This window comes from Leucobacter aridicollis, from assembly GCF_013409595.1.
Taxonomy (GTDB): Bacteria; Actinomycetota; Actinomycetes; order Actinomycetales; family Microbacteriaceae; genus Leucobacter; species Leucobacter aridicollis.
The window spans coordinates 2,217,674-2,273,115 of sequence record NZ_JACCBD010000001.1; the positions used below are offsets into that span (position 1 = coordinate 2,217,674).

At 68.6% G+C, this 55,442-nt stretch carries 59 protein-coding genes (2 of these 59 running past the window's edge); 27 read left to right on the top strand and 32 right to left on the bottom strand.

Going from position 1 to position 55,442, the window contains the following annotated elements:
• On the top strand, window positions 1–37 hold the final stretch of the coding sequence (locus BJ960_RS10260; protein ID WP_202229139.1) for an NRDE family protein. 818 nt of this gene lie to the left of the window's left edge; the window shows 37 of its 855 coding nt (coding positions 819–855); its start codon lies off the left edge, out of view; its stop codon occupies window positions 35–37.
• A gap of 391 nt (window positions 38–428) precedes the next feature.
• On the opposite strand, the gene BJ960_RS10265 is transcribed toward BJ960_RS10260, so the two are convergent.
• Together BJ960_RS10265 and BJ960_RS10270 are read right to left on the bottom strand one after the other, a co-directional pair.
• Window positions 429–1,601, bottom strand: coding sequence for a methyltransferase domain-containing protein (locus tag BJ960_RS10265; protein ID WP_307814607.1), 1,173 nt, complete (start codon window positions 1,599–1,601; stop codon window positions 429–431).
• A 15-nt stretch (window positions 1,602–1,616) separates the two neighbouring features.
• A complete protein-coding gene (locus tag BJ960_RS10270; protein ID WP_221936297.1) occupies window positions 1,617–2,384 on the bottom strand; it encodes a ferritin-like fold-containing protein in 768 nt (255 codons plus the stop codon).
• A 149-nt stretch (window positions 2,385–2,533) separates the two neighbouring features.
• Between BJ960_RS10270 and BJ960_RS10275 the strand changes: the two genes are divergently transcribed.
• Window positions 2,534–4,114, top strand: coding sequence for a DEAD/DEAH box helicase (locus BJ960_RS10275; RefSeq protein WP_307814606.1), 1,581 nt, complete (start codon window positions 2,534–2,536; stop codon window positions 4,112–4,114).
• Between the two features lie 75 nt (window positions 4,115–4,189).
• Entirely contained in the window at window positions 4,190–5,068 is an 879-nt protein-coding gene (locus tag BJ960_RS10280; protein WP_185987222.1) for an alpha/beta fold hydrolase, read from the top strand.
• A gap of 4 nt (window positions 5,069–5,072) precedes the next feature.
• Here BJ960_RS10280 and BJ960_RS10285 read toward each other — a convergent pair whose 3' ends face one another.
• Window positions 5,073–5,915, bottom strand: a complete 843-nt coding sequence (locus tag BJ960_RS10285) for a PHP domain-containing protein (protein WP_185987223.1) — start codon at window positions 5,913–5,915, stop codon at window positions 5,073–5,075.
• Window positions 5,916–6,128: 213 nt separating this feature from the next.
• Window positions 6,129–6,881: an SDR family NAD(P)-dependent oxidoreductase gene (locus BJ960_RS10290; protein WP_185987224.1), complete on the bottom strand. Its 753-nt coding sequence runs from the start codon at window positions 6,879–6,881 to the stop codon at window positions 6,129–6,131.
• Between the two features lie 113 nt (window positions 6,882–6,994).
• Between BJ960_RS10290 and BJ960_RS10295 the strand changes: the two genes are divergently transcribed.
• Together BJ960_RS10295 and BJ960_RS10300 are read left to right on the top strand one after the other, a co-directional pair.
• Entirely contained in the window at window positions 6,995–8,368 is a 1,374-nt protein-coding gene (locus tag BJ960_RS10295) for an aminopeptidase P family protein (protein ID WP_185987225.1), read from the top strand.
• 173 nt (window positions 8,369–8,541) lie between these two features.
• Entirely contained in the window at window positions 8,542–9,156 is a 615-nt protein-coding gene (locus BJ960_RS10300) for a flavodoxin family protein (protein WP_185987226.1), read from the top strand.
• A gap of 90 nt (window positions 9,157–9,246) precedes the next feature.
• On the opposite strand, the gene BJ960_RS10305 is transcribed toward BJ960_RS10300, so the two are convergent.
• Window positions 9,247–9,735, bottom strand: a complete 489-nt coding sequence (locus BJ960_RS10305) for a YflT domain-containing protein (RefSeq protein ID WP_121072806.1) — start codon at window positions 9,733–9,735, stop codon at window positions 9,247–9,249.
• A gap of 128 nt (window positions 9,736–9,863) precedes the next feature.
• On the opposite strand from BJ960_RS10305, the gene BJ960_RS10310 reads away from it, so the two are divergent.
• From BJ960_RS10310 to BJ960_RS10320, 3 genes are read left to right on the top strand one after another with little or no spacing between them, the layout of a single operon-like run.
• Complete coding sequence (locus BJ960_RS10310) at window positions 9,864–11,123, top strand: magnesium transporter MgtE N-terminal domain-containing protein (RefSeq protein ID WP_121072808.1); 1,260 nt, start codon at window positions 9,864–9,866, stop codon at window positions 11,121–11,123.
• Window positions 11,120–11,722, top strand: coding sequence for a DUF1003 domain-containing protein (locus tag BJ960_RS10315; protein WP_185987227.1), 603 nt, complete (start codon window positions 11,120–11,122; stop codon window positions 11,720–11,722). Before BJ960_RS10310 ends, BJ960_RS10315 begins: the two co-directional genes overlap by 4 nt.
• A complete protein-coding gene (locus BJ960_RS10320) occupies window positions 11,715–12,884 on the top strand; it encodes an Mrp/NBP35 family ATP-binding protein (protein ID WP_307814605.1) in 1,170 nt (389 codons plus the stop codon). Before BJ960_RS10315 ends, BJ960_RS10320 begins: the two co-directional genes overlap by 8 nt.
• Window positions 12,885–12,958: 74 nt before the next feature.
• On the opposite strand, the gene BJ960_RS10325 is transcribed toward BJ960_RS10320, so the two are convergent.
• Window positions 12,959–13,336, bottom strand: coding sequence for a twin-arginine translocase TatA/TatE family subunit (locus BJ960_RS10325; RefSeq protein WP_121072814.1), 378 nt, complete (start codon window positions 13,334–13,336; stop codon window positions 12,959–12,961).
• A 169-nt stretch (window positions 13,337–13,505) separates the two neighbouring features.
• Between BJ960_RS10325 and BJ960_RS10330 the strand changes: the two genes are divergently transcribed.
• Window positions 13,506–14,138, top strand: a complete 633-nt coding sequence (locus BJ960_RS10330; RefSeq protein ID WP_121072816.1) for an O-methyltransferase — start codon at window positions 13,506–13,508, stop codon at window positions 14,136–14,138.
• 345 nt (window positions 14,139–14,483) lie between these two features.
• Here BJ960_RS10330 and BJ960_RS10335 read toward each other — a convergent pair whose 3' ends face one another.
• The 3 genes from BJ960_RS10335 to fdxA form a co-directional block, all read right to left on the bottom strand.
• The gene (locus tag BJ960_RS10335) at window positions 14,484–14,654 is read right to left on the bottom strand and encodes a DUF3117 domain-containing protein (RefSeq protein ID WP_083506522.1); all 171 of its coding nucleotides are present in this window, start codon (window positions 14,652–14,654) and stop codon (window positions 14,484–14,486) included.
• 347 nt (window positions 14,655–15,001) lie between these two features.
• Window positions 15,002–16,294, bottom strand: coding sequence for a citrate synthase (locus BJ960_RS10340; RefSeq protein WP_121072818.1), 1,293 nt, complete (start codon window positions 16,292–16,294; stop codon window positions 15,002–15,004).
• Window positions 16,295–16,506: 212 nt separating this feature from the next.
• Window positions 16,507–16,827, bottom strand: a complete 321-nt coding sequence (gene fdxA, locus BJ960_RS10345; protein WP_121072820.1) for a ferredoxin — start codon at window positions 16,825–16,827, stop codon at window positions 16,507–16,509.
• Between the two features lie 222 nt (window positions 16,828–17,049).
• Here fdxA and BJ960_RS10350 point away from each other — a divergent pair, with 222 nt between their 5' ends.
• Window positions 17,050–18,708 carry a class I adenylate-forming enzyme family protein gene (locus tag BJ960_RS10350; protein ID WP_202229138.1) on the top strand — a complete coding sequence of 553 codons (1,659 nt, stop codon included), beginning with the start codon at window positions 17,050–17,052 and terminating at the stop codon, window positions 18,706–18,708.
• A 113-nt stretch (window positions 18,709–18,821) separates the two neighbouring features.
• On the opposite strand, the gene BJ960_RS10355 is transcribed toward BJ960_RS10350, so the two are convergent.
• From BJ960_RS10355 to pheS, 9 genes are all read right to left on the bottom strand, one after another.
• On the bottom strand, window positions 18,822–19,472 hold the full coding sequence (locus BJ960_RS10355) for a prepilin peptidase (RefSeq protein ID WP_185987229.1): 651 nt from the start codon (window positions 19,470–19,472) through the stop codon (window positions 18,822–18,824).
• A complete protein-coding gene (argB, locus tag BJ960_RS10360) occupies window positions 19,447–20,352 on the bottom strand; it encodes an acetylglutamate kinase (protein ID WP_185987230.1) in 906 nt (301 codons plus the stop codon). Before argB ends, BJ960_RS10355 begins: the two co-directional genes overlap by 26 nt.
• Window positions 20,353–20,359: 7 nt before the next feature.
• Complete coding sequence (gene argJ, locus BJ960_RS10365) at window positions 20,360–21,553, bottom strand: bifunctional glutamate N-acetyltransferase/amino-acid acetyltransferase ArgJ (RefSeq protein ID WP_185987231.1); 1,194 nt, start codon at window positions 21,551–21,553, stop codon at window positions 20,360–20,362.
• Window positions 21,550–22,614, bottom strand: a complete 1,065-nt coding sequence (gene argC / locus BJ960_RS10370) for an N-acetyl-gamma-glutamyl-phosphate reductase (RefSeq protein ID WP_185987232.1) — start codon at window positions 22,612–22,614, stop codon at window positions 21,550–21,552. The genes argJ and argC overlap by 4 nt, the downstream gene beginning before the upstream one ends.
• Before the next feature lie 62 nt (window positions 22,615–22,676).
• A complete protein-coding gene (locus tag BJ960_RS10375; RefSeq protein ID WP_185987233.1) occupies window positions 22,677–23,462 on the bottom strand; it encodes an enoyl-CoA hydratase-related protein in 786 nt (261 codons plus the stop codon).
• A gap of 132 nt (window positions 23,463–23,594) precedes the next feature.
• Window positions 23,595–24,524 carry a VOC family protein gene (locus BJ960_RS10380; RefSeq protein ID WP_185987234.1) on the bottom strand — a complete coding sequence of 310 codons (930 nt, stop codon included), beginning with the start codon at window positions 24,522–24,524 and terminating at the stop codon, window positions 23,595–23,597.
• A gap of 4 nt (window positions 24,525–24,528) precedes the next feature.
• A complete protein-coding gene (locus tag BJ960_RS10385) occupies window positions 24,529–25,347 on the bottom strand; it encodes an SDR family oxidoreductase (RefSeq protein WP_185987235.1) in 819 nt (272 codons plus the stop codon).
• Between the two features lie 122 nt (window positions 25,348–25,469).
• Complete coding sequence (pheT, locus tag BJ960_RS10390; protein ID WP_185987236.1) at window positions 25,470–28,010, bottom strand: phenylalanine--tRNA ligase subunit beta; 2,541 nt, start codon at window positions 28,008–28,010, stop codon at window positions 25,470–25,472.
• Window positions 28,010–29,062 carry a phenylalanine--tRNA ligase subunit alpha gene (gene pheS / locus BJ960_RS10395; RefSeq protein WP_121072839.1) on the bottom strand — a complete coding sequence of 351 codons (1,053 nt, stop codon included), beginning with the start codon at window positions 29,060–29,062 and terminating at the stop codon, window positions 28,010–28,012. The genes pheT and pheS overlap by 1 nt, the downstream gene beginning before the upstream one ends.
• 87 nt (window positions 29,063–29,149) lie before the next feature.
• Between pheS and BJ960_RS10400 the strand changes: the two genes are divergently transcribed.
• The 5 genes from BJ960_RS10400 to BJ960_RS10420 all read left to right on the top strand — a co-directional run bounded on the left by BJ960_RS10400 (window position 29,150) and on the right by BJ960_RS10420 (window position 34,060).
• Window positions 29,150–29,782 (top strand): hypothetical protein, encoded by a 633-nt coding sequence (locus BJ960_RS10400; RefSeq protein ID WP_185987237.1) that lies wholly within the window; start codon window positions 29,150–29,152, stop codon window positions 29,780–29,782.
• A 45-nt stretch (window positions 29,783–29,827) separates the two neighbouring features.
• Window positions 29,828–30,481, top strand: coding sequence for a copper resistance CopC family protein (locus BJ960_RS10405; RefSeq protein ID WP_121072843.1), 654 nt, complete (start codon window positions 29,828–29,830; stop codon window positions 30,479–30,481).
• Between the two features lie 3 nt (window positions 30,482–30,484).
• On the top strand, window positions 30,485–31,078 hold the full coding sequence (locus BJ960_RS10410; RefSeq protein WP_185987238.1) for a copper chaperone PCu(A)C: 594 nt from the start codon (window positions 30,485–30,487) through the stop codon (window positions 31,076–31,078).
• The gene (locus BJ960_RS10415; protein WP_185987239.1) at window positions 31,071–32,360 is read left to right on the top strand and encodes a Dyp-type peroxidase; all 1,290 of its coding nucleotides are present in this window, start codon (window positions 31,071–31,073) and stop codon (window positions 32,358–32,360) included. The genes BJ960_RS10410 and BJ960_RS10415 overlap by 8 nt, the downstream gene beginning before the upstream one ends.
• Window positions 32,361–32,674: 314 nt before the next feature.
• Window positions 32,675–34,060, top strand: a complete 1,386-nt coding sequence (locus BJ960_RS10420; protein ID WP_121072849.1) for an FAD-dependent oxidoreductase — start codon at window positions 32,675–32,677, stop codon at window positions 34,058–34,060.
• A gap of 23 nt (window positions 34,061–34,083) precedes the next feature.
• Here BJ960_RS10420 and BJ960_RS10425 read toward each other — a convergent pair whose 3' ends face one another.
• Window positions 34,084–34,614 (bottom strand): winged helix-turn-helix transcriptional regulator, encoded by a 531-nt coding sequence (locus tag BJ960_RS10425; RefSeq protein ID WP_307814604.1) that lies wholly within the window; start codon window positions 34,612–34,614, stop codon window positions 34,084–34,086.
• 139 nt (window positions 34,615–34,753) lie between these two features.
• Between BJ960_RS10425 and BJ960_RS10430 the strand changes: the two genes are divergently transcribed.
• Together BJ960_RS10430 and BJ960_RS10435 are read left to right on the top strand one after the other, a co-directional pair.
• On the top strand, window positions 34,754–35,116 hold the full coding sequence (locus BJ960_RS10430; protein WP_307814603.1) for a DoxX family protein: 363 nt from the start codon (window positions 34,754–34,756) through the stop codon (window positions 35,114–35,116).
• A complete protein-coding gene (locus BJ960_RS10435) occupies window positions 35,113–36,573 on the top strand; it encodes an MDR family MFS transporter (RefSeq protein WP_202229136.1) in 1,461 nt (486 codons plus the stop codon). The genes BJ960_RS10430 and BJ960_RS10435 overlap by 4 nt, the downstream gene beginning before the upstream one ends.
• Window positions 36,574–36,684: 111 nt before the next feature.
• On the opposite strand, the gene BJ960_RS10440 is transcribed toward BJ960_RS10435, so the two are convergent.
• Entirely contained in the window at window positions 36,685–37,353 is a 669-nt protein-coding gene (locus BJ960_RS10440; RefSeq protein WP_185987240.1) for an NADPH-dependent F420 reductase, read from the bottom strand.
• Entirely contained in the window at window positions 37,350–38,447 is a 1,098-nt protein-coding gene (locus BJ960_RS10445; protein WP_185987241.1) for an LLM class flavin-dependent oxidoreductase, read from the bottom strand. Before BJ960_RS10445 ends, BJ960_RS10440 begins: the two co-directional genes overlap by 4 nt.
• Before the next feature lie 94 nt (window positions 38,448–38,541).
• Between BJ960_RS10445 and BJ960_RS10450 the strand changes: the two genes are divergently transcribed.
• On the top strand, window positions 38,542–38,913 hold the full coding sequence (locus BJ960_RS10450; protein ID WP_185987242.1) for a winged helix-turn-helix transcriptional regulator: 372 nt from the start codon (window positions 38,542–38,544) through the stop codon (window positions 38,911–38,913).
• 89 nt (window positions 38,914–39,002) lie between these two features.
• Here BJ960_RS10450 and BJ960_RS10455 read toward each other — a convergent pair whose 3' ends face one another.
• The 4 genes from BJ960_RS10455 to infC all read right to left on the bottom strand — a co-directional run bounded on the left by BJ960_RS10455 (window position 39,003) and on the right by infC (window position 41,224).
• Entirely contained in the window at window positions 39,003–39,806 is an 804-nt protein-coding gene (locus BJ960_RS10455; RefSeq protein ID WP_185987243.1) for a TrmH family RNA methyltransferase, read from the bottom strand.
• A gap of 68 nt (window positions 39,807–39,874) precedes the next feature.
• On the bottom strand, window positions 39,875–40,261 hold the full coding sequence (rplT, locus tag BJ960_RS10460; RefSeq protein WP_185987244.1) for a 50S ribosomal protein L20: 387 nt from the start codon (window positions 40,259–40,261) through the stop codon (window positions 39,875–39,877).
• Between the two features lie 38 nt (window positions 40,262–40,299).
• On the bottom strand, window positions 40,300–40,494 hold the full coding sequence (gene rpmI, locus BJ960_RS10465; protein ID WP_119284241.1) for a 50S ribosomal protein L35: 195 nt from the start codon (window positions 40,492–40,494) through the stop codon (window positions 40,300–40,302).
• A gap of 85 nt (window positions 40,495–40,579) precedes the next feature.
• Window positions 40,580–41,224, bottom strand: coding sequence for a translation initiation factor IF-3 (gene infC, locus BJ960_RS10470; RefSeq protein WP_220663305.1), 645 nt, complete (start codon window positions 41,222–41,224; stop codon window positions 40,580–40,582).
• 227 nt (window positions 41,225–41,451) lie between these two features.
• Between infC and BJ960_RS10475 the strand changes: the two genes are divergently transcribed.
• From BJ960_RS10475 to BJ960_RS10485, 3 genes are all read left to right on the top strand, one after another.
• Window positions 41,452–41,847: a DUF1844 domain-containing protein gene (locus BJ960_RS10475; RefSeq protein WP_119284242.1), complete on the top strand. Its 396-nt coding sequence runs from the start codon at window positions 41,452–41,454 to the stop codon at window positions 41,845–41,847.
• 274 nt (window positions 41,848–42,121) lie between these two features.
• The gene (locus tag BJ960_RS10480) at window positions 42,122–42,874 is read left to right on the top strand and encodes an AzlC family ABC transporter permease (RefSeq protein ID WP_185987245.1); all 753 of its coding nucleotides are present in this window, start codon (window positions 42,122–42,124) and stop codon (window positions 42,872–42,874) included.
• The gene (locus BJ960_RS10485; protein ID WP_121072864.1) at window positions 42,871–43,191 is read left to right on the top strand and encodes a branched-chain amino acid transporter permease; all 321 of its coding nucleotides are present in this window, start codon (window positions 42,871–42,873) and stop codon (window positions 43,189–43,191) included. Before BJ960_RS10480 ends, BJ960_RS10485 begins: the two co-directional genes overlap by 4 nt.
• A 27-nt stretch (window positions 43,192–43,218) precedes the next feature.
• On the opposite strand, the gene BJ960_RS10490 is transcribed toward BJ960_RS10485, so the two are convergent.
• The 6 genes from BJ960_RS10490 to BJ960_RS10515 form a co-directional block, all read right to left on the bottom strand.
• Window positions 43,219–43,371, bottom strand: a complete 153-nt coding sequence (locus BJ960_RS10490; RefSeq protein WP_119284245.1) for a MetS family NSS transporter small subunit — start codon at window positions 43,369–43,371, stop codon at window positions 43,219–43,221.
• On the bottom strand, window positions 43,368–45,017 hold the full coding sequence (locus tag BJ960_RS10495) for a sodium-dependent transporter (protein ID WP_185988255.1): 1,650 nt from the start codon (window positions 45,015–45,017) through the stop codon (window positions 43,368–43,370). Before BJ960_RS10495 ends, BJ960_RS10490 begins: the two co-directional genes overlap by 4 nt.
• Before the next feature lie 64 nt (window positions 45,018–45,081).
• Complete coding sequence (locus BJ960_RS10500; RefSeq protein WP_185987246.1) at window positions 45,082–45,816, bottom strand: glucose 1-dehydrogenase; 735 nt, start codon at window positions 45,814–45,816, stop codon at window positions 45,082–45,084.
• Complete coding sequence (locus BJ960_RS10505) at window positions 45,813–46,817, bottom strand: NADPH:quinone oxidoreductase family protein (protein ID WP_237463462.1); 1,005 nt, start codon at window positions 46,815–46,817, stop codon at window positions 45,813–45,815. The genes BJ960_RS10500 and BJ960_RS10505 overlap by 4 nt, the downstream gene beginning before the upstream one ends.
• Window positions 46,759–47,394: a TetR/AcrR family transcriptional regulator gene (locus BJ960_RS10510; RefSeq protein ID WP_185987247.1), complete on the bottom strand. Its 636-nt coding sequence runs from the start codon at window positions 47,392–47,394 to the stop codon at window positions 46,759–46,761. The genes BJ960_RS10505 and BJ960_RS10510 overlap by 59 nt, the downstream gene beginning before the upstream one ends.
• Window positions 47,395–47,453: 59 nt before the next feature.
• Window positions 47,454–48,197, bottom strand: a complete 744-nt coding sequence (locus BJ960_RS10515) for an SDR family oxidoreductase (RefSeq protein ID WP_185987248.1) — start codon at window positions 48,195–48,197, stop codon at window positions 47,454–47,456.
• 168 nt (window positions 48,198–48,365) lie between these two features.
• Here BJ960_RS10515 and BJ960_RS10520 point away from each other — a divergent pair, with 168 nt between their 5' ends.
• From BJ960_RS10520 to BJ960_RS10545, 6 genes are all read left to right on the top strand, one after another.
• On the top strand, window positions 48,366–49,139 hold the full coding sequence (locus BJ960_RS10520; RefSeq protein WP_185987249.1) for an ABC transporter ATP-binding protein: 774 nt from the start codon (window positions 48,366–48,368) through the stop codon (window positions 49,137–49,139).
• Window positions 49,136–49,888 carry an ABC transporter ATP-binding protein gene (locus BJ960_RS10525; RefSeq protein WP_185987250.1) on the top strand — a complete coding sequence of 251 codons (753 nt, stop codon included), beginning with the start codon at window positions 49,136–49,138 and terminating at the stop codon, window positions 49,886–49,888. The genes BJ960_RS10520 and BJ960_RS10525 overlap by 4 nt, the downstream gene beginning before the upstream one ends.
• The gene (locus tag BJ960_RS10530) at window positions 49,888–50,766 is read left to right on the top strand and encodes a branched-chain amino acid ABC transporter permease (RefSeq protein ID WP_185987251.1); all 879 of its coding nucleotides are present in this window, start codon (window positions 49,888–49,890) and stop codon (window positions 50,764–50,766) included. The genes BJ960_RS10525 and BJ960_RS10530 overlap by 1 nt, the downstream gene beginning before the upstream one ends.
• Window positions 50,763–51,815, top strand: a complete 1,053-nt coding sequence (locus BJ960_RS10535; protein ID WP_185987252.1) for a branched-chain amino acid ABC transporter permease — start codon at window positions 50,763–50,765, stop codon at window positions 51,813–51,815. The genes BJ960_RS10530 and BJ960_RS10535 overlap by 4 nt, the downstream gene beginning before the upstream one ends.
• Before the next feature lie 28 nt (window positions 51,816–51,843).
• Window positions 51,844–53,127: an ABC transporter substrate-binding protein gene (locus BJ960_RS10540; RefSeq protein WP_185987253.1), complete on the top strand. Its 1,284-nt coding sequence runs from the start codon at window positions 51,844–51,846 to the stop codon at window positions 53,125–53,127.
• Window positions 53,128–53,200: 73 nt separating this feature from the next.
• A complete protein-coding gene (locus BJ960_RS10545; protein WP_185987254.1) occupies window positions 53,201–54,487 on the top strand; it encodes an ABC transporter substrate-binding protein in 1,287 nt (428 codons plus the stop codon).
• Window positions 54,488–54,538: 51 nt separating this feature from the next.
• Here the strand turns inward: BJ960_RS10545 and BJ960_RS10550 are convergent, their stop codons facing one another.
• Window positions 54,539–55,442: the 3' portion of an AMP-binding protein gene (locus BJ960_RS10550; RefSeq protein ID WP_185987255.1), read on the bottom strand. Its footprint extends 680 nt past the window's final position; 904 of the gene's 1,584 nt are visible here — the last part of the coding sequence; its start codon lies beyond the right edge, outside the window — the gene reads right to left on this strand; its stop codon occupies window positions 54,539–54,541.

Below are 55,442 nucleotides of genomic sequence, written 5' to 3' on the forward strand. Positions count from 1 at the left end.
GGGCAGCTGGGGCACCCCAGCGTTCGCGACAGCGTAACCACTCGGCGCCCTGCCGAGACCGCTTGCGCACATCGTTCTCTCCTGCACACATGAAGATGCGCGGTAATAGGGTGTGCGCTCACGAGAACGATGTGCTGGGCACGCGGCGCGGGGCGCGCCCGGGCCGGGCACACCGGGCGGGCACTGCTGGCTCTGCGTCAGGCCCGCCAAAGAGCAGGTTCCCCGCAAGAGGATCCCTATCCACGCGCAGATAACGGGTCGTCTCGCGAGAAACCTACTCTGTCGCGGGGGCGGGGCTGGGCCGAGCCGGCACGGGGCCGAGCCAGCGCGGGCCCGGCGCAGCCAGCGCGGGGCTGGGCGGGCCAGCGCGGGCCGGGGGCGGGGCTGGGCGCCCGAGGCGGCCCGGGGCGGGCAGGGCCGCGGGGCCCCTACGCGCGGCGCTCGAGCAGCACCGCGACTTCGAGGTGGCCGGTGTGCGGGAACATGTCGAACAGGCGCGCCTCGCGAACGACGAATGACGGCATCCGTTCGAGGTCCCGGGCGAGGCTCTCGGGGTTGCAGCTCGAGTAGATGACGTGCGCAATCCCAGACCCCTCGAGCCAGTCGGCCAGGGTCTCGCCGATCCCGCGGCGCGGCGGGTTCACCACGACGAACTCGGGCAGATCGTCCGGGGCTGCGGCGAGCGCGAACTCGGTCGCGTCACCCGCGAGGAACCGAGCAGGAATGCCCGCCTCGGCGGCGCTGCGCTCGGCCGAACGAATGGCCTGCTCGCTGAGCTCGACCCCGAGCACGTCGCGTTGCGTGCCTGCGCCGGAGCGCGCGGTGAACAGCGCGAAACCGCCGACGCCGCAATACAGGTCCCAGAGCGACGCGGGCCCGACGCCGTCGACCCAGGTTGCTGCCTGCTCGTACAGCGCGAGGGCCACCCGCGTGTTGGTCTGGAAGAAGCTTTGCGGGCGGAGATACAGCGTAACGGGCGCCAGCCCCTCGCCGAGCTCCATGGCGAGGGCGGATCCGACGAGCGGCTCCTCCCGGTCCCCCTCAAGCACCGCCTTGTGCTCGGGCAACAAGTTGACTGAGATCACGGCGGCCTGCGGCAGCAGCTCACGCAGCTCGTCGACGCGTGCGCGGATCACCCCGAGCCCCTGCTCGCTACGCACGACGAAGCGCACCATCAGTTCACCAGCCGGGCTCACGGTGACGTGCACGTACTTGAGCTCGCCGCGCCGCCGCGGCACCGAGTAGGGCGCGAGGCCCGACGCGTTCACGAAGCCGGCGAGGGCAGGAATCACGGCCTGGATCTCTGGCTCGTGGATGAGGCACTCGGTGAGGTCGATGCCGGCGCCGCCGCGGTCGAGGATCCCGAGCGTCACCGCCCCGGCGACCCCGCCAACGGCGAGCTTGGCGCGGTTGCGGAAGCCCGCGACCCCACCAGACACTGGCGCGAGCCAGGCAGCGGCGGGGATCCCGGGCAGCAGCTCAGCGCAGCGCTCCTGCTTCACGCGCAGTTGAGCGTCGATCGGCGTCTCGATGAAGGTGCACGACCGGCACACCCCGGCCTCGAAGTAGCGGCAGTGGGGCGGGGCGGCGAGGTCTTGCACGGGCAGCACCATCGGTTAGGCGGTGAGGCCGAGCCCGTCCATGCGGCGAATGTGGTCGGCGATGAGCTCGGTGAACACCGGCTCCACCTCGCTCTCGACGAACTCGCGCTTCTCGCTGAGGTTCAGCACGGCGCGCGAGACGAGCAGCGTGTCGCCAACGAGCCTGCGGCCCCAGAGCGCGAGCCAGCTCGAGAGCTTCGGGTCGTCCTCGAGCGCCTGTTCGAGGAGGCCCTTCAGCGCCTGACGCCCCTCGCCACCTGTCAGCACGGCGATGGCTTCGGTGCGGTAGGAGTCTTTCAGGCCCGTCGCGAGGCTCGCGAAGAAGTCGTCGAACAGGCCGCCGACGAGGTACAGCGACAGCACATGCTGGTGCCAGTCGTCAGTGTCGATGCGCTCCACGTAGTCGTCGATGACCTTCGTGAAGGGCCGCATGACGACGTGGGGCTCGGAGCCGCGGCGGCGAATCTCGTCGGCGAGCCGCTGCTGCTTTGAGAGCGTCTCCCCCGCAACCCTCGCGAGCGTCTCTTTCGCTTCGAGGGTCGCGGCGCCTGAGACGCCACGGGTCGCTGCCTCGTAGAGCTCAAGCTGCAGGTAGGCGGTGAGGCCCAAGAACGGCATGATTCCGGGCGCAAACTCGGCAAGGTCGACGCGCTCGGCAGCCGATTCGCTTGCGTGCGAGAGCGCCGTCTTTGAGGGCGCCTGCTTCTTGCGCAATCCCCGGATCCAATCAAACACGGTGCCAAGCTTACCCGCGGTGCACAGCGGCACGGGAATACCGCGCATAGAAATAGCACAGTTCGAATCACGCAGATGTCGCATTGCCCCATAGACTGATGGGACACGTATTTTTCTCCGTCGCCGCTGGAGTGTCGGAGGCTGCGCCCTGTCTCACGCGCAGCAATGCACAATCGAACACAGAACAGGACACAGGCGTGACCACATTTGTAGAACTCGGAATCGACCAAGACATCGTTGATGCGCTCACCGAAAAGGGCATCTCGGAGGCGTTCCCGATCCAGGAGCAGACGATCCCCCTCGCCATCACCGGCCAGGACATCATCGGCCAGGCGAAGACCGGCACCGGCAAGACGTTCGGGTTCGGCCTCCCGCTGCTGCAGCGGCTCGGCGAGAACCCGGAGCCGGGCGTGCAGGCGCTCGTCGTCGTGCCAACCCGCGAGCTCGCGATGCAGGTCTACGAAGACCTCGAACTCGCGACCAAGAACCGTGCGACCACCGTCGTGCCGATTTACGGCGGCAAGGCCTACGAGGGCCAGATCGAGCAGCTGAAGGCTGGCGCACAGGTCGTCGTCGGCACCCCGGGCCGCCTCCTTGATCTCGCGAGCCAGCGCGTGCTCGACCTGGGGAACGTCCGCGAGATGGTGCTCGACGAGGCCGACAAGATGCTCGACCTCGGCTTCCTCGCTGACATTGAGAAGCTGTTCTCGAAGACCCCGGCGAACCGCCACACCATGCTCTTCTCGGCGACGATGCCCGGCATCATCGTGTCGCTCGCGCGCCGGTTCATGTCGAACCCGATCCACATCCGCGCGACGGATCCCGATGAGGGCGCAGCTCAGGCGAACATCCAGCACATCATTTACCGCGCGCACTCGCTCGACAAGGACGAGGTCATCGGCCGCATCCTGCAGGCCGAGGACCGCGGCAAGACCGTCATCTTCATGCGCACCAAGCGCGCTGCGGCCCGCCTGCAGGAGGAGCTCACCGACCGCGGCTTCAGCGCCGCCGCGGTGCACGGCGACCTCAATCAGGATCAGCGCGAGCGCGCCATGGCCGCGTTCAAGTCGGGCAAGAAGGACGTCCTCATCGCGACCGAGGTCGCAGCCCGCGGCATCGACGTTGACGACGTGACGCACGTCATCAACCACACGGTGCCCGACGACGAGAAGGCGTACCTGCACCGCGTCGGCCGCACGGGCCGCGCGGGCCGCACCGGCATCGCCGTGACGTTCGTCGACTGGGACGACATGCACAAGTGGGCACTCATCAATAAGGCGCTCGAGTTCGGCATCGCCGAGCCCGTCGAGACCTACTCGTCCTCGCCGCACCTGTTCACCGACCTGAACATTCCGGAGGGCTCGAAGGGCCGCCTGAAGGCGACGCCCGTCAAGGAGACCGCTCCCCGCGGCGAGCGCACGCGTTCGCGCACGTCGGGCGGGCGCTCGGCAGGATCAGGATCAGGATCGCGCACCGAGTCGAACGGCGAGGGCGGTTCGAGCCGCACGCGTCGCCGCACCCGTAGCGCAAACCCGCAGGGTCCGGGCCGGCACGAGTCGCACGGTCACGAGCAGCACGGTCACGACGCCGACGGTGGCAGCGAGCCAGGCGCTCCCGCTCCCGAGGGCACCGGCCCCGACGGGGAGGGCGCGCCGCGTCGCCGCCGTCGCCGCGGCGGCCGCGGCCGCGGCGCTGGCGCCTCCTCCGAGGGTGCACGGGCTGAGGGCGGGCAGGCCGATAGCGGCGCAGCTGCCCCCTCGGAGGCACCCGCAGCGTAGCTCGCCCGACGTCCGAGACGTCACGGTTCGCAACATCCATTCGTGCTCATGCCCGCAGCGTTTACGCTTGCGGGCATGAGCATTGATTTTCCCGCCCTGCCGGATTCCGTTTCAGTCGACCGCGTCGAGGTCGCGCCCGACGTCGAGCTGCGCGTGCTCCGAGCTGGTGCGGGCTCGCCCGTCGTGTTCGTCCCCGGCTGGAACTTCTCGGCCGAGGTGTTCGTGCACCAGCTCACGGGCCTCGCCGACGCCCATGAGGTGATCGCCGTCGATCCGCGCGGCCACGGCGAATCGAGCAAGCCGCTCACGGGCAACAGTTTTCCGCAGCGCGGCCGCGACCTCGCCGCCCTGCTCGCCGCGCTGGATCTCCGGAATGTCACGCTCGCGGGCTGGTCGTTCGGGGTGCTCGACGTGCTCTCCGCGCTCGAGGTCGACGGCGCGGACGACCGCGTCGCTCGGCTCATCCTCATCGACGAGCCGCCGCGAGTCCCGTTCGACCCAGCGAATGCCGCGGAGTGGGGCGAGGCCGCGCTCAGCCACGACGGACTTCCCGCCTACGTGAAGTTCCTCTCGACTGACCGCCAGGGCTTCCTCGAATACATCGCGGCGGACGCGCTCGGTGTCGCAGCGGAGGACGCAGCGGGCGAGCCCGCCGTCGCGAAGCTCGTCGCGGATGGCGCCCGCACCCCCGAGCACATCGCGATCATCACCGGGGTCGAGGGCCTCGCAACCGACCTGTCGGCGCCAGCGGTCGCCTTCGACGCTTCGGGCAGGCCGCTGCTCTTCCTCGCGCAGGAGGCCTGGGCCGACGACGCGCGCCGCTGGGTCACCGCGAACCTCCCGCACGCGGAATTCGCGACGATTCCCGTGCACGCCGGGTTCCTCACCGAGCCGGAGCCGTTCAACGCGCGGGTTCGCGAGTTCCTCGCGAGCGAGCCGCGCGCCCGATCCTGATCGGCTAGTGCGGCGTCGCGACGCCCGCCCTGATGAGCACGACGGTCTCCGCTGGCGTCGTGCGCTCGCCGAGGCGGTTCGGCTTGCCGGCGCCGTGGTAGTCGCTCGCGCCCGTGACGGTCAGGCCGAGTTCGTCGGCGGCCTCCCGCAGCGGCGGTAACCAGTCCTCGCGGTTCTCCGGGTGATCGAGTTCGATCCCGCCGAGTCCCGCGCGCTCGAACGCGCGCACCGCGTCCACGGGCGTCGGCGTGCGCTGCCGCTCGGCGACCGGGTGCGCGAGCACCGGGAAGCCGCCCGACGAACGCACGAGCGTGATCGCGTCAATCGTGTCGAGCGCGTACGTCGGCACGTAGTACTTCGAGCGCGGGTGGAGCACGTCCGCGAACGCCGCGCTCCGGTCGACGAAGTAGCCCGCCGCGACGAGCGCGTCGGCGATGTGCGGGCGCCCGACGGTCGTCGCCTCGAACTCGCCGACGACGTCGTCCCAGGTGAGCCTGTAATCCGCGGCGATGAGCTCGACCATCTCGCGGGCGCGGCCGAATCGGGCTTCGCGCACGCGCGCGAGCGCGGCGAAGAGCTCCCCCGCCGCCGGGTCGATGCCGTAGCCGAGGAGGTGGCGCGACTTCCACTCGTACTTCGTGGTGATCTCGATGCCCGGCACGAAGTCGATGCCGGCGTCGGACGCCGCAGCGCGAGCCTCGTCCCAGCCATCGATCGTGTCGTGGTCAGTGAGCGAGAACCCAGCGAGTCCGAGCGCGGCGGCCTCGGCGGCGATCTCCGCGGGCCTCGTCGTGCCGTCGGAGATCAGGGAGTGCGTGTGCAGGTCGTAGCCCGCGCTACCAGTCATCCCCTCAGTCTACGAGTCCGGGCCGGGGTCGGCGAACGGGCGTCGGCACGGGCGGGCGCGGGCGGGTAGCCGACCCGGGGACGGGCGGCGGCGGGCGCGGTGCCGACCCGGGGCGAGCGGCCCTGTGCGGGTAGCCGACCCGGGGCGGGCGGCGATGGGCTCGGTGCTGACCCGGCGCGGGCGCACTCGCTCCCGCGCCGGATCGGGTTCCGGCTACGGCGCCGTGTATCCGCCGTCGACGAGGTGGTAGCTGCCCGTCACGAAGGAGGCCGCGTCGCTCGCGAGGAACGCGACCATGTGCGCGATCTCCTCCGCGCGTCCGAGCCTGCCCATCTGATGCTTCGCGATGAGCGCCGCGCGGGCGTCAGCGTCAGCGTTCTTCAGCAGCGGGGTATCGACATAGCCCGGCCCGACCGAGTTCACGCGGACGCCGAGCGCCGCGTTCTCGAGCGCTGCGGTCTTCGTGAGCCCAACGACGGCGTGCTTGCTCGCGACATAGGCCGGCGATCCCGCGCTGCCGACGCTGCCGAGGATCGAGGCGATGTTCACGACCGCCCCGCCGCCGTTCTTGGCCATGTGCGCGACCTGCGCGCGCGTGCCGCGGAACACCGCGGACAGGTTGATGTCGATCACGCGCTGCCAGTCCGCGTCGCTGTAGGTCGCCGTCGGGCCCACCGCACCACCGATGCCCGCATTGTTCACGCCGATCTTCAACGGCGCGAGCGCCTCTGCCGCGCGCACCGTTTCGTCGATGACGTCGACGGCGCCAGCATCGCCGACGACCGCGACGGCCTCGCCGCCCGCACCCGTGATCTCGGCGACGACGGCCTCAGCGGCGGTCGCGTCGAGATCCTGCACGACGACCTTCGCGCCGTTCTCGGCGAGCAGCAGCGCGACGGCGCGGCCGATCCCTGATCCTGCTCCGGTAACAATCGCCGAGCGATCGGCGACTTCGTACTGTGCCATGTGTGTGGTCCTTTCCACGCGGGAACTGCCCGGCCGGATGCCAGGGCCCTCGTCCCAACCGTACGCCCCGAATCGATGCGCACGCACCCAGCTGGAAGTGGGAGGATGGGAGGATGACCGAGAATACGACCGCCACGCACGAGGCGGAGATCGACAACAGCAACCGGAGCACGACGCCCCAGTCGGAAACGTTCCTCAACTACATCTCGTCGAGCTGGGCCGACCGCGTCGACGAGCTCCCCGCAGAGCTGCCCGTCGCACAGTTCGCGGCGCAGCGTCGTCAGGCCCTCGCCGCCCAGTTCCCCGGCAAGCGCCTCGTGATCGCCGCCGGCGCACTCAAGCAGCGCTCGAACGACACGTTCTACCCCTACCGCCCGCACAGCGCGTTCGCGCACCTCACCGGCTGGGGGTCGGAGTCCGAGCCGGGCGCGATCCTCGTGATCGACGCGTCGGGCGACACCACCCTCTACTTCCAGGAGCGCGCGGGCCGCGACTCCGACGAGTTCTTCGCGAACCCCGAGATCGGCGAGTTCTGGATCGGGCCGCGCCCGTCGCTCGCGCAGGTCGCATCGCTGCTCGGCATCCAGACCGCGCACCTCGCCGAGTTCTCGGCCGCCGAGGGCGACGTCACGCTTGACGACGCTGAGCTCGGCCGCGCGACGAGCGAGCTGCGCCTCGTCAAGGACTCCTACGAGCTCACCGAAATGCAGGCCGCCGTCGACTCGACGCAGCGCGGATTCAACGAGGTGCTCGCGGCACTCGGAGACGCCAGCGCGCACCCGCGCGGCGAACGCGTCATCGAGGGCGTGTTCAACCAGCGCGCGCGCCTCGACGGCAATGAGGTCGGCTACGAGACCATCGCCGCGGCCGGCGCGCACGCGTGCACGCTGCACTGGATCCGCAACGACGGCGCCGTCCGCGACGGGGACCTGCTCCTCCTCGACGCGGGCGTCGAACTCGACAGCCTGTACACGGCAGACATCACGCGCACGATCCCGATCTCGGGCACCTTCACCGAGCCGCAGCGCCGCGTCTACGAGGCAGTCCTGGAGGCTGCCGACGCCGCCCGCGCAATCGTGAAGCCTGGCATTCGCTTCGGCGACGTCCACGACGCTGCGATGGCAGTGATCGAGCGCGTCACCCGCGAGTGGGGCCTCCTGCCCGAGGCCGACGGCACGCCCTACCACCGCCGCTACATGGTGCACGGCACGAGCCACCACCTCGGCCTCGACGTGCACGACTGCGCGCAGGCGCGCCGCGACATGTACCTCGACGGCGTGCTCGAGCCCGGCATGGTCTTCACGATCGAGCCCGGCCTGTACTTCCAGCCCGACGATCTCACGGTGCCCGAGGAGTTCCGCGGGATCGGCATCCGTATCGAGGACGACATCGTCGTCACCGAGGACGGCTGCGTGAACCTGTCGGCGAACATCCCCCGCACGGCGGACGACGTCGAGGCATGGGTGCAGGGCGCGCGCACCGCGTAGCGGTATCCCGAGCGTAGCGAGCGGGCCCCCGGATCCTCAACGGATTCGGGGGCCCGCTCGCGTTGTAGCGCGGTGTTCGCGTCTCCGCAAGGGGGTGGCCTGGCCCGGCACCCGTGCGTAGCGTGAGAGCACGTCGTGGATACACGTCGTCGGACTCACGAAGGGAAGCCATCATGACCGAAAAGATTCACGTTCTCATCCTCAACGGCACGCTCAAAGCGGGCAGCGAGACCTCCAGCACCGAGGCGCTCGCGCAGGAGCTCAGCAAGGAGTTCCCGAGCGAGACGAGCACCGTCGAGACGGTCCGCCTCGTCGACCTGTCGATCCTTCCCGGCATTTCCGACGATCTCGGAGACGGCGACGCCTGGCCGGCGCTTCGGCAGCGCATCCTCGAGGCGGACGTCGTCGTGTTCGCAACGCCAACGTGGCTCGGCCAGATGACGAGCGTCATGCGCCGGGCGCTCGAGCGGTTGAACGCCGACATTTCGACGCTCGACGAGCACGGTCGGCCGCTCTTCGCCGGCAAGGTTGCCGCTGCGCTCGTCGTTGGCAACGAGGACGGCGCACACCGTATCGTGGCGGATCTGCTGCAGGCCGCGAACGACCTGGCGTTCACGGTGCCAGCAAACGCGTGCACGTACTGGAACGGACGCGCGATGGAGCAGGTGAACTTCGTCGACCTCACGGAGACGCCGGAGCCCGTCGCCGCAGCGAATCGGGGGCTTGCCGCGAACGCGCTCCACCTGGCGCGGCTGCTGCGGGCGCACCCCTACCCGGCTTCGGAGTAGCGCGCGGGCCTACTCGCGGCCGCGGCTAGTCGCGGCCGGGGCTAGTCGCGGCCGCGGCTACTCGTCGCCGATCACCCGGCACCGCTGCGATTACTCGCCGCCGAGCACCCGGCGCGCCTCATGGAGCAACTCGGGCTCGGTGACGAGGTCGTAGCGGGTGGCGACCATCTGCATCACCGAGGAGAAGTCTCTGCGGTTGCGGTTCATGGCGTACGACAGCAGGCCAAACAGCATGCCGAAGCCCGCGCCGATGACGATCGCCGAGAGGAACACTCCCCCGATGCCAGCGTTGTCCGGCTGGAAGATGAAGAGCAGCAGGCCGAGGAACAGGCCGAGGTAGGCACCCGAGAGCGCCCCCATCCAGGCGACCTTGCCGTAGCTCAGGCGGCCGGTGACGCGCTCGACGCTGCGCAGGTCGTTGCCGAGGATCGACACGCGCTGCACGGGGAAGCCGCTGCGCGCGAGCACGTCAACGGCGTGCTTCGCGTCCTCGTAGCGGTCGTACGTCGAGACGATCTCGCCCTTCGGGATCTCGGGCTGGATCGGCGCGCGCGAATTGGGGAAACCGGGGGTGCTCATAGGTCGATTCTGACACAGCAACTGCAAAGATGCGTGGGTTCTTCGAGCCGCACCCCACCGGCGTGCCTCACTGGCGTGTCGCGCGATTCGTCCAGGTGAAACCCGCCGCCGACCGGTACCGTAGTGGTGTGAGTAGTTCGCGGGTGTTTGTCGGCCGCCTTGCCGGTCGGGGCGTGTTCGATCCCGTCGGTGATCAGATCGGCAAGGTTCGCGATGTCCTCGTCGTGTATCGCGCCCAGGCTGCGCCGCGCGTCGTCGGCCTGATCGTTGAGATCCCGGGCAAGCGCCGGGTGTTCGTGCCGATCAGTCGCGTGACGTCGATCGCGTCCGGCCAGGTCATCACGACCGGACTCATCAACATCCGCCGGTTCGAGCAGCGGCGCGGCGAGACACGCATGATCGCCGAGATGATCGGCATGCGCGTTGACCTCGCGGCGTCCGAGGGCGGCGCACCCGTGCGGGCGACCGTCGAGGACGCGGCAATCGAGCGCACCCGTGCCGGCGAGTGGATCGTCTCCGAGCTGTTCGTGCGGCTGCCCAAGACCGGCGGCGGGTTCGGCCGCGGCCCTGCCCGCACCGTGCACTGGTCGCAGGTCGAGCGCCCGAGCGAGGACACGGGCCCGCAGTCCGCTGAGCTCCTCGTGCAGACCCTCGTCGACCTCAAGCCGGCCGACCTCGCGACCACGCTGCTCGAGCTTCCGAAGGCGCGCATGGTGCCCGTACTCGACGAGCTCGCCGACGACCGCGTCGCCGACGCGCTCGAGGAGATGAGCGAGACGGACCAGATCGAGATCCTCGCGCTCATTCCCGCCGCGCGCACCGCCGACGTGCTCGACCGCATGGAGCCCGACGACGCGGCTGACCTCATCTCCGCCCTCCCAGCCGCGCAGGGCGCCGAGCTTCTCGACCTCATGGAGCCGGAGGAGGCGGAGGATGTCAGGCGACTCCTCGAGTACGAGTTCGATACCGCCGGAGGCCTCATGAGCCCCACGCCGATCGTGCTCGCCGCGGAGGCGAGCGTTGCCGAGGGCCTCGCGATGATCCGCCGCGCCGAGATCCCGCCGGCGATGGCTTCCGCCGTGTACGTGACCCACCCGCCCTACGAGACGCCGAGCGGCGAGTACCTCGGCATGGTGCACTTCCAGCGCATGCTCCGCTTCCCGCCGCACGAGCGGCTGAGCGCGCTGCTCGACGCCGAGATCGAGGCGGTGCCGGTCACGGCGAGCGCGGCGGAAGTCTCCCGCCGCCTTGCGAGCTACGACCTCGTCGCGCTCCCGGTCGTCGACGATCAGGATCGCCTGGTCGGCGTCGTCACCGTCGACGACGTGCTCGATCACCTCCTGCCGGATGACTGGCGCCACGCGGACTCCGAGGAGGGGCGCGCATGAGGCCCTTCAAGCGCCGCTCGGACCTCGCGGCTCCCCGCACCGGACGAGCCGCCCGCGGGCCCGCCGGCACGCGCATCGACGGCAACGAGCGCTTCGGCAGGTGGACCGAGGGGATCGCCCGAGGCATGGGCACGCCGTGGTTTCTGCTCGCGCTCACGCTCTTTTGTGTGCTCTGGCTCACCTGGAACACGTTCGGTCCGGAGCACCTCCGGTTCGATTCGCCCTCGCTCGGCTTCACCGCGCTCACGCTCATCCTGTCGCTGCAGGCGTCGTACGCGGCTCCGATGATCCTCCTCGCGCAGAACCGGCAGGACGACCGCGACCGGGTGCAGATCGAGCAGGATCGCAAGCAGGCCGAGCGCAACCTCGCCGACACCGAGTTCCTCGCACGCGAGGTGGTCGCGCTCCGCCTCTCGATCAAGGACCTCCCCGACCGGGAATTCCTCAGGCAGGAGCTCCGCTCGCTGCTCGCCGAGCTGGAGCAGCAGGAGCCCGAGAACGAGCCCGATGCCCCGGCCGCGCCCGAGAACCTTCCGCCGCGCGCGGACCTTTCAACGCCCGAACCCCACGACGAGGAGAACGAGTCACGCAGTGAGTGAGCACAACCGCACCGAGGTCGAACAGCGCCTCTGGGAATCGCTCTCCCGCGTCAACGATCCCGAGATTCATCGCCCGATCACCGAGCTCGGCATGGTCGGCGACCTCCGCGTCGACGATGCGGGCACAGCCGACGTGCCGCTCAAGCTCACGATCGCCGGCTGCCCCGCCGCACAGCGGATCGAGCGAGACGTCCGCGAGGCGACGCTCGGAACCTCCGGGATCACCGACGCACGCGTCGACGTCAGCGTCATGAACCCCGCTGAGCGGCAGGCCTTCGTGGAGACCGTCCGCGGGCCGGCGCGGCCCGTACAGTTCGGGCCTGACTCCCTCACCCGCGTCATCGCCGTCACGAGCGGCAAGGGGGGCGTCGGCAAGTCGTCGCTCACCGCCTCGCTCGCGGTCGCCCTCGCACAGCAGGGACTCTCGGTCGGGCTCATCGACGCCGACGTCTTCGGCTTCTCGATCCCGGGCATCCTCGGGCTCAGCCGCGACGGCGTCACCGAGCAGCCGACCCGCGTCGGCGAGATGATCCTCCCCCCGGAGGCGCACGGCGTGAAAGTGATCTCCATCGGCATGTTCCTCGGCGACGCCGACCCGCGCTCGACCGCGGTGTCGTGGCGCGGCCCCATGCTGCACCGCACGATCGAACAGTTCCTGCGCGACGTCTGGTTCGGTGACCTCGACGTGCTGCTACTCGACCTCCCGCCGGGCACGGGCGACGTCGCGATCAGCGTCGGCCAGCTGCTGCCGCAGGCCGAGGTACTCGTCGTCACGACCCCGCAGGAGGCCGCGGCCGACGTCGCCGTGCGCAGCGCGCTCGTGGCCAGGCAGACGGGACAGCGCGTCATCGGCGTGATTGAGAACATGGCCGGTCTCGCGCAGCCCGACGGCACCGTTCTTGAACTGTTCGGCACCGGTGGCGGCGCGGCCGTCGTCGACCGCCTGAACACGTCCGAGAGCGCCGAGGGCCAGCAGCCCGTCCGGTTACTCGGGAGCGTGCCGCTCAGCCCGGACTTCCGCGAGGGCGGCGACACGGGCTCCCCCGCGGTGCTCTCGCGGCCGGCGGATCCCGCGGCTGCCGCAGTGATCCGCATCGCCGAGCAGCTCGCGTCGCAGGGCCGAGGGCTCGCGGGGCGATCGCTGAGCGTGACGCCGCGCTAGCTCGCGGTCCGTGGCGTCGCGGGCGGCTGCTGTCGCCGGTGCCGGTGCCGGTGCCGGTGCCGGTGAAGTTTCGCCTAGGTAGCCTCGTCGTCGAAGCGGACGGAGACGGCGCCCTCGGCGCTGATCCCCTGGCGGGCGCGGCGGGCGGCCGCGAGCTCGTCGAGGCGTTCGCGTCGTTCGGCCTGCCGCGCCTCTCGCTCGTCCTCGACGAGGGCATCGCGGATGATCCTGCGCGGGTCGTACTGGCGCGGATCGAGCTGCTTCCAGTCGACGTCGTCGAACTCGGGGCCCATCTCGTCCTTCAGCCTGTCTTTCGCGCCGTCGGCGGCGCGCTTCACTGAGCGCACGAAATCGCTGAATTTCTTCGCGTATTCGGGCAGCCGAGTCGGGCCAATCACGAACAGCGCGATCACCAAAATGATGAGGATCTTCGAAAAGCTCAGGCTGTCCATTCACTCATCGTAGCGAGTAGGCGGCGGCAATCTCGACTTGCCAGCCGTGTGCCCGTGCCGAGCCAGAGTTCTCACAGGCGGAACACGGGCGAGAACGGCGAGCCAGCGGCGAAATCTCACTCGGCAGCCCTATCCTGAACAGGCAGAACGACGGAGGACAGAGGAACACGTGAGCAAGCTCGAGCGCAACTGGCAGTACACGGAGCAGTATCCCAGTGAGACTGACACGCTCGTGCGTGCCCGGCGGGTGTCGCTCGAGCTCGGCATCGAGCCGGTATCACGCGCGGTGTCGGCCGAACTCTCGGCCCTCGCGGTACTCTCGGGCGCCCGGGCGATCTGCGAGATCGGCACCGGTGTGGGAGTCAGCGGGCTGTCGCTGCTGCGGCATCGGCCAGACGCGATCCTCACCTCGATTGAGATTGAGCCTGAGCACCTGCGCGAGGCCCGCGCGCTCTTCACCGAGGCAGGCATTCCCGCGTCTCGCGCCCGGCTCGTCGAGGGAGACGCGCGCCACGTGATGCCGCGACTGAATCTCGCCGCCTACGACATCGTGCTGCTCGATGCGGAGCAGTCGCAGCTCCTCGAGTACTTCGAGCACGCGCTCGGCATCGTGCGTCCCGGCGGCGCTATCGTGGTGCCCTCGGCGCTCGCGCACGGCCGCGTCGCCGACCCCGCAGCGCGGGACGAGTCCACCCAGGCCCTCCGCGACCTGCTGGCAGTCGTGGCGGAGTCGGACGCGATTGCGTCCTCGCTCGCCCCGACCGGCGACGGACTGCTGACAGTCGTGCGGCTCGACGGCTAACCCCACTGCTCCCCCGCTGTGAACCCTGGCGCCGCCGCGATCCAGGGCGCTGAACAGCTGTGGCTACTGGGGCCTCGGACGCTGCGGGCTGCGGTTCCTAAGTATCCGCAGCGCTTGAGCTCCTTGGCCTGGGGCTTGGGTCTGGCCCCGGCCGTCGGCCCCAAGCCATGAGATCTGCAGCAGATATGCAATCTCTTCGGGATCGGGACATACGACCTGCAGATCCCGGGGCTATTGACGAAGTGGCTGGAGACCGGGTGCGCAGGGCAGGCGCCCGAACCTGACGCTCGCGGAACAAAAAATGAGGGCCCCGAGGGGCCCTCATCCTGCATGTGTGGACGGCGCTTAGTCGCCGAGCACTCCTGCAAGCACATCGCGAAGCTCGGCGGCCTCTTCGTCATTGACTGACACCACCAGACGGCCACCGCCTTCAAGGGGAACACGCACCACGATGACGCGGCTCTCGCGTACCGCTTCCATGGGCCCGTCTCCGGTCCTTGGTTTCATTGCCGCCATGACGCCTCCTCGCATGTTTGGTCTTTCCCTTCTATTATCTCCTGCGAAGCCGGGTCGCGGAAATCCTTTGAGGCTTTTATGCAAAGGAGTGTCACAATACGACTGTGGAATGCGTACAATATTGGACCCATTGTCACCAACGACCCATCAGCTTGCGTAAGTGCTGTGCTGCCGGACCTCGTCAGGAGTGATGCCGCTCGAGAACGGCGACCCGCCACCCTCCGCGATTCAATTTTTCCTCGCAGTGTCAATTTCCCCGAATATTTGGCATCGGAAGGAAAGTTTGGGCGGGGTGGGAAGGCGAGAGGCCCCGGAGCGAACTCGCTCCGGGGCCCCCGTCGTATCGGCTAGCGGCCGAGGTGACGCTCGGGTGAGCCCAAGTACAGCTGCTGCGGGCGGCCGATCTTCGTCTGCGGGTCCAGGCGTGCTTCGCGCCACTGGGCGATCCAGCCGGGCAGGCGCCCGATCGCGAACAGCACGGTGAACATCCTCGTCGGGAAGCCCATCGCCTTGTAGATCACGCCGGTGTAGAAGTCGACGTTCGGGTAGAGCTTGCGCTCCTTGAAGTAGTCGTCCTCAAGCGCGATCTGCTCGAGCTCCTGCGCGAGTGCGAGCAGCGGATCGTTCACGCCGAGCTCCTCGAGCACCTTCGCGGCCGAGTCCTTCACGATGCGCGCACGCGGGTCGTAGTTCTTGTAGACGCGGTGCCCGAAGCCCATGAGCTTCACGCCGTCTTCCTTGTTCTTGACCTTCTCGACGAACGTCTTCACGCTCTGCCCCGAGTCTCGGATCTGCGCGAGCATATCGAGGACGGCCTCGTTCGCGCCACCGTGGAGCGGGCCGGAGAGCGCGTTGATACCCGCGGAGACAGAGGAGAACATGTTCGCCCCGGTCGAGCCGACGAGGCGGACCGTCGAAGTGGATGCGTTCTGCTCGTGATCGGCGTGCAGGATGAGCAGCTTGTCGAGGGCGTCGACGAGCACGGGATTCATTTCGTACGACTCGGCCTTATTGCCGAAGTTGAGACGCAGGAAGTTCTCGACGAAGCTCAGCTCGTTCTTGGGGTACAGGAAGGCCTGTCCGATCGACTTCTTGTGCGAGTACGCGGCAAGCACGGGCAGCTTCGCGAGCAGGCGAATCGTGTTGACCTCGACGAACTCGGGCACCGCGGTATCAAGCGAGTCCTCGTAGTAGGTCGACATCGTCTGGAGGCCACCCGAGAGCATCGCCATCGGGTGTGCGGTGTGCGGCACGGCCTCAAAGTAGTAACGCATATCTTCATGCAGCAGGGTGTGGTGGCGAATCTCGCTGTCGAAGCGTGCGAGTTCGTCGGCGCTGGGGAGCACCCCGTAGATCAGGAGGTAGGCGACCTCAAGGAAGGTCGAGGCCTGCGCGAGCTCGTCGATCGGGTATCCGCGGTAGCGAAGGATCCCTGCCTCGCCATCGATATACGTGATCTCGGACTTCGTGGAGGCGGTGTTCACAAACCCGTAGTCAAGCGCGGTGTATCCGCTCTGCTTGGTCAGCGTGCTGACGTCAATTGCGTCTGGCCCGTCTACTGACTTCACAATCGGGAGCTCGGCGGTTCCTCCAGGAAAGCTCAGCTTGGCGGTGGCCTGAGCCGCAGGTGTTTCAGTCACGTCATCTCCTCGTGAGGTCCGTTTGAGCACGCCCCAGGGTCTGGGCAGCGATCATTTTCACCTTACCCGCAAAGTTGGCCTTCACGCACCAAATGGCGCGTTCATGCCGGTTTCTGACAGAAAGTATTTTGACATCAAACAAAATGTCGGCGGTTCGACGACATTTCGGCGCCCGCTCACTGCCAGCGAGAGGCGCGTGGCCTGAGGGTCGGCTACTGCTCCTGCGGGGGAAGCGCGGCAACGATCGGGTGGTCGAAGTCGTAGACCCCCACCTTGGCCGCTCCGCCTGGCGAGCCGATCTCGTCGAAGAACTCGACGTTCGCCTTGTAGTACTCGGCCCACTCGCCGGGCAGGTCATCTTCGTAGTAGATCGCCTCGACCGGGCACACCGGCTCGCACGCACCGCAGTCGACGCACTCGTCGGGGTGGATGTAGAGCATCCGCTCACCCTCGTAAATGCAATCGACCGGGCACTCGTCTACGCAGGCGCGATCCTTCAAATCCACGCAGGGAAGAGCAATCACGTAGGTCACTGTGCCCGCCTTTCACTCGGTCAAACTGATACCTCCATCCTACCGGCGTCTCGCCGCGATTCCTCCGCGTCGGGGCGCGTGGCCAGAATGCCAGCGTTTGCCCCCGCCGCCCCGACCGCATAGAGTGCACTACATCACGAATGATTGCACGTTGCTCAACGTTAGATAAAGAACAACGCTCCATTCGTGCACCATAACAATCCGGCGACGATGGAGTCCTCGATGAGCAAGCCCGAACCCGTTTCCACGACCGATGTAGCCCTGCCGGCTACCCTCACGGAGGCGTGGCAGCGCCGCGTCTCGGAGTCCCCCGGCAGTCTCTGCATCACCTACTTCGACGGCACGCTCACGACTGCCGAGGTTGATTCCCTGAGCCTCGCCCTCGCGGCCGCCCTGCAAGCCCGCGGGGTGCACCCCGGCGATCGCGTCGCCGTCTCACTGCAGAATATCCCCCACTTCCCTATCGCGCTGCTCGCGATCTGGCATCTCGGGGCGATCGCCCTGCCGCTGAACCCCATGTACCGTGACCGCGAGCTGCACACGGTGCTCGCGTCGTCCGGGGCCGTCGGTCTCATCTGCGCCCCGGAGGCGATCGGGATCGCGGAAGCGGCCGCGCCAGAGACGGCACTCGCCTGGGTGCTCAGCGTCGACGACCGGCAGTTTCAGACAGAGAATGACCCCCGCGTTTTTCCGGTGCGCGAAGCGGCGGACGAGCAGCCAGGTCTGACCCCTGAGCACGCGGCCCGGCTGCCGTTCGCGCTCGGAACCCTCACCGAGGAGCTCGAGGCGTTTGCGGGATCACGGCCTGCCCCGGCAAGCGCAACTGCCGAGGACATCGCGATGCTCAGCTACACGTCGGGCACGACCGGACCGCCGAAGGGCGCCATGGCCACACACCGCTCCCTGCTCGCCGTCGGCCTGAACTTCGTGGAGTGGGCGCAGATCGGGCCGGAGGACCGCATGCTTGCGCTCGCTCCGCTCTTCCACATCACGGGCTCCGTCATCATCTGCATCGGGACGCTGCTCTCCCCAGGCAGCCTGGTCTTCTTGAATCGGCCCCGGCCCGACGTGGCGCTCGAGGCGTTCGCCCGCCACGCCGTCACGTTGGCCGTCGCGCCCATCACGATGTACACCGCCTTGTACGAGCTTCCGCACGCCACGGCGCGGGACCTGCTTAGCGTTCGACAACTGTTCACGGGAGGAGCTCCGGTGCCGCCCGCAAAGGTCGCATCGTTTGAACGCCGGTTTGGCCACTACATTTTGAACGCCTATGGTCTCACCGAGTCGAACGCCGGGATCGTCGGGGTGCCGCTGGGCGAGCGCGCTCCGGTCCACAAGCCGACAGGGACGCTCTCGATCGGCAAGCCGATGGCCGGGGTATCGCTCCGGGTGCTCGACGAGGCCGGCAACGAAGTGCCTGCGGGGTCGCCTGGCGAGTTGGAGCTCTCCGGGGAGCAGCTCGCAAGCGGCTACTGGGAGAATCCAGCGGCGACCGCCACCGCGTTCCCCGACGGCAGGCTCCTCACCGGGGACGTCGCCATCATCGACGAGGCCGGCTGGGTCTACCTCGTCGACCGGATCAAGGACCAGATCAACTCGTCTGGCTACAAGGTCTGGCCGCGCGAGGTCGAGGACGCGCTCTACGAGCATCCCGCGGTCCGTGAGGCGGCGGTCGTGGGCGAGCCAGATGACTATCGCGGCGAGCGCGTGGTCGCCTACGTGTCGCTGAGCGACGGCGCGGCCGTCACCGCAGACGAGCTCGTCGCGTTTGCAAGGGAGCGGCTCGCAGCATACAAGATCCCACGCCGCGTCGAGTTTGTCGATGAGCTTCCGAAGACGCTGACCGGCAAGATCAGGCGCCGGGACCTCCGTCGCGGCTGACGCCAGCGGCACCGGCCGCACAGCCGCGTCCGGACAACCGCCGGTGGCACCGCCCCGTCCCGACCGGCGCCAGCGGCACCGGTGGCACCGCCGTTCGAGGGGTCACACCCCCGTCACGCGGCGAGCACCGGAGCCAGCGCCACGGTGCCGAGCGCGGCGCTGAGGATCGCCGGCCCCGCCGGCAGCTCCCGCCGACTGCGGGCGCGGGCGACGACCCCGGTCAGCCCCACTGCGGTCGCCAGCAACAGCAGAAAGAGCGCGACAGCGAGCGCCCGCGCGCCCGTGTCGGCGGCCCACACCGCCGCGAAGACCGCCGCCGGAAGCAGCTTGACGTCTCCCCCGCCCAACGCGCCTCGTGACGCACGCCAGCCGAGCAGCGCGACGAGTCCCGCAGCGATGGCGGCGCCCCACGACTCGGCGACAGCACGCCAGTCCCCGAGCGACACGCTCGCGAGGGTGAGGGCCCCGGCCGTCCACAGCGCGACAGCCGCGACCGTCCGATTGGGGAGCGTGTGCGTTCGCAGGTCGGTCCACACGAGCGCGACCGCGCCGCTCACGAAGCCCGCGTAGCCCAGCAGCGTGCAGAGCCACGCGGCCGCACCACTACGGCTTCCGGCGCCCGCGGCCTCTGCAAGGCCGGCGTCCGCGCTGGCGGCAAACACGACGCCGCCGGCCGTGGCGACTGCCAGGCCGGCGGCGATGTCGCGCGGGCCTAAGCCCGAGCGCTGGGTCGGAGGGTTAGCCCGCGACGACTTCCGTGCCAATGCCCTGCTCCGTGAAGATTTCAAGCAGCACTGAGTGTGGTTCGCGGCCGTCGATAATCGCGGCTTTGGGCACCCCGCCCTGCACGGCGTCGAGGCAGGCGCGCATCTTCGGAATCATCCCGGACTCGAGCGACGGCAGGAGCGCCTCGAGCTCGGGCACGGTAATCGAGGAGACGAGCGAATCACGGTCGGGCCAATCGGAGTACAGACCGGCGACGTCGGTGAGGATCACGAGCTTCTCCGCGCCAAGCGCCGACGCGAGCGCCGACGCCGCCGCGTCGGCGTTCACGTTGAGCGATTCGCCTGGGTGGTCGACGTCGGGGGCGATCGACGAGACGACGGGGATCAGCCCGGCGTCGAGCGCGGCGAGCACCGACTCGGGGCGCACGCCGACGATGTCGCCGACCCGTCCGAGGTCCACGAGCTTGCCGTCGACCTCGATCGGAGCGCGCCGCCGGCCGATGAACAGCCCCGCGTCCTCCCCCGTCGTGCCAGATGCGAGTGGGCCATGCGCGTTGATTTCGTCGACGAGCTCGGGGTTCACCTTGCCGGTGAGCACCATGCGCACAACGTCCATCGTCTCCGGGGTCGTGACGCGGTAGCCGCCCTCGAAGGTGCTCTCGATGCCGAGCCTGTCGAGCATCCGGTTGATCTGCGGTCCGCCGCCGTGCACGATCACTGGCTTGATGCCCGTGTGCCTGAGGTAGACGACGTCCTCGGCGAACGCCGTCATGAGGGCGTCGTCGATCATCGCATTGCCGCCGAATTTGATGACCATGATGCGGTCGCGGAATTTCTTCAGCCAGGGCAGCGACTCGATGAGCACTGCGGCTTTCTCGGCCGCCCGCTCGCGGTCCAGTGGCGTGGTGACGTCGGTCATTGCTCCCCTAGCTCGAGTAGGCCGAGTTCTCGTGCACGTAGTCGTGCGTGAGGTCGTTCGTGCGCACGGTCGCCGCGAACGTGCCGGCGAACAGGTCGATCTCGACGTGCGTCTTGCGCGGAGTCAGGTCGCACTCGTCGACGGGCCGGTCTGGCGCGCCCGCGTGGCAGAGCCGCACGCCGTTGAAGCTGACGTCCACCGCGTACGGGTCGAACGCGGCCTCGGTGGTGCCGATCGCTGCGAGCACGCGACCCCAGTTCGGATCGTTGCCGAAGATCGCGGCCTTGAACAGATTGTTCCGCGCGACCGAGCGGCCGACCTCGAGCGCGTCTTCCACGCTCGCGGCGCCGCGTACCTCAATGTCGATGTCGTGGCTCGCGCCCTCGGCGTCGGCCTGCAGCTGCGCGGCGAGCGAATCGCAGACACCGGCGAGCGCGGCCGCGAACTCGTTCACGTCGGGGGTGACGTCCGATGCGCCGCTCGCGAGGAGCGTCACCTGGTCGTTTGTCGACATGCAGCCGTCAGAGTCGAGCCGATCGAAGCTCACCGCGGTGGCGCGGCGCAGCGCGGCATCGAGCGCCTCACCGTCGAGCTTGGCGTCGGTGGTGATGACCACGAGCATGGTCGCGAGCCCCGGCGCGAGCATTCCCGCGCCCTTCGCCATCGCGCCAATGGTCCAGCCGGCGCCCTCGTGCACCGCGGTCTTCTCGACCGAGTCGGTGGTGAGGATCGCGGCGGGCGCGGTGACGTCGTCGGCGGCGAGCGCTGCGACGAGGCTGGGAACGCCGTCGACGATCTTGTCGCGGAAGCTCTGGTCGCCCGTGCCAATAAGTCCGGTGGAGCAGACGAGCACGCGCTCTGCCCCGTCGTCGAGCACCTCCGCAGGAACTGCGCCCTGCGGTTCGGCGGCGAGCTCGCGCGCGACGGCTTCCGCGGTGAGCCTGGTGGTCTCGTATCCGAAGTCCCCGGTGAAGCAGTTCGCGCCGCCGGAGTTCAGGATCACGGCGCGCGCGGCGCCGTTCTGCGCCACCTTCCGGCTCCAGAGGATCGGGTTGGCCTGCGCACGGTTGGACGTGAACACGACGGCGCTCGCGGGCGCCGGGCCGTCATTCACGACGAGGGCGAGGTCGGGCTTGCCGGACGTCTTCAGGCCGACAGTGATGCCGGCCGAGCGGAATCCTGCGGGGGTAGTTACGGTCACGGGGCGACTCCATTCACGGTCAGGCCGGTGGCTTCGGGAATGCCAAGGGCGATATTTGCCGACTGGATCGCGGCGCCAGCCGTGCCCTTGGCAAGATTGTCGACGGCGGCGACCACGACGACGCGGCCTGCCGCCTCGTCGATGGCGATGCCCATCAGGCAGGTGTTCGCGCCGATCGTGTCCGCGGTGCGCGGGAACTCGCCCGCCGGGAGCAGGTGCACGAACGTCTCATCGGCGTAGGCCGCCTCCCAGGCGGCCCGCACCTCGGCGGCAGTCGTGCCGGGGGCGATGCGCGCCGTCGACGTCGCGAGGATGCCGCGGCTCATTGGCACGAGCACGGGCGTGAAGCTCAGCGTCGGCGTCTCGGACGCGCCGGCGCCGCGCAGCGCCTGCTGAATCTCGGGGATGTGCCGGTGCGTCCCGCCGACGGCGTACGGGTTCGCGGTACCCATCAGCTCGGCCCCGAGCAGGTGGGTGTGCGCCGCCTTGCCCGCGCCGGACGGGCCGACGGCGAGCACGGTCACGAGGTCATGCGACTCGATCACGCCAGCGGCGATGCCGGGGGCGAACGAGAGCGCGACGGTCGAGGCGTTGCAGCCCGGCGCCGCGATGCGTGTGGCGCCCGCCAGCTGGTCCCGCTGCCGGGTCGCGGCCGCGCCGGGCTCGCCAGCCACGATGAGCTCGGGGACGCCGTATGTCCACGCCTCGTTGTACTCGCCGCCGTAGAACGCCGCCCAGTCGGACTCGCTCGTGAGGCGGTGGTCGGCACCGCAGTCGATGGCGAGCCGCACGTCGGTGAGCTGCGCGGTGAGGGCGCCGGACGCGCCGTGCGGCAGCGCAAAGAATACGACGTCGTGCCCGTCGAGCACCTCGGGCGTCGTCTCCTGCAGGGTGAGGTGCGCGAGCGAGCGCAGGTGGGGCTGCGAGGCGATGAGCGGCTTGCCGGCGTTGGAATGCCCCGTCACCGTTCGGATCTCAAACTCCGGATGCTCTGCGAGCAGACGAAGCAGCTCGCCTCCCGCATACCCACTCGCTCCGGCGACCGCCACACTGTACGTCATTTGCACCCTTTCTCGCGCACCTCTATTCTGGCACCTCGAACGGAGGCGCCAGACCGCCCGCGTTACCGGTGCGTGAAGTTCGGCTCGCGCTTCTCAGCGAACGCGCGCATTCCCTCTTTCTGGTCGTCGGTGGCGAACAGCGCAGCGAACGCGGTCCGCTCGAGTCGCAGGCCCTCGGCGAGCGACGTCTCCTCAGCGGCCTGCAGGGTGCTCTTCGCGGCCTGCACCGCGGGGCGCGACTTCGAGGCGATCAGTTCGGCGGTCTGCGCGGCGGTCTCGAGAAGTTCGGCGGCCGGAACGACGCGCGAGACGAGGCCGGAGCGCTCGGCTTCGTCTGCGCCCATCATGCGGCCGGTGAGCACCAGGTCGGCCGCCTTGTACTTGCCGATGGCGCGCGGCAGACGCTGGGTGCCGCCGAAGCCGGGGATGACGCCCAGGTTAATCTCGGGCTGGCCGAACTTGGCGTTGTCGGCCGCGATGATGATGTCGCACATCATCGCGAGCTCGCAGCCGCCGCCGAGCGCGAAGCCGGACACCGCGGCGATCGTCGGCGTGAGCATCTGCTCGAACCCGTTCCAGGTTGCGGTCAGGCCGCCCGCGAGCACGTCCGAGTACTCGAGTTCGAGCATCGCCTTGATGTCGGCCCCGGCGGCGAACGCGCGCTCGGAGCCGGTGATGACGATGGCGCCGATGTTCGGGTCGGCATCGAACTTCACGGCAGCGTCGACGAGCTCGGAGATCAGCGTATTGCTGAGGGCGTTGAGCGCCTCGGGCCGGTTCAGGGTGATCGTCGCGACTCGCCCCTGCGTCTCGGCGATGATTGCGGTGTACTGCGTCTGCTCTGACATGGTGACTCCATCTGTGTCCGTGGCTTGTCCTCCCACGCTATCGCGTGCGCGCGGCAGCGCGCTCGTTCTCCACACCAAGAGGTGGGGCCGGTCGCGGTCGGCGCGGTCGAGAGGCGTGCCCCGGCAGGCGTGCTACAGGTCCGCGATCACGATCTTCTTCATCTGCATGAGCCGTTCGTAGGCGCCCGGGCGCTGCATGAGTTCGCCGAGTGCTGCCGGGACAATCTGCCAGCTCACGCCGAACTCGTCGACGAGCCACCCGCACTGCTCGGCCTCGGGTACGGCGGAGAGCCCCTCCCACAGCGCATCGATTGCGGCCTGATCGGCGCAGTTCACCTGGAGCGAGACGCCGTTCGTGAAGCCGTGATCGGTGCCCGAGCCGTTGTCGGACCCCATGAACCACTGCTCACCGATCCGGAATTCTCCGAACGCGAGCGCGTCTGCGGTCGCATCGCCCGTGGCGGCCCCGTAGGGCGACTGGTGCCCGACCTGGCTGCCCCCGGGGAACCCGGCGAACAGCTCGACGTACCGGGCCGCGGCCTCAGCCGCCCGGTTTTGCGCCGGCCCGTCGAACATGAGGGCGGGGATGATGAGCGGCCGCGGCTCCCCCTCGGCGCGGGTGAGCATGAGCTGCCAGCTGACTCCGTACCTGTCCTGCACCCAGCCGTAGTGCGCGGCGAACGGGTACTCGCCCAGCGGCATCATCACCGCGCCGCCGTCACTGAGCTTCGTCCACAGTGCGTCGAGGCCGCGTCGCGCTGCGTCGACGTCGCCGCCGAAAAACAGCGGGTCGAAGTTCACCATGAACGAGATCGACGGGTTGGGTGAGAACTCGGAGCCCGCGTTCACGAGCGCGAGCTGGGTGCCCTCGATGACGACGTCAACAACGAGTGCCTCGCCTGCGAACTCGCGTTGGAAGTCGAGGAGCCCCTCCGTTGGATAGCGCGCCGTCACGGCAGCGCTCGCGTCGAACCCCGCCGCGTCGAAGGCGGCAGCGTAGAAGCCGCCGGCCTGTTCCGCGGTGCGGTTGCACCAGATGTTCGGCACTATCTGTTGAGCCATGGTGTCACCGTGCCCCTTCCGTGAGCCAGTCTTCGTAGCTCACGTTGTCGATCATCGCGGCCGGCCCGGGCAGGCAGGCGCCGCTTCGCACCGCCCGGCCAAACTTTCCGGGAAGCGGAAGTTCGATGACGGTCTGGCCGAGCCCGTGGGTCTCGAAGACCATCCGTCCGAGGTCGGCAAGCCACAACTCGTCTGGCCCAGCGAGGTCTTGCGCGAACCCCTGCGGCTCGCCGAGCGCGAGCTCGAGCAGCCGCCCGGCGACGGACGCCGCCGCCACCGGTTGGGTGCGCATCTTCACGATCGCGCTGAACCGCCAGAGGCTGAACGCGCTCTGCTCGGCGAACTCGAAGAACTGCGTCGCACGCAGCACCGTCCACGGCACGGGTCCCGCACTGACGAGCCGCTCTTGCAGCGCTTTGCCCGCGTAGTATCCGAACGGGTGGCCGGCGGCCCCCACGATCGACAGCGCGACGTAGTGTGTGACGCCTGCGGCCGCTGCGGCCCGCAGGAGGTTCTCGGTCACCGCCCCGAAGAATTCCTCCGACCCCGAGAGCTTCCCGCTCGCCGAGACGTCGATGACGGCGTCGACACCGTCGAGCCGCAGCTCGGTCGCGGTCGTGAGGTCTGCGGCGAGCGTGGTGAGTGCCCCGGGAGGCGTCGCCCCCACGGCGGGCCCGTCGCCCGCTGCAGCACCCGCGGCCGCGCCAGCCGGCGGCCTTCCGGGGGTGCGCGAGATGGCGACGACGTCGTGCCCTGCGGCCCGGGCCTGCCGAACCACGTGCGCGCCGACCGTGCCAGTGCTGCCTGCTACCGCGATCCGCATGTGGACTCCTCGACTGCCGCGACCGCCCGCCGCGCGGGGCGCGGCGGGCATCGGCCGTTGCGCCCAGAATACGCCTGGGCAGCCCACCGCGCCAGCGGGCGCGCGTCGTCGGCAGTCGCGAGCTAGTCGCGCAGCTTCGCGCCGAACGCCTGCTCGGCTGCGGCGACGCCGGCGAGCTTCGCCTCGCTCGCCTCCTCAGCCTTGAGCGTGCGGTCGGGCGCGCGGAAGCGCAGCGCGAAGGTGAGCGCGCGCTGGCCGTCCTCGATGCCCTGCCCACGGTAGTCTGCGACGATGTGCGCCTCCTCGAGCAGGTCCCCCGCGCCAGCGACGACAGTGGCGAGCACGTCGCCCGCGGGCACCTCGGTCGCGACAACGAGCGTGAGGTCCTGCGTCGCGGCCGGGTATCCCGACAGGTTCGAGGTCGCTGGCTCGCGCGGCGCGAGCTCCATCACGCGCTCCAGGTTGAGCTCGAACGCGGCAACGCGGCCCGGCAGGTGGTACGCGGCGACGAGCTCGGGAAGGAGTTCGCCGGCCACGCCTACGACCTCGCCGGCGACGACGAGCTCCGCCGTGCGGCCCGGGTGGAAGGCGCGGTGGGCGCCCTGCCGCACCGTCAGCGACGCCGACACGGCGCCGACGGTGATGCGCGCCGCATCGATCGCGTCTGCCCAGTCGTATGCCCGGCCGGGCTCGCCCGGCTGCTTCTCGATGGCGTCCCCGAGCAGCAGCGCGGCGACGCCGTGCGGCTGCACGGGGATCGACGCGTTCAATGCTGCGAGCAGCTCAGCGGAGGGCTGCTGCGCGAGCGGCGGCACCTCTGCGGTGCCGAGCTCGCCGGCGGGGGTCGCCGGGTCGAAGACACGGCCGAACTCGACGAGCGCAAGATCGGTCAGCCCGCGCGACACGTTGCGCTGGGCCGCGGTCACGAGGCCCGCGAGCAGCGAGCGCCGCATGAACGGGGTCTCGCCGTCGAGCGCGTTCGCGAGCCGGATCGCGTCAACCGCCGTCGAGTGCTCCCCGGCTGTTTCGGGCCCCTGACCGAAGTCGTCGAGCTGGCTCCGGGAGACGAACGGGTAGCTCTGTACCTCGTCGAAGCCAGCTGCGGTCACGACGTTCGCGGCGCGGCGGCGGAGCCGCTGCGAGCGGGTGAGGCCGCGGCCGGCGGGCGCGACGGGCAGCTCCGACGGGATCCGGTCGTAGCCGACGATGCGCGCAACCTCTTCGACAAGGTCAGCCGGCCGCGTGAGGTCCGCGCGCCAGCTCGGTGCAGCGACGCGGAGCGTCTCACCGTCAGCGTCGGCGACCGAGCACCCGATCATGGTGAGCGCGCCGCGCACCTCGTCGTCGGTGTAGTCCGTGCCAAGCAGGCCGTTCACGCGCGCGATCGGCAGGAGCACCTCGGTCGGCTCCCACGGGGCGACGAGGTCGCTGCCCAGGGTGTCGGCGGTGCCGCCAGCGAGCTCGACGAGCAGGTCGACCATGCGCTGCGCCGCGGCCTGCGCGACGAGCGGATCGACGCCGCGTTCGAAGCGCTTGGAGGCCTCGCTCGGGAGCTTGTGTCGGCGCTGACTGCGGGCGATCGATACGGGGTCGAACGTCGCGGCCTCGATGAGGATGTCGGTCGTCGCATCGTCGGTCTTCGTGGACTCGCCGCCCATCACGCCCGCGAGCCCGATCGGACCCGACTCGTCAGTGATGAGGAGGTCTTCGATGTGCAGTGTGCGCTGCTGGCCGTCGAGGGTCTCGAGGGTCTCGCCCGCGCGGGCGCGCCTGACGGTGATGCCGCCGGTGAGCTTCGCGAGGTCGTAGGAGTGCAGCGGGTTGCCGAGCTCGAGCATCACGTAGTTCGAGATGTCGACGGGCAGCGACAGCGAGCGGATGCCCGCGAGCTGCAGCCGCGCGACCATCCAGGCCGGGGTCGGCCTGGAAGCGTCAATGCCGCGGACGACGCGCGTGACGAAGCCGGTGGCGCCGACGCGCCCGCGAATGGGCGCCTCGTCGTCGATCCGCACCTCGAAGCCGCTCGCGGGGGCGATCTCACGCTGCGCGGGGTCGGCGAACGACGCGCCGGTCGCGTGCGAGTACTCGCGGGCGACGCCGCGCACCGAGAACGCGTAGCCGCGGTCGGGGGTGACGTTGATCTCGACGGCCGTGTCGTCGAGCCCGAGCAGCGCGAGCGCGTCCGCGCCGACCTCTGGATCGAGGCCGAGCCGCGACAGCACGATGATGCCGTCGTGGTCCTCGCCGAGGGTGAGCTCACGCGCGGAGGCGATCATGCCATCAGACACGTGGCCGTAGGTCTTGCGCGCAGCGATCTTGAAGTCGCCGGGAAGCACCGCACCGGGCAGCGTCACGACGACCTTGTCGCCGGGGCCGAAGTTGTGTGCGCCACAGACGATGCCACGCACGTCCTCGCCACCGTCGGCGGCGCGCTGCCCCTCGGGGGCGACGCGCACCTGGCACCAGTTAATTGTCTTGCCGTTCGACTGCGGTTCGGGCTCGGCGGAGAGCACCTCGCCGACGACGACGGGCCCGGAGATGTCGAAGCGGCGCACCGACTCCTCCTCGAAGCCGACGCTCACGAGCCGGGCGTGGACGTCTTCGGGCGTGGTGTCTGCGGCGAGCGAAACGAACTCGCCGAGCCAGCTGAGTGGGATCCGCATTAGACGAGGCCTCCGAACTGTGCGTTGAAACGAATGTCGCCCTCAACCATGTCGCGCATGTCGTTGAGGTCGTTGCGGAACTGGAGCGTGCGCTCGATTCCCATGCCGAAGGCGAAGCCCTGGTACTCGTCTGGGTCGATCCCAGCGGCGAGCAGCACGTTCGAGTCGACCATGCCGCAGCCGCCCCACTCGACCCAGCGGGCGCCGCCCTTGGCGTTGGGCTGCCACACATCCATCTCGGCGGATGGCTCGGTGAACGGGAAGAAGTTCGGGCGCAGACGAATCTTCGCCTCGGCGCCGAACATCTGGCGCGCGAAGTGCTCGAGCGTGCCGCGCAGGTGGGCCATCGTCAGGCCCTTGTCGATCGCGATGCCCTCGATCTGGTTGAAGACGGGGGTGTGCGTCGCGTCGAGCTCGTCCGTGCGGAACGTGCGCCCGGGCGCGACGACGTAGACGGGCAGCTCGCGGTCGAGCAGCGAACGAACCTGCACCGGTGAGGTGTGGGTGCGCAGCAGCAGGTGCCGGTCGGCTGGCTCGATGAAGAAGGTGTCCTGCATCGCCCGCGCGGGGTGATCGGGGTCGAAGCCAAGCGCGTCGAAGTTGAACCACTCGTGCTCGATCTCGGGCCCCTCGGCGACCTCCCAGCCCATGCCGATGAAGATGTCTGAGGCTTCGTCCTGCAGCTGCGTCAGCGGGTGCCTGGTGCCCGCGCGGCGACGCACGGGAGCCTGGGTGACGTCGACGGTCTCCGCGACGAGCCGCGCCTCGGCCTCTGCCGCGGCAAGTTCGGCCTCGCGGCCCTTAAACGCGCCCTCGAGCCGGCCGCGGGCTGCTCCCATGAGCTTGCCCGTTGCAGCCTTCTCATCCTTCGGGACCTCGCGCATCAGCGCGTTGAGCTTCGCGATGGCTGAATCGTCGCCAACGTGCTCGGTCCTCGCGGTTTTCAGGGCCGCCACTGACTCGGCGGCGGCGAACGCGGCGAGAGCTACAGCGACGGCGGCGTCAACCGCTTCCTGCGAAATCGGATTGGGGTTCGTGGTGTTGTCTGACACAAGGAAACATCCTACCGTGCAACCGTGTCAGCGGGCCGTGCCAGCGTGCGCCCCGCCCGCTCAGGGTCGGCAGGTTAAGCTTGCAGCATGGTCCAGCGACAGCAGCCCATGAGCCGCCAGGCGCGCACCGCGCGCGGCGCGATCGGAGCTGCGCTCGCGACGGTGCTCGCCGCCGCCTCGCACTCGCTCGCCGGTGGCGAGGTGTCTGCGTTCGCGGTCATCGTGACGGCGATCATTGCCCTGCCGGTGTGCGTCGCGCTCGCGGGCAGGGTCGGCTCGCTCTGGCGGGTGGGGCTCGCTGTTGGAGCGAGCCAGTTCCTGTACCACTGGGCATTCGCCGGCATCGGCGCCTCGGCCTCGCTCTCGCTCGGTGCGGCGTTCCCGATGGGTTCGCACGCCGCGCACCTCGCATCGCTGCAGCGCTTCGTGCCCGACGCCGTCGAGGCAGGCTCCGCCGACGCCCTCATGTGGGCGCTGCACGCGCTGGCTGCGGTCGTCTCGACGATCCTGATCTCCCGCGGCGAGCGCGCCACACTCGCGCTCGGCCGGTCACTCAGGCGCGCGCTGCCTCGGCCGGTCACGCCCGCCGCATTCGAGCGGCCCGCGCCCGCCCCGATCCTGATCGAGGCGCCGGTGCTCCGCGACCAGGTCGCGCGCTTCGCCGCGTGGTCGCTGCGCGGCCCGCCGCTCGCGCACGCGTCGACTCAGCTTCAGCACTAATTCGGATCGATTTCCCGGCGATCCCGGGAAGAAACGGGACCAGCTATGCACTCGCATACCCACATTCAGGCTGCGCACACGGAGCGCCGGACGACGAAGCGGACGCTCGCGCTCGCGCTCGCGGCCGGCGTCGCACTCGCCGCGTTCTTCGCGCCAACCGCCGCGCAGGCGCACGACCAGCTCATCGACGTCGCGATCGACACGACCGATGCCGGCGAGGCGTCGAGCCTCAGGCTCACGTTCAGCGACACCGTGCTCCAGGTCGGCACCGAGATCCACGTGTCTGATGGAGACGGCGCAGACGCAACGGGCGGAGCCCCGACGTTCAGCGACCGCGACGTCGTACAGCCGCTCGCAACCCCGCTCGCCGACGGCACCTATACCTCGGCGTGGCGTGTGGTGTCGAGCGACGGCCACCCCATCGAGGGCGGCTTCACCTTCGACATCGCAGACGGAGCGGCGAGCGAGATTCGCCCCTACTCGGGAGAGACTGAGGCCGACGCCGAGAGCGCGACGGACCCCGATGCCGCGTCGACCGACGACGGCTCGGAGGATTCGAGCGGCTCGCCCATTCCTCTCCCACTCGCGATCGGAGCCGCGGCCCTCGTCGCCGTGGCCGTCGCGATCCCACTGATTGTTCGCATGCGTAGGAACGCATCATCCGCGGAGGGTCACGACCCCCGCGCTAGCGAGGAGTAATTCATGTTCACCACACACCGCACCCAGCGTTCGCGCCGTGCGGCGGTAGGCCTTGCCTCCGCCGCCGCAGCCTTCGCGCTCGCACTCACCGGCTGCTCGCCCGCCGCCGACGAGGCCCCGACATCGAACTCGGCGTCGCAGGGCCACGAGGCTGCCGTCACCGCCACGGACACGTGGGTGAAGGCGACCGCGGCAGACGCGAAGCCGGGCGAGGCGATGAGCGGCGTCTTCGGCGTGATCGAGAATCACGGCGATGAGGATCTCACAATCACCGGCCTCACGAGCGACGTCGCCGGCGTCACCGAGCTGCACGAGGTCGTCGACGGCAAGATGCGCAAGATCGAGGGCGACGTCACCGTGCCTGCGGGCGGCTCGCTGCTGCTCGAGCCCGGAGCCAACCACATCATGCTCATGGACATCACCGAGCCGCTCGCCCCGGGCGACGACGTCACGGTGACGCTCACGTTCTCGGACGGCACGACGCTCGACATCGTCGCGCTCGTGAAGGACACGTCGGGGGCGAACGAGAGCTACGACGACATCGATCACGGCGACATGGACATGTCCGGCGACACCGGCTCGACGGACCATGGGTAAGGATCAGCCCGCCGACGTCGATCAGCAGGCCCGCAGGCTGAGCCGCCGCGCCCTCCTCACCGGGGGCGCGGTCGGCGCCGGCCTCGGCGCGCTCCTCGGCGGCGCCGGCGGCGTCGCGGGCGGCTACGCCCTCGCCGAGCGGGATCGTGCGAGCGAACCGGGCTACGATCCCGCCACGACGCCGGCGCTGAACCCCGCGGCGGAAGGTCCGGGGTTTGGCGGGGAGGCGCTCCCCTGCCACGGCGCCCACCAGGCGGGGATCACGACGGTGCCAGCGACGCACGTGCGGCACATCGCGTACACGCTCCGCCCGGAGACTGACCGCGATGCGATCGCGCGCATGTTCCGGATCCTCACCGGCGACATCGAGGCGCTCACCGCGGGAGTCGCGCCGCTGGCCGACCCCGAGCCCGAGCTCGCCGAGCGACCCGCGCGCCTGACGATCACCGTCGGCGTCGGCCCCGGCCTTGTCGACCGCGTCGACCGGGCAAAGCGCCCGGCCTGGCTCGCGCCGCTCCCAGCGTTCACGCTCGACAAGCTCGGCGGCGGCTTCGACGGTGGCGATCTGCTCATCACCGTCCAGGCCGACGACCAGCTGCCCGTCGCGCACGCCGCCCGGATGCTCCATCGCGATCTCGACCGCTTCGGCGAGGTCGCCTGGGTGCAGCAGGGCTTCAGACAGGCGCGCGGAGCGGAGGCTGCTGGCGCGACCATGCGCAACCTCATGGGGCAGGTCGACGGCACCGTCAATCCGAAGCCCGAGGACGCCGACTTCGACCCGCTCATCTGGATCGACACGGCCGACGGCCAGCCCTGGCTCGCCGGCGGCTCCGCGTTCGTGCTGCGCCGGATACGGATGGAGCTCGACACCTGGGACCGTGTCGACCGGCCTGGCCGCGAGCAGACGATCGGGCGGACCCTCTCCGACGGCGCGGCGCTGTCCGACCCGAAGGGCGGCGAGCACACCCCGGCGGACTTCGCTGCGAAAAACGCGCTGGGCCTGCCGATCATCTCGTCGGCGGCGCACATCCGCCGCGCGACATCGACCGACCCGAACGAGCGCATCGTGCGCCGCGCCGTGAACTACGACGACGGCCACGAGGCCGGGCTGCTGTTCGGCTGCTTCCAGCGCGACCCGCTCACGCAGTTCGTGCCGATCCAGCAACGGCTCGACGAGGCCGACCTGCTCAACGAGTGGGTGACGCACACGGGTTCCGCGGTCTTCGCGATCCTGCCCGGGTTCCGCAGCGGCGAGACGCTCGGCGCCGGCCTCACCGCCTAACTCGCACCGCGCACCGCAAGAGGGGCCCTGCCTCGGATTCCAGCCGAAGCAGGGCCCCTCGCGTGTCGCCAGTGCTCGCCTCGCATCCGCGGGACCGGGAACGCGCCACTCAGGCCGCCACTTTTCGGGTGCTGCTATGGTGTGAAGGTTGCTAGCCGACGGATGGTTGAGAAGTCAGTTTTCCCTACCGCGCTGGGAATCTCAGCGGTCGACCGAAATGTCTGCCAGCGATCACACTCGCACCCGGCTCCCTCGTTGCCCCGTTCCCCGCGCGAACGGCTAGGAGCAACAAGAGAGTGAGGAAGAGTAGTTAAGTGAGTGGTAATAAACGAGTAGCAATCATTGGCGCGGGACCGAGCGGTATGGCTCAGCTTCGCGCCTTCGAAGCAGCGGAGAAGCAGGGACACGAGATCCCCGAGCTTGTCTGCTTCGAGAAGCAGGCCGACTGGGGCGGCCAATGGAATTACACCTGGCGGACGGGGCTCGACGAGTACGGCGAGCCCGTGCATTCGAGCATGTACCGCAACCTCTGGTCGAACGGCCCAAAGGAGGGCCTCGAGTTCGCGGACTACACCTTCGACGAGCACTTCGGACGACCGATCTCCTCGTACCCGCCGCGTGAGGTGCTGTGGGACTACATCGCGGGCAGGTTGCAGCAGAGCGACGTTCGCAAACACATCAGGTTCACCACGGTGGTGCGCCTCGTCGCGTTCGACGAGGCGACCCAGCTGTTCACGGTGACGAGCGAGCACCTGCCGACGGGCGACACGACCACCGAGACGTTCGACCACGTCGTCGTCGCGAGCGGGCACTTCTCGTTCCCGTTCACGCCGTCGGTCGATGGCATCGAGACGTTCCCCGGGTTCGTCACGCACGCGCACGATTTCCGGGGCGCGGAAGCGCTCGCCGGGAAGGACGTGCTCGTGATGGGTTCGAGCTACTCTGCGGAGGATATCGGGAGCCAGGCCTACAAGATGGGCGCGAAGTCGGTGACGGCGAGCTACCGCACCGCTCCGATGGGCTACGAGTGGCCCGAGCGGTTCGAGGAGCGCCACGGACTCCAGCGGTTCGAGGGCAGCACCGCATTCTTCGCCGACGGTTCCTCGAAAGACGTCGATGCGCTCATCTTCTGCACGGGCTACATGCACAAGTACCCGTTCCTGCCGCGCGAGCTCGCGGTCTCGGGGGCGAACACGCTCTACCCCGAGCGGCTCTACCGCGGGGTCGTCTGGCACGACAACCCGGCGCTCTTCTACGTCGGCGCGCAGGACCAGTGGTTCACCTTCAACATGTTCGACACGCAGGCCTGGTACGTGCGCGATCTCATCCTCGGCACCGCCGAGCTGCCAGCCGCAGCCGACCGTGAGCGGTCGATGACCGAGTGGCAGCAGCGCTACCACGCGACGTCGACGAACGGCGCCGATCAGATCCGGTTCCAGGCCGACTACGTGCGCGATCTCATGGGCGAGACCGACTACCCCACGTTCGACATTGACGAGGTGGCTGACATCTTCGTCGACTGGAAGAACCACAAGCAGCAGGACATCATGGGATACCGCGACTACTGCTACCGCTCGGTGATGACGGGCACGATCGCCACGAAGCATCACACGCCGTGGATCGAGGAGCTCGACGATTCGCTCGAGCGCTACCTCTCCCCCGGCTCCGCACGCCGCGAGCCGAGCGGCGCGCGGGCGTAGCCGTTCGCGAGGCGCGACCCGTGTCAGCGCACGGGCCGCGCCTCGCCCTGTTCGTGGTCGTACTGGTCGCGGAACGCGACGATCTCGGCCTGATGGGTCGACGCCCACTCGGCGATCGCCATCACCGGACCAACGAGCGTGCTGCCGAGGCGCGTCGCCCGGTACTCGACACGGGGCGGAATCTCCGCGTAGACGGTGCGCTCGACGAGCCCGTCCCGCTCCAACTGCCTGAGCGTGAACGTGAGCATGCGGGCCGAGATGCCCGGGGTCATCCGCTTCAGCTCCGTGAACCGGTATGGGCCCTGCTGCAGCATGCCGATGAGCATCATGCTCCACTTGTCGCCGACGCGCGCGAGGATCGACCTGAACACCTCGGCCTGCTGGTCGTCGACCGCGCAAATGTGCTGCATGCGCGGTTCGTCGCCCGTAGCCGCGCCCGTCTGAGGCGCGCCGCTTGCTGCCCCGCTGACTGCGCCCGTGGCGAACAGCTCGGGCGCCTCGGGCACCGCCTCCTGCGCGTCAATCTCACCCGTTGCAACGCCTCGAGTGGCCATACGCCCTCCCCGCTCACTGCGGCACGCGCCGCTCTGGTTACACCGAGGTAACTCAGTCACGTTGCAGTGCCTGATCCCTCATGCTCGATACTTACTCACTGTACCTCAGTTACCTTTAGTTACTCTTGGAGTCAATACAGTGCTTGTTCTCACGATCATTACCTGGGTGCTCACGGGCATCCTCGCGTTCATGTTCCTCATGGCTGGCGGGATGAAGCTCGCGAAGCCGCACGCAGACCTCCCGATGGCGACGCTCCAGGAGCTCAGCCCCGGCCGCGTGAAGTTCATCGGCGCGGCGGAGGTGCTCGGTGGGGTCGCGGTCGTCCTGTTCCCACTCATCGGCGTTGCGCCGGTACTGGGCCCGATCGCAGCGGTCGGGCTCGCGATCATCCAGTTCCTCGCGATCTTCGCCCACCGGCGACTGAACGAGCCGTTCCACATGAACATCGTGCTCATGCTGCTCGCGATCGCCGTCGCAGTCCTCTGGTTCGTGGCACTGTGAGCCACTCACCCACCGGGCCGGTCGCGGCCCAGCAGCCCGCGACGGGGAAGGTCGGGAGTCCGGCTGGCGCCACCGGCGCCCAGGCGATCTGGCTGTTGCTCGGGGCTGCCTTCGTCACGATCCTGAACGAGACCGTGATGGGCGTCGCGCTCCCCCACCTCACCGCGGATCTCGGGATCACCCTGAGCGCCGCACAGTGGACCACGACAGCGTTCATGCTCACGATGGCCGTCGTGATCCCCACGACGGGCTACCTGCTGCAGCGGTTTACCACCCGGCAGATCTTTACACTCGCGATGGCGCTGTTCTCCGTGGGCACACTGCTCGGCGCGCTAGCGCCAACGTTCCCGATCCTGCTCGTCGCGCGCGTCGTGCAGGCGGGCGGCACGGCGATGATGATGCCGATGCTCATGACAACGATCATGGCCCTCATCCCCGCCGACTCCCGCGGCCGCTTCATGGGGCGGATCACGATCGTCATGGCCGTCGCACCCGCGCTCGGCCCGACGGTGTCGGGACTGATCCTGAACGCGTTCTCCTGGCGCGCGCTCTTCTGGTTCGTGCTCCCGATCGCTCTCATCATGCTCGCCATCGGCCTGCTCCGGCTGCCGAACGTCGGCGAGGTGCGCAAGAGTCCGCTCGACGTAATCTCGATCCCGCTCTCAGCCATCGGCTTTGGTGGGCTCGTCTACGGGTTCTCGACCATCGGGTCGGGCGCGGAGGGCGGCCTCGTCACCGGCGGGATCGTGCTCGCAGTCGGCGCCCTCGGTCTCGTGCTGTTCGCGTGGCGTCAGATCGTGCTGCAGCGCTCCGAGCGTGCGCTCCTCGACCTGCGGGTGTTCAAGTCGCGCCCGTTCGCGCTGTCGGTGTCGCTCGTCACGATCATGATGGCGGCGATGTTCGGCACGCTTATCCTGCTGCCGATCTACCTGCAGAACGTGCTCGGCCTCGACCCGGTGACGACGGGGCTCACCATGCTGCCCGGCGGCCTCATCATGGGCCTCATCGCGCCCATCGTCGGACGGCTCTTCGATAGGTTCGGGCCGCGGCCGCTCGTGATTCCCGGCGCGATGCTCGCGAGCGGCGTCCTCTGGGCGCTCACCCGCCTCACCGAGGACACGTCGCCCGCGCTCGTCACCGTTGCGCACATCGGGCTCTCGCTCGGGCTCGCGTTCATGATGACGCCCCTCATGACCAGCGCACTCGGTTCGCTCACGCCTCAGCTCTACTCGCACGGCTCGGCAACCGTTGGCGCGGTCCAGCAGGTCGCTGGCGCGATCGGCACTGCGCTCTTCGTGACGGTGCTCGGGGTCCGGTCTGCGAGCGCGGCCGCGGCAGGTGCGAGCGAGGTGGCGGCGAGCGCCGACGGCATCGCGTTCGCGTTCCTCATGGGCGCCGTGCTCTCGCTCCTCGCGGTTGTCGGGGCGTGGTTCGTACGCCGAACGCCTGCCACCTAGCGAGTCACCGCCGCGGGGATGCGCGGCGGGGTTGCGCGGCGAGGTTGCGCAGACACGCTGCGGGCCCGGGGTGATCGTCAGATCGCCCCGGGCCCGCTGCGTGTTGTGGTGCTAGATCGAGTCGAGCCGCTCGGCCGCGTGAACCTGCGCGCCAGCCTCCGAGAGGAGCCGCGCGACGTCAGCGACAGGGAAGCTGCCCGCGAAGAGCGCAGAGCCTGGCTCGAGGGCGGCGCTGTGCGCGAGTCCCCCGGCCGCGAGCGCGTCGAACCCGAGGCTCGAAACGAACTCGGCGACCACGCGGGCAGCCGCCTCATCATCGGAGACCGCGGCCAGGCCACGGCGGTCAGTCGCGTCGAGCCCGCGGGCGTCGGCCTCCATCTCGTGGTAGCCAATGTGGTTCAGCGCCTTCACGACCCGCGCGCCGACGAGGTGCGCGGCCACCGCCTCACTCGTGGTGGCGTGGCCGTCGAAGATCGCAGGCAGCGCACCGTCAGTCGGCTCCCAGTGATTCATCGCGTCGACGACGACCCGGCCCGCAAGCATCTCGGGGTCAAGGCTCGCGAGCTTCGGCAGCGGGATCGAGAGTACGACGATCTCGCTCCCCTCGACCGCATCGAATGCCGCCGCGACCGCGACGCCGGGCGCCACGATCTCGGTGATGAAGCGTACGGGTTCCGGATCGCCTGAGCCAGCGACAGTGACCTCGTGGCCCGCCGCGAGCGCCGCCCGCGCGATCGCCGTCCCTACCTTGCCGACGCCGAGGACCGCGACCCGGGTCATGATCCGGCTCCCGCCTGGACGGGAGCGGGGCCGCCGTCGAGCGGGTTGGGTACGACCTCCGGCTCGGGACCGAGCTCGGCGTCGACGAGCGGCTTCACCTTCGTGCCGAGCAGCTCGATCGAGCGCAGCAGGTCGCGCTGCGGCAGCCCAAGGAAGTCCATCTGCAGGAACTGGCGCGAGTGTCCCATCGCGTGGTGGAGCCGGATGATGCGGTTCGCGATCTGTTCGGGCTCGCCGACGAAGAGCGCGCCGCCCTCCGCTTCAATGTCGAAGTGTTCGCGGATCGGCGGCGCAAATCCGCGCCGGCGGCCGATGTCGGCCATACCCCGGTACCAGGTCGGCCAGAAGGTGTCGCGAGCCGCCCGGTCCGTCTCGCCGATGAAACCGGGGTTGCCCACCGAGATGAGCGGCTGCCGCGTCGTCTCCGGTCCCGCGGCCCACGCCCGGCGGTAGAGGTCGGCGAGCGCCTTGAACCGCACCGGGTCGCCCCCGATGATCCCGTACGAGACCGGCAGCTGGAGCTGCCCGGCGCGAACTGTCGAGTTCGGGCTGCCGCCCGTGCCGAGCCAGATCGGCAGCGAGCCGCGGTCTGGGCGCGGCACAACGAGCTGCTCGTCGAGCGCGGCACGTACAGATCCGCTCCAGGTCACCGTCGCCTGCTCGTTCACCTTGAGCAGGAGCTCAAGCTTCTCGGCGTAGAGCCTGTCGTAGTCCTCGAGCCGGTAGCCGAACAGGGGGTACGACTCGACGGACGAGCCGCGCCCCGCGGTGATCTCGGCGCGGCCGTTCGAGAGCGCGTCGAGCGTCGCGAACTGTTGGAAGATGCGCACAGGATCGTCGGTGCTCAGCACCGTCACCGCGCTCGCCAGCCGGATCCGCTTGGTCTGGCCAGCAGCCGCCCCGAGGATCACGGAGGCGGCGGACGCCGGCATCTCCTCCGCATGGTGCTCCCCGATACCAAAGAACTCGAGCCCGACCTGGTCGGCGAGCACGATCGCCTCGAGCAAGTCGCGCTGCGCCTGCGCCGTGCTCACGAGTTCTCCCGTGGCGGGATCCGTCGCCTGATTTCCGAAACTGTAGACACCGAGCTGCATGCCGCTCCCCTTCAACGTGTGGTGATGTACCTCTACTCTGAGGCGTCGGACCGGGACGGACAACTCACAGGTTAGTCACTTACTATTGGTAAGCGTGAAGACGATTTCCGCACCACACAGCGCCCCGCAGCTCCACGCGATCGACGATGACGAGTGCCGCCTCTTCCGCGAGGCCGCCGAGCTCGCCGGCCGGAAGTGGACGGCCGCGATCCTGCTCGCCCTCGCCCGCGGCGCCGAGCGGTTCTCGGAGATCCACACGAGCATCGACGGCATCTCGGATCGGCTGCTCGCCGCGCGCCTGCGCGAGCTCGAGGCGCAGGGGCTCGTGACCCGCACTGTCGTGCCGAGCACGCCCGTGCAGATCCGCTACGGCCTCACCCAGTCCGGGGGCGAGCTCATCACGATCCTGCAGCCCCTGGTGCGCTGGGCGAAGCGCTCAGGCTCGCGCGACGAGGCCGACGCTTAACAGGTCGCCGGCTCGGCGGTAGGGGCAGCGCTCGGCCAGCTTGGCGGCTCAGCCGGCTTGGGCGCCCGGCCGGCTTGGGCGCTCGGCCGCTAGGCCCGCTGCGCGAACGCGGTCTCGTACAGCAGCACGCTCGCGGCCGTCGCCAGGTTGAGCGACTCGGCAGCGCCGTAGATGGGCAGCCGAATGGAGCGGCCGATCACCTCACGTTCGGCGTCTCCGAGCCCTCGCGCTTCGTTCCCGAACACCCACGCGATTCCGCCGCGCAGCTGAGCCCGCACATCGGTGATCTCATCCCCCCGCACGTCCGCCGCAATCGTCTCGAGCCCGGCGTCGCGCGCGGCCGCGACGACGGCGTCGAGCGAGCGCTCCGTCACGACGGGCAGGTGGAACAGCGACCCGGTCGTCGAGCGCACCACCTTCGGATGCCACGGGTCGATCGAATCCCCTGAGAACACGACGGCGTCGGCACCGGCGGCGTCGGCGGCACGCAGCACGGCGCCGGCGTTGCCCGGATCCCGAATCTCGTGCATCACGGCGACGAGCTTCGCGCCGGCGAGGGCCTCTGACAGCGTCGCCTCGGGGATGCGGGCGACCGCGATAACTCCCTGCGGCTGCACGGTCTCGGCCATTGCCTGGATCACCTGCGGCGTCGCCCGCTCGATCTCCACGCCGGCGTCTGACGCGAGGCGGTCGAGCTCGAGCTGCCAGGCCTCGGTGCCGGTCGTCGCATAGACCACCTCAGCGAGTGCGGGACGGTACGTGAGCAGTTCCCGCACGGCCTGCGGGCCTTCGATGAGGAAGCGGCCGGTCTCGTTTCGCTCCTTCTTCCGGGCGAGCGCGGCGACTCGCTTCACGCGTGGGGCCTTGGGGTTCTCGATGAGTTCAGTCACCACACAAGACTACCGGGAGACGCAAAAACCCCGCCCCGCAGAGTGCGGGACGGGGCGTTCGCTCGGGCTACTTACGCAGCAACCTTGGGAGCCGAGGTGTCCTCGGGCAGAGCCTTCTTGGCAATCTCGACGAGCGTCGCGAATGCTGCGGGCTCGTTGGTCGCGAGCTCCGAGAGCATGCGGCGGTCAACCTCGACACCAGCGAGCGCGAGGCCCTGGATGAAGCGGTTGTAGGTGAGGCCGTTGGCGCGTGCACCAGCGTTGATGCGCTGGATCCACAGGCGACGGAAGTCACCCTTACGCTTGCGACGGTCGTTGTACGCGTAAACGAGCGAGTGGGTAACCTGCTCCTTGGCCTTACGGTACAGGCGCGAACGCTGTCCGCGGTAGCCCTCGGCGCGCTCGAGAATTACGCGACGCTTCTTGTGGGCATTGACGGCCCGCTTGACTCTTGCCATTTCAGTTCTTCCTTAACGAGATAAGTTGTGGGCCGGCTTTAGTGACCGAGGAGCTTCATCGCCTGCTTGGCGTCACCCTTGGACAGCACCTGCTCCGCGTTCAGGCGGCGCTTGCGACGCGAGGACTTGACCTCAAGGTTGTGGCGCATGCCGGCCTGCTGCTTCATCAGCTTGCCGGAGCCGGTTACCTTGAAGCGCTTCTTGGCCCCCGAGTGGGTCTTCTGCTTTGGCATCGGTTTTCTCCTTGTTGTGGTGCACCGCCGAAGCGGCTGCGTCATGGGCGCTCAGCGGATCCTGTCCGCTTCGCAGCCACGGGTCTTATTCGGCGGCGGGTTCCGCTGCCTTGGCGGCGGATTCCGCGGTCGGCTTCTCAGCGCGACGCGACGCCTTCTCCTCAGCGCGACGAGCGTTCTGCTCAGCCTTCGCCTCGGACTTGTTCTTGAGCGGAGCGATGACCATCACCATGTTGCGGCCATCAATCCGGGGGTTCGACTCGACAGTGCCGTACTCGGCAATGTGCTCGGCGAACTGCTGCAGGAGGCGCACGCCCTGCTCGGGACGCGACTGCTCGCGGCCACGGAACAGGATCATTGCCTTGACCTTGTCGCCCTGCTCGAGGAAGCCGACAGCACGCTTGACCTTGGTCTCGTAGTCGTGCTTGTCAATCTTCAGGCGGAAGCGAACCTCCTTGAGGACGGTGTTCGCCTGGTTGCGGCGCGCTTCCTTGGCCTTCTGAGCTGCCTCGTACTTGAACTTGCCAAAGTCCATGATCTTGGCAACGGGAGGCTTCGAGTTCGGCGCAACCTCAACGAGATCGAGATCCGCCTCTGCTGCAAGGCGCAGTGCAGTATCGATCGGCACGACTCCGACCTGCTCGCCACTGGGTCCTACCAGTCGCACCTCGGAAACGCGGATTCGGTCATTCGTACGGGGATCGCTGATCGCCTGCTCCTCTGATCTCAATGTGTTAAGTCTGCTCGACGGTGTCGAGGCTCACGGAAATGAGATCGGGAACGCACGCGTACCCACACCCTTTAGCTGCCGCATGAAATGCGGCGGAGTGCCAACTACCCGGTAACCTTGTAGAGGTTTCGGGTGGGAGAATCTCCTCTTCCGTAGCACCGGCAAGTTTGCCGATAACCTCCAGAAGCTTAGCACACTGAGCGAAGATATAGACAGGGGCGCTTTTCATGAGCGAGCAGAACGCCGACTCGGCGGCACAGACCACCAATCACGACGCGGTGTACCCGGAAGGCGACGAGGCCGCGCAGGCGGTTCGCGACATCGCCGACGTCGCCGCGGTTGAGGTCATCACTACCGCTGCCGTTCACCTGCTGAGCGCGGCAGCCGTGAAGGTCGGCCTCGCCGACGACCCGGACAGCCAGATCGACCTCGACGAGGCCCGCAAGCTCATCAACGCCCTGGCGGGGCTCATCACCGCCGGCGCACCCGAGGTGAGCGACATGCACGCACGCAGCCTGCGCGACGGCCTCCGCTCGGTGCAGCTCGCGTTCCGCGAGGCCTCGCCGATCCCCGACGCGATTGGCAAGGGCCCGGGCGAGAAGTACACCGGGCCGGTGAACTAGCTCCGGCGCACGGACGCGGCGCGCTCAGGCTTCGGTCTGGGCGCGCCCTTTTTTGCTCCGCCCCTGCGCCACCCTCCCCTCTGCTTCACCCCTTCGCCACCCTCCCTACTGCTCTGCCCCTGCGCCACCCTCCATTCGCGCACAAACCATGGGATCGGCGAAAGCTATGCCGATTCCGCGCCCCACGGGCATACGAGCTGCAGATCGCATACGGTCTGCAGGCGCACACCCCGTCGCGCCCCGGCGCCCTCACAGGTGCGAGAGAATAGGAATCATGTCCTCAGCCGCGCAGACCCCAGAGCAGGGGCCCTTGCGCACCCAAATCGCCCAGGGCGTCCGCGACTCGCTCGGCGTCGGGATCGGGATTTTTCCGCTCGGGGTCGCGCTCGGCATCCTCGTTGTGCAGGCGGGACTCCCCCTCTGGGTGGCACCCGCGCTCTCGATCGTCATCTTCGCGGGCTCGGTTGAGCTCCTCCTCGTCAGCATGCTCGCGGCCGGCGCGCCGCTGCTGACGATCGCCGTGACCGTCTTCGCCGTGAACTTTCGCCACGTCTTCTACGCGCTCTCCTTCCCGCTCTCGCGCGTGAAGCCGGGTCTTCCCCGCGCCTACTCCGTCTACGCGCTCATCGACGAGGCCTACGCGACCTATGTGCTGATGCCCGCCCGACAGCTCACGAGCGCCCGCATTCTGAGCGGCCAAGTGATGATGCAGCTGTACTGGGTCGGTGGCGGGCTTCTCGGGCTCGCGATCGCGCGCGCACTCCCCGCACCGATCGAGGGCTTCGAGTTCGCGCTCGCGGCGACCTTCACTGTGATGACCGTCGACGCGGTCCGCTCCAAGCGGCAGGTCCCGTCGGCCCTGCTCGCAGCCCTGGCTGCGGCCGTCGCGATCGCGGCGTTCCCAGGCAACACCATGCTCGCGGCCCTGGTGATCTTCGCGGCGCTGCTCGCCGTCCGATACGCGGTCGAGGCGCGTCGCGGCCGCGAGGAGCCCGACCCCGAGGCCACGGAAGGAGCCCCCGAGTGACCTGGTACCTCATCGGAGCGATCGCCATCGGCGGTCTCATCACGTTCGGGCTCCGCGCGCTGCCGTTCGCGATGCTCAAGCCGTTGCGCAAGTCGAAGTTCGTGCGCGCGCTCGGCGAGTGGATGCCAGCGGGAATCGTGCTGATCCTCGCCGTCGTCGTGCTGCGCGACGAGATCGTGGCGCGCGGCGACCAGTGGTGGATGGCGCTTGCCGCCACCGCGGTGACTGTCGCGGTGCACCTCACCTGCGGCCGGCGGATCCTCTTGAGTATCGCCGCTGGCACCGGCGCTTACATCGCGCTCGTCAACCTACTCTGACGGCGGCTTGGCAGCGCCCCGGCTCGGCTACTCTTCGATCCGCTCGCCGGCGAGGTCCTCGCCACCCTCGGGATAGGCGGCGACCTCAGAGCGGCGCGCAAGAAAGACGGTGCTCGCGATGAGTCCGCCCCAGATGATCGTCAGCGCGAGCACGAGGAAGGTGATGGCAATGGGGGTCATCGGTCGGTTCCATTCGTCGTCGCCGGCGTGATCTGAGCGGCGTTCCTTGCGGCCTTCGCTGCGGCCTTCGCTGACCGCTTCGCCGATCGCTTCGCCGACCTCGCCGACCGCTTCGCGACGGGCGGCCAGGGCGTGAACTGGGTGGGGTCGTAGCGCCACGGGCTGAGCGTCAGCGCGATGGAGCCCGCGATCATCACGACCACAGAGCCCCAGCCGACGATCGCGAGGTAGCCGGTGTCGTAGCCGGAGTAGGGTTCCTGGATGAGCCCGATAATCGTCGTCACGAGCATGTAGCTCAGCACGATCGGCCCGAGCACGGACACAAAGAACAGCCAGGTGCGACCGACCTTGAAGGTCGACAGCGCGCTCAGGTGCCCGCTCAGCTCGGTGCCCGCCCGCCTGATCCAGAGCACGGTGATCGTCATCACGACAGCCGACGCGACGATGCCGATGTTGTTCGCCCAGTTGTCGATGGTGTCGAGCGCGGTGAGCCCCGACGTCGTGCCAAACAGCGCGAGCGAGACGAGCGCGAGCACGCCGCCGATCCCGTAGACGGCGCCGCGACGGCTCAGACCGAACTTGTCCATCACGCCGGCGAGGATCACCTCCATGATCGAGATCATCGACGTGAGGCCCGCAAGCGTCAATGCACCGAAGAACAGGGCGCCGAAGATCTCCCCGCCCGGCATCTGCGCGGCAATCGCCGGGAACGTCATGAAGGCGAGCCCGACGCCCTTCAGCCCCTCGAGGTCGGCAACGGCGACCCCCTGCTGGTGCGCGAAGAACCCGAGCGTCGCGAAGACGCCGATCCCCGCAAGGATCTCGAACGACGAGTTGCCGAACGCGACCACGAGGCCGGGCGAGGTCATGTTTGACCGCCTGCGCCGGTATGAGGCGTAGGTCATCATGATGCCGAACGCGACGGAGAGCGAGAAGAAGATCTGACTGTAGGCGGCGACCCAGACGGAGGGGTCGAGCAGCGCGGCGAAGTCAGGGGTGAAGAGCGCGTTCAGGCCGTCGGCAGCGCCCGGGAGGAACAGCGCGCGCACGACGAGGATCAGGAACCCGACGACAAGCAGCGGGATCGCGATCATGTTCAGGCGCTGCACGCCTCGCACGACACCGGCGCCGAGCACGACGAGCGCAACCACCCACATGAGGATGAGCGGGATGAGCACGCTCGGCACGAACTGCATCGTGAATGGCTCTTGCGCGGTCTGCAGGTAGTCGCCCGTGAAGAAGCCTGCCGCGTCATCGCCCCAGCGCAGGTCGAACGAGAACACAAAGTAGCTCGACGCCCACGCGAGCACCGCCGTGTAGTAGATCGCGATGAACACACAGATCATCACCTGGAACCAGCCGATGCCCTCACCGAGCTTGCCGGCGAGCCGGCGCAGCGCGAGCGGTGCCGATCCGCGGAAGCGGTGTCCGATCGCGTAGTCGAGGAACAGGATCGGGATGCCCGCTGTCAGCAGCGCGACGATGTACGGGATGAGAAACGCCCCGCCGCCGTTCTCGTAGGCGACTCCGGGGAACCGCCAGATGTTCCCGAGCCCGACGGCCGATCCGATCGCCGAGATGATGAACCCAAACTGCCCCGTCCATTCCGCACGGGGCGGGGCAGCTGTGGTTTCGCGCTGCGTCATGTTGATACTCACGTCCCTGTTGTCTTCGTCGTGAAAGTCTGCAGCGAGCGTAGCAGAGACGATGTCAGCGGTGCGGGATGCCAGCGATCATGCCGCCGTCGACGACGAACTCCGCGCCGCTCGTGAACGAGGACGCCTCGCTCGCGAGAAACAGGATCGTCCCGACGAGATCCTCGGGTGCGCCCGGGCGCCCGAGCGGGATATCCAGCCGATCAGGATCGATCCTCGCCGACATCTGCGTCGCAATGTATCCGGGGTGGACCGAGTTCACCCTGATCCCTGCCGGGCCGAGCTCGACCGCGAGCGATGCGGAGAGCCCGCGCACGCCGAACTTCGACGCCGTGTAGCCGTGCAGGCCCGGGCTGCCGCGCATACCCTCGACGGAGGAAATGTTGATGATCGAGCCGCTGCCCTGGCGCTTCATCGTGGGCACGACTGCCCGGCAGCCGAGGAAGACGCCGGTGAGGTTTACCCCGATCACCGCGTCCCACTTCTCGAGCGTGAGGTGCTCGATGGGCGCGGCGTTCTCGATGCCAGCGTTGTTGACGAGCACGTCGATCGCACCGAAGGCGGCAACGGCAGCATCGACGGCGGCGGTCCACTGCTGCTCGTCGCGCAAGTCGAGCTCCACGAACCGGGCGCCGTCGCCGAGTTCGGCGGCGAGCGCGGCGCCCTCCGGGGCGAGCACGTCCGCGAGCACGACACGCGCGCCGGCGGCGTGCAGCGCCCGAGTGTAGGCCTCGCCGATCCCGCGCGCGCCGCCAGTGACGAGTGCGACTTTTCCATCGAGCGCGATCATGATGCGACCTCGATCACGACGCGGCCGACGGTGTTCGCCGTTGCGAGCGCCGTCAGCGCGGCGGGGGCGTCGTCAAACGCGACGGTATGGTCGACGACCGGCGAAATCGCACCGGCCTCGAACAGCCGGACGAGTTCCGTGTGCGCCTCGCCGACGAGGTGGGGCGCCTTCTCCTGGTAGAGCCCCCAGTAGAGGCCGAGCACCGCGTAGTTCTTGATGAGCGGCCGGTTCATCGCGAGCTCGGGGATGGTCCCGCTGGCGAACCCGATCACGACGATCCGGCCTTCGAACGCAATCGACCGCGTCGACGCGACGAACGCGTCCCCGCCGACCGGGTCGAAGACGACGTCCGCGCCGTGCCCACCGGTGATCCGCTTCACCTCCGCCGCGACGTCGTCGCCACGCAGGATCACGTGCTCGGCGCCGGCCTCTCGGGCAACCGCGGCCTTCGCCTCGGTTCCGACGACGCCGATGACACGTGCGCCGGCCGCCGCGCCGAGTTGCACGGCGGCAGCGCCCACCCCGCCCGCCGCCGCGTGCACGAGGAGCCATTCCCCCGTGCCGAGGTGCGCCCGGCGGTGCAGCGCGAACCATGCCGTCTGATACGCGATCGTCAGACCTGCGGCGTGCACGTCGTCGAGCGTGTCGGGGATGGGTTGAACGGCGTCCGCGGGAACGACGGCGTACTCCGCGAGCACGCCGATGCTGTAGGCGACGACCCTGTCGCCCACGCTGACATTGGTCACGCCGTCACCGAGCGCGACTACGCTGCCGCTGCACTCGACTCCGGGCGTGAATGGAAGCTCCGGCTTGACCTGATACTCGCCGCGCGCGAGCAGCACGTCCGGAAAGTTTGCCGCGACGGCGCCGACACGGATGAGCACTTCTCCCGGGCCGGGGGTCGGCGTCTCGACGGTTGAGAGGGAAAGCGCGTCGGCGGGCTCACCGAGCGTCGTGACGCGCCACGCGCGCATCGTCTCCTGCGGGTGTGGTGTGGACATCTGGTCTCCTTAGACTCGACATAAACAGGTCTGTGATCTGCACTGCCGCGAGCGTCCGGTCCTCCGGGCTCTCCTCCGAGTACCAATACGAGAGGTAGTGGACGTCGCTGAAGAAATGGGCGATGAGCACGGGAACCGGAATGTCGTCCCGGTAGTTCCCCTCCCGCTGCCCCTGTCTCACCAGGGCCGCGAACTCATCGTTGTACGCGCGACGGCGCCGTACAACCTCCTTGCGGCGGGGCTCCGAGAGCATGTCCATGCTCCTGAAGAACACCGTCCCCTCCGCGAGGTATTCGATCGACGTCTCAAGGACGTCGACGCACACTGCACGCAAGACGTCATCGACGTCCCCGCCCTCGCCGACGATCACGTCGAGGTGCGACTGCTGTAGCGACAGCACCCGGTCGTAAATGCCGAACAACAGGTCATCCTTCGACTCGAAGTAGTGGTACATCGCGCCCTTGGTGACCCCCGCTGCGTCGACGATGTCTTGCACGCTCGTGTTGGCATATCCGCGCTCGGCGAAGAGCTCAACAGCGGCGCGGATAACGTCGCTGACTACCTGTGATTGCTTCATTCGAGCCATTCTTCCCTATTGCCCGGACGTCGCGCCGTTTCCCACCGGCCGCGTGCGGGCTACAGAATCGGCCGGATGCTTCCGCCGCCGTCGATCGGCACCGTCTGACCGGTGATCCAACCCGCGTCCGCCGAGAGCAGGAACGCGACCGGCCCAGCGATATCTTCGGGTTCGCCGAGCCTCGCCAGCGGATACGCCGCGGACACCTCGCTCTCCTGCCCCTCGTAGAGGGCGCGCGCGAACGAGGTTTTCACGACGGCGGGGGCCACGGCGTTCACGCGGATCTGTGGGGCGAGCTCGTACGCGAGCTGGACGGTGAGGTTCATGAGGGCGGCCTTGGAGATCCCGTAGAACGCGATGCCCGGGCTCGCTCCGAGTCCGGCGGCCGACGCGATGTTCACGACGCTGCGGCTCAGGCCCGCAGCGACCGCGTCGCGCGTCCAGTCGAGCGATGCGATCACGTTGACGTCGAGGATCTTGCGGGCCGCGCCAGCTTCGACCTCGGCGATCGGACCGTAGACGGGATTGATGCCAGCGTTGTTCACCAGATGGTCGAGGCGTCCGTACCGCTCGGCGACGTGCGCGAAGACTGCCGCGCGATGCTCGGGGTCGTCGGCGCGCCCCGCGACGCCCGAGGCGTTGGGGCCGAGTGCGTCGACGGCCTCGTCGAGCGCCTCCTTGTTGCGCCCGGTGATCACCACCGATCCGCCCTCGAGCGTGAGCCGCTCGGCGATAGCGAGTCCGATGCCACGGCTCGCTCCCGTAACGATAGTGACAGTCTCAGCGAAACGTGGTGTGAGCATGGCGCCTCCTTGCGTCGAACATACCGGCCAGTCGGTTTGACCACGATAGCACCGTCCCCCGCCGACCGCATCCGATGGTCACCGAATTATCACGAATTGCGAACACAACAAACCGTCCGGTCGGTTTATTGCATATGGTGGGGCCACCAACGACACGAAGAGGTGCCGATGAATTCACACACCACCCACCCCACCCACTCCGATCCCCGGCTCGAGGTCGATCAGCTCACTGTCAGATTTGGCGGGCTCACCGCGGTCGACAATGTTTCGTTCGACGTACAACCGAGCGAAGTGGTCGCGCTCATAGGCCCGAATGGGGCCGGCAAGACCACCGTGTTCAATGCGGTCTGTAGGCTGCTGCGCTGCGCGGGGACAATCAAGATCGACGGCACGGTCACCCCACGGCAGACGCCGAAGCTCGGCGGCCTCGGCCTGTCTCGAACGCTCCAAGGGCTCGGGCTGTTTTCGAGCATGACCGTGCTCGAAAACGTCAGGCTCCCCCTCGTGGGAAAGCTCAACGCCATCGATATCGCGACGGCGCAGCTCGCCGAGCTCGACCTGAGCCATCTCGCGGATCGCCAGGTCTCAGAGCTGTCCTACCCGGATCGCAAGCGCGTCGCCCTCGCGCGGGCGCTCGTGACCGACCCCAAACTCCTGCTGCTCGATGAGCCGGCGGGAGGCCTCGGCAACGAGGACATTGCGACGCTGTCGCAGACGGTGCGGGACGTCGCGGCGAGCGGCCGCTCGGTTCTGCTCGTCGAGCACCACGTCGACTTCGTCATGGACCTCGCCGACCGGATCGTCGTGCTCGATTTCGGCAAGGTGATCGCTCGCGGCACCCCCGACGAGATTCGCACGAATCCGCGCGTCGAGGAGGCCTACTTGGGCGTCGCCGCGACTGGCGACGGCACCTCGCCGGCCGGAATGGGAGGAACGGCATGAGCGCCACCAGTGCGGCAACGCCGGCCACGCGCTCCGGCGCTGCGCTCTCGATCGCGGGCCTCACCGTCGGCTACGGCGGCGGGCCCGTCCTCCACGACGTGAGCATTGAGGCGCGGCCCGGTGAAGTCGTGGCACTGCTCGGCGCGAACGGCGCGGGGAAGACGACACTGCTCGGCGCGCTCACCGGCAGGGTTCGCGCGACGGCAGGCACCATCCGCCTGGACGGCACCGACCTCCGCGGCATGCGCACCGAGGATCGGGCTCGGAACGGCCTCGCCCTCGTGCCCGACGGCCAGAGCGTGGTCGGCGAGCTCACCGTCGAGGAGAACCTACGCCTGGGTGCGCTCTGGCGCCACCGCGGCGCCGCGCGGGAGCGGGCAATCCGCGGGATCTACGAGATGTTCGAGCCCCTCGAACGACGCAAGGATGCCGACGGGCACCAGCTCTCCGGCGGCGAGCGCCAGATGCTCGCGCTGGGCCGCGCCCTGATCGCCGAGCCTCGGCTGCTGGCGCTGGATGAGCCCTCCCTCGGTCTCGCCCCGCTCGTGGTGGCGCAGATCATGCGGACGCTACGTGAGACTGCGAGAGAGCGTGGCCTGACGGTGCTGCTCGCTGAGCAGAACGTCACCGGGGCGCTCTCCATCGCCGACCGAGGCGTCGTTCTCAACCTCGGCAAGGTCGTGGTCGACGCTGACGCAGCCACCCTCGCCGAGGATTCCGCACTTCGACATGCATACCTGGGGTTCTGATGGATAGGTTTACGTTTCTGTTCGCTACGGGGCTCGCGCGCGGCGCGATCTTCGCACTGTTCGCGCTGTCGCTCGTCCTCATCTGGCGGGCGACCCGGATCATCAACTTCGCGCAGGCGGCGATGGCGCTCGTTGCGACGTACGTTGCGTTCGCCGTCTCTGGCGCCACCGGCAGCTATTTTGCTGGGCTCGCAGCGGGGATCCTCGCTGGCGCATTCATCGGACTCGTCGTTGAGCGCGGTGTCATGCGTTTCGCCCCGCAGTCTTCGCACCTCACCGGTGTGCTCGCCGCGATCGGGCTCGTGATGGTCCTGCAGTCGCTCCTCGGGATCTTCTTCGGATCCCAGTACCGCGCGATGCGTGCGCCGTTCGATCGCAGCGCGATCGTGATCGGTGGGGTACCGCTGCTCTCGCCGAACGACCTCTTCACGATCGGCATCACGATCGCCGTCATGGTGGCGCTCGCGATCGTGTTCTCACGGACCTCGCTCGGACTCCAGCTCAGGGCGTCAGCGTTCGCCCCCGCGGTCTCGCGGCTGCTCGGTGTGCGCGTGACGAACATGGTCACCATCGGTTGGATGCTGTCGAGCGCCGTTGCCGCGCTCGCCGCGATCCTGCTCGTTCCGACCGAGCTCGGACTCAACCCGCACGCGACCGACATGCTCTTCGTCTATGCGTTCGCGGTCGCGGTCATCGGCGGCCTCGACTCCCCCGTCGGCGCCCTGTTTGGCGGGCTCATCGTCGGCGTCGCGATGAGCCTTCTGACAGGCTACCTCGGTGCGACGGTCGCCCCCATCGGCGTGCTCGCCATCCTCGTTCTCGTCCTGCTCGTCAAGCCGGGCGGGGTCTTCTCGACTCGGAAGGAGCGGAGCGCATGACCCGCTTGCTGCCCTCACTGCGCGGCAGGAGCCGCATCGTCGTCTTTGGAACGATCCTCACCGTCCTCGCGATCGCCGCGACATTCCTGCTCGACCCGTACCGCAACTTCCAGTTCGCAACAATCGCCGCGTACTTCTCTGTGACGGCGGGGCTTACCCTCCTCGTCGGTCAGAGCGGCCAGCTGTCGCTCGGGCACGCGGCGCTCATGGCCGCCGGCGGGTACGGGTACGCCCTCACGGCAAACGCTCTCGCCGAGGGCGGCGTCGACGGCGTCGTCCGGTTCCTGCTTGCGTTCCTCGCCGCCGTCGTTGTCGCCGGGCTGTTGGGGCTGCTGCTCGGCCTCGCCGCGGCGCGGCTCCACGGCCCCTATCTTGCGGGCGTGACGCTCGCGCTCGTCGTGTCGGTCCCCGCCGTCGCGGCGACCTTCAAAGTCCTCGGCGGGGACCAGGGCCTTCCCACCGCGTACCAGGGGGTCCCTGATGGGCTGCGCTCGCTCATCGCCGCCGAACAGTGGCACGCCTGGGTCGCGATCCTCGTCGCCGGTGTGCTGGTGACCTGGCTCACCCTACTGCGCAATGGCGCCTTCGGCCTCCGCATGCGGGCAGTGCGCGACGACGAGACCGCCGCGCGGCTCAACGGCGTGGCCGCCGGCCGAATCAAGGTGTCGGCGTTCACGGTGAGTGCGGTCGCGGCGGGCGCCGGCGGGGCCGTGCTGTGCTTCATCACGCAGTCGGTGAGCCCGGGCGCGTACACGCTCCCCTTCTCGCTCCTGCTCGTCGTCGCCGTCGTGCTCGGCGGGCTCGGCAGCATCGGTGGCGCGGCGTTGGGCTCAGTGCTCGTCGTCATGCTGCCCTGGTTGATCACCACTGCGACTTCCCAGTTGCCGCTCTCCGCGGACATGACCCAGCGCCTCACCGGCAACCTCCCGGTGCTGGTCTTCGGGGCGCTCCTCACCGTGACGATCCTCGTCAGGCCGGGCGGGATCGTCGACCTGGTTCCCAAGCTCACGGGGCGCGCCGACAGGCAAGCCCCAACTTCCACCGCGTAACCACCGACCACAACGAAAGATGACGTTCATGACACGATTCACGCGCAACAGCGTTGTTGCGACGATCGCCGGCGCCACCGCGCTCGGCCTCGCGCTCTCGGGGTGCAGCACCCCGACCTCCGGATCCGCAGACGGTGCGACCCCGGGCGTGACCGACGACACCATCACTATCGGGACGCACACGCCGCTCACGGGCCCGGCGGCCCCCGGCTACTCAGACGTCTCCGCGGCCGCGCTCGCGTACTTCGAGTACCTCAACGATCAAGGCGGCATCCACGGCCGCTCGATCAACTACATCATCAAGGACGACGCCTACAATCCCGCGAACACCCAGATGGTCGTGCGCGAGCTGGTCCAAGACGACCAGGTCTTCGCGATCTTCAACGGCATCGGCACGGCGCCGCACACCGCCGTCCTCGAATACCTCAATGAGAATCAGGTCCCTGACCTCTTCGTCGCAACCGGATCGAAGAGTTGGAATCAGCCAGAGAAGTACCCGTACACGTTCGCGTTCAACCCAGACTATGCCGTCGAAGGCGCCGCCCTCGCGCAATACGCAACCGACGAGTACCCGGGCAAGAAGGTCTGCGTGCTCGGGCAGGACGATGACCTCGGCGGATTCATGCTGGAGGGCGTCACCGCGAATCTCGGCGACGACGGCGTCACGCTCGCGGAGGAATACTCGACGTCGAACCCCGACCTCACCGCGCAGGTCGGCGCCATGCAGGCGGCGGGATGCGAGATCAACATTCTCGGCAGCATTCCGGCATTCACCGCGCTCGCGATGGGCACGGCCGCCCGCATCGGCTGGGATACGAAGTGGTTCGTCACCTCCGTCGGGCTCGACTATGCGACGCTCGTCGAGATCCTGGGCGAGGATGTCGGGCCGGCGCTGCTTGAGAACCTCACCGGCGTGAACAACCTGCCCGGCGCCTACGCCGACGGCGAGTGGGTCGATCTGTTTCGGGAGATCAACGAGGAATACAACAACGGAGCCCCCTTCAACGGCAACACCGTGTTCGGCATGAGTGCCGCGTACCTCTTCGCGGAGGCCCTCGAGCAGACCGGCAAGCACCCGACCCGCGAGGGCATACTCGAAGTCATTCGCTCCGGCAGTCTCACGGGTAACGGCGTCGCGCCGCTCTCGTTCTCCGAGGACAACCACGGTTCGTACTTCACCGTCGGCATCGTTGAGATGCACGACGGCGTCCAAAACTTCAATGATGTTGCCTACACCGTCGACGGCGGGGAGGCGACACGGGTAGTGATGGAACCGGTCCCGTTTGTTCCAGACGGGGTGCCCGGCTCGTAGCACTGCGCGTTCAGCCCTGGGCGGGGCGTTTCGCGCCCCGCCCAGGGAACTCACTACGCAGGAAGAGGGTCACATGTTATTTCGTTCCCATGCTTCTCGTGCCGCGCTCGTTGCGGCAGCGGCGGTCGCCGCGCTCGTGCTCACCTCGTGCAGCACTCCAACGTCTGACGGCGGCGCAAGCGGGACCCAGGTTCCTGGCGTCACCGACGACACCATCACGATCGGCACCCACACCCCGCTCACGGGGCCCGCTGCACCCGGCTACGCCTCGGTGTCAGCTGGGGCGCTCGCGTACTTCGCCTACGTGAATGACAACGGCGGCGTCCACGGCCGCAAGATCAATTACATCGTCAAGGATGACGGCTACAACCCCGCGAACACCCAGATGGTGGTGCGCGAGCTCGTGCAAGACGACGGCGTCTTCGCGATCTTCAACGGGCTCGGCACGCCACCGCACACCTCGGTCGTTGACTACCTCAATGACAGCGACGTGCCGGATCTGTTTGTCGCGTCCGGCTCCACAACGTGGAACCAGCCGGAGCAGTATCCAAACATGTTCCCGTTTAACCCGAGCTACGTCGTGGAGGGCGCAGCCCTCGGTCAGTACGCAAACGATGAGCTTCCCGGCCAAACCGTGTGCTTTCTCGGTCAAGACGACGACCTCGGCGGCGATACTCGCATCGGCGCTGAGATCGCGCTGGGGTCGGACGGGCTCGCACACATTGAGGAATACTCGACGTCGAATGCCGACATGACTGCACAGATGGGCGCACTCAAAAGCGCGGGATGCGACGCCGTCGTGCTCGCGGCGATCCCCGGTTTCGTCTCGCTTGCGTTGACGACGGCGGCCCGGCTCGCGTGGGAGCCGACCTGGCTCGTTCCCTCGATCGGCGCCGACTATTCGGTCCTGGTCGATCTGCTGGGCGACGGCGGCCCTGAGCTCCTTGAAGGGTTCGTTTCCGCAGGGTTCTTGCAGCCGGCGCACGGCGACAACGACTGGTCGGCGTTCTTCAAACAGATCAACAAGGACTACAACTCGGATGCGCCGTTCACGGGGCCGACGTTCAACGGCATGAGTGCCGCATACATGTTCACCGAGGCGCTCTATGCCGCCGGCGAGCAGCCAACCCGAGAGTCGATTGTTGAGGCGATTGGTTCCGGCGTGATCGTGGGCAACGGCGTCCTGCCAGCCAATTTCGCGGCCGACGACCACTCCTCGTACAAGGGTGTCGGAATCAATGTTGTGCAAGACGGCCGCCAGGACTACGACGGCATCGCCTACCAATTGCAGGGCGACACGATCTCGCCGATTGAGCTCGATCCGGTCCCGCTGACGGGCAAGGGAATCCCCGGCTCGTAGGACTCAAGAGAGAACGATGCCCCCGCCGGTCGGCGGGGGCATCGCTGCGTTCTACGCGGTCGCGGGATCGAACATGCGCTGCAGCTCGCGCTTCAGGATCTTGCCGCTGGCGCCCAGCGGCAGATCCTCCACGATGTGCACGACGCGGGGATACTTGTATGCTGCGACGTGCTCCTTCGCGTAGTCGATGATCTCGGCGGGATCGATCTCGACCCCGTCGCGTGGCAGCACTGCCGCGTGAATCTCCTGTCCGCGGACGTCGTCGGCGATCCCGAACACCGCGGAGGCCGCGACCTTCGGATGCCGCGCGAGCACCGCCTCCACCTCGGTCGGGTACACGTTGTAGCCGGAGCGCAGGATCATGTCCTTCTTGCGGTCGACGATCGTGAGCATGCCGTCGCGATAGGTGCCGAGGTCACCGGTCCGGAACCAGCCGTCGACGATCGCCTCCCGTGTCGCCTCCTCGCGGCCCACGTAGCCCTTGAACACGTTGTGCCCGCGAACCACGATCTCGCCGAGCCCGTCCTCCTCATCGATGAAGTCGATGCGATCCTCAACGTCAGGATCGGCGATCGCGACATCGACGCCCCAGAGCGTCTCGCCGACCGTGCCCGGCACCGTCGGCTTGCCGTACGTGTTCACGCTGACGGTCGGCGCGGTCTCGGTGAGACCGTATCCCTCATACGGCGGGACACCGTATGCCGCCTCGAACGCCTCCAGCAGCGCGACGGTCAGCGCCGCGCCGCCGGAGTTCGCGAAGCGGAGCGGCGGCCGCGCGTCCGTGCGCCGCGCCGCTTCGACGAGACCGACGTACATCGTCGGTACGCCAACGAACACCGTCGCTTGATGCTTCACCATGAGCTTGAGCGCTTCGTCACCGTCGAAGCGCGGCATCAGGATGACCGCGCTGCCTGCGCGGAACGCCATGTTCAGCACCGACGTCTGTCCGAATGTG

Coding starts and splice junctions, on each gene's coding strand:
- BJ960_RS10270 (WP_221936297.1), bottom strand. CDS start 2,384: ATGCGCGGTATTCCCGTGCCGCTGTGCACCGCGGGTAAGCTTGGCACC.
- BJ960_RS10280 (WP_185987222.1), top strand. CDS start 4,190: ATGAGCATTGATTTTCCCGCCCTGCCGGATTCCGTTTCAGTCGACCGC.
- BJ960_RS10285 (WP_185987223.1), bottom strand. CDS start 5,915: ATGACTGGTAGCGCGGGCTACGACCTGCACACGCACTCCCTGATCTCC.
- BJ960_RS10290 (WP_185987224.1), bottom strand. CDS start 6,881: ATGGCACAGTACGAAGTCGCCGATCGCTCGGCGATTGTTACCGGAGCA.
- BJ960_RS10295 (WP_185987225.1), top strand. CDS start 6,995: ATGACCGAGAATACGACCGCCACGCACGAGGCGGAGATCGACAACAGC.
- BJ960_RS10300 (WP_185987226.1), top strand. CDS start 8,542: ATGACCGAAAAGATTCACGTTCTCATCCTCAACGGCACGCTCAAAGCG.
- BJ960_RS10305 (WP_121072806.1), bottom strand. CDS start 9,735: ATGAGCACCCCCGGTTTCCCCAATTCGCGCGCGCCGATCCAGCCCGAG.
- BJ960_RS10315 (WP_185987227.1), top strand. CDS start 11,120: ATGAGGCCCTTCAAGCGCCGCTCGGACCTCGCGGCTCCCCGCACCGGA.
- BJ960_RS10325 (WP_121072814.1), bottom strand. CDS start 13,336: ATGGACAGCCTGAGCTTTTCGAAGATCCTCATCATTTTGGTGATCGCG.
- BJ960_RS10335 (WP_083506522.1), bottom strand. CDS start 14,654: ATGGCGGCAATGAAACCAAGGACCGGAGACGGGCCCATGGAAGCGGTA.
- BJ960_RS10350 (WP_202229138.1), top strand. CDS start 17,050: ATGAGCAAGCCCGAACCCGTTTCCACGACCGATGTAGCCCTGCCGGCT.
- argB (WP_185987230.1), bottom strand. CDS start 20,352: ATGACCGACGTCACCACGCCACTGGACCGCGAGCGGGCGGCCGAGAAA.
- argC (WP_185987232.1), bottom strand. CDS start 22,614: ATGACGTACAGTGTGGCGGTCGCCGGAGCGAGTGGGTATGCGGGAGGC.
- BJ960_RS10375 (WP_185987233.1), bottom strand. CDS start 23,462: ATGTCAGAGCAGACGCAGTACACCGCAATCATCGCCGAGACGCAGGGG.
- BJ960_RS10380 (WP_185987234.1), bottom strand. CDS start 24,524: ATGGCTCAACAGATAGTGCCGAACATCTGGTGCAACCGCACCGCGGAA.
- BJ960_RS10385 (WP_185987235.1), bottom strand. CDS start 25,347: ATGCGGATCGCGGTAGCAGGCAGCACTGGCACGGTCGGCGCGCACGTG.
- pheT (WP_185987236.1), bottom strand. CDS start 28,010: ATGCGGATCCCACTCAGCTGGCTCGGCGAGTTCGTTTCGCTCGCCGCA.
- BJ960_RS10400 (WP_185987237.1), top strand. CDS start 29,150: ATGGTCCAGCGACAGCAGCCCATGAGCCGCCAGGCGCGCACCGCGCGC.
- BJ960_RS10405 (WP_121072843.1), top strand. CDS start 29,828: ATGCACTCGCATACCCACATTCAGGCTGCGCACACGGAGCGCCGGACG.
- BJ960_RS10410 (WP_185987238.1), top strand. CDS start 30,485: ATGTTCACCACACACCGCACCCAGCGTTCGCGCCGTGCGGCGGTAGGC.
- BJ960_RS10415 (WP_185987239.1), top strand. CDS start 31,071: ATGGGTAAGGATCAGCCCGCCGACGTCGATCAGCAGGCCCGCAGGCTG.
- BJ960_RS10425 (WP_307814604.1), bottom strand. CDS start 34,614: ATGGCCACTCGAGGCGTTGCAACGGGTGAGATTGACGCGCAGGAGGCG.
- BJ960_RS10440 (WP_185987240.1), bottom strand. CDS start 37,353: ATGACCCGGGTCGCGGTCCTCGGCGTCGGCAAGGTAGGGACGGCGATC.
- BJ960_RS10445 (WP_185987241.1), bottom strand. CDS start 38,447: ATGCAGCTCGGTGTCTACAGTTTCGGAAATCAGGCGACGGATCCCGCC.
- rplT (WP_185987244.1), bottom strand. CDS start 40,261: ATGGCAAGAGTCAAGCGGGCCGTCAATGCCCACAAGAAGCGTCGCGTA.
- rpmI (WP_119284241.1), bottom strand. CDS start 40,494: ATGCCAAAGCAGAAGACCCACTCGGGGGCCAAGAAGCGCTTCAAGGTA.
- BJ960_RS10475 (WP_119284242.1), top strand. CDS start 41,452: ATGAGCGAGCAGAACGCCGACTCGGCGGCACAGACCACCAATCACGAC.
- BJ960_RS10480 (WP_185987245.1), top strand. CDS start 42,122: ATGTCCTCAGCCGCGCAGACCCCAGAGCAGGGGCCCTTGCGCACCCAA.
- BJ960_RS10490 (WP_119284245.1), bottom strand. CDS start 43,371: ATGACCCCCATTGCCATCACCTTCCTCGTGCTCGCGCTGACGATCATC.
- BJ960_RS10495 (WP_185988255.1), bottom strand. CDS start 45,017: ATGACGCAGCGCGAAACCACAGCTGCCCCGCCCCGTGCGGAATGGACG.
- BJ960_RS10500 (WP_185987246.1), bottom strand. CDS start 45,816: ATGATCGCGCTCGATGGAAAAGTCGCACTCGTCACTGGCGGCGCGCGC.
- BJ960_RS10505 (WP_237463462.1), bottom strand. CDS start 46,817: ATGTCCACACCACACCCGCAGGAGACGATGCGCGCGTGGCGCGTCACG.
- BJ960_RS10510 (WP_185987247.1), bottom strand. CDS start 47,394: ATGAAGCAATCACAGGTAGTCAGCGACGTTATCCGCGCCGCTGTTGAG.
- BJ960_RS10515 (WP_185987248.1), bottom strand. CDS start 48,197: ATGCTCACACCACGTTTCGCTGAGACTGTCACTATCGTTACGGGAGCG.
- BJ960_RS10520 (WP_185987249.1), top strand. CDS start 48,366: ATGAATTCACACACCACCCACCCCACCCACTCCGATCCCCGGCTCGAG.
- BJ960_RS10525 (WP_185987250.1), top strand. CDS start 49,136: ATGAGCGCCACCAGTGCGGCAACGCCGGCCACGCGCTCCGGCGCTGCG.
- BJ960_RS10530 (WP_185987251.1), top strand. CDS start 49,888: ATGGATAGGTTTACGTTTCTGTTCGCTACGGGGCTCGCGCGCGGCGCG.
- BJ960_RS10535 (WP_185987252.1), top strand. CDS start 50,763: ATGACCCGCTTGCTGCCCTCACTGCGCGGCAGGAGCCGCATCGTCGTC.
- BJ960_RS10540 (WP_185987253.1), top strand. CDS start 51,844: ATGACACGATTCACGCGCAACAGCGTTGTTGCGACGATCGCCGGCGCC.
- BJ960_RS10545 (WP_185987254.1), top strand. CDS start 53,201: ATGTTATTTCGTTCCCATGCTTCTCGTGCCGCGCTCGTTGCGGCAGCG.